The sequence below is a fragment of the Vibrio mytili genome (assembly GCF_000830505.1).
In the GTDB taxonomy this organism is placed as follows: Bacteria; Pseudomonadota; Gammaproteobacteria; order Enterobacterales; family Vibrionaceae; genus Vibrio; species Vibrio mytili.
This window is the reverse complement of sequence record NZ_JXOK01000013.1, coordinates 1-48775: the sequence shown is the minus strand read 5'-3', so window position 1 is coordinate 48775 and position 48775 is coordinate 1. Positions and strand designations below refer to the sequence as shown.

Here is a 48775-nt window from a genome sequence, read left to right as displayed (position 1 = left end):
AAACGAAGTCTGCACTCTTCTTTATGAAGAAAGCACACATTAGAAAGGGAAGCTTAGGCTTCCCTTTTTTGTATCTTCTGTTTAACGATTTTATTTTGTTATAAGCAAAAATAAAGAGCGTGAACTGTTTGTTTTATAAAACAATCTATTAATAGCCTTTTCCTCACCTCATTGACTCTCTTATTTCTAAGTGATTGATCATTCTCTGTCGATTAAAAATTAATATAACTAAATGTTCTTACTTGATCTTGCAATACGACTGGTAACGAGAACTATTCCTGTTTATATTGTGTGTCAACGTTCAATCTTATGGGGTTTGGGTTATGTTTGTATGTCTTTGTCATGGTGTTTCTGACAAGAAGATTAAGAAGCTAGCGATAGATGAAGGCATCACGGATATTCGAGGAATAAAGCGATGTACTGCACTTGGTAGTCAGTGTGGTAAGTGCATTAAACAAGCCAAAGAAATTTTAGCTGAACACAGCATCGAACTAAAACAAGCCAGCTGAGTAACGTAACAATAAGGTACTATACGGCTGCGCCTTTTGACACCTTCTCATTTGCTTCTACATTTATATGAAGTCCAAAAGAGGAGGGAGTAGCCCATGAAAGGCGATCCAATCATTATTCAACATCTCAATAAAGTGCTTGGCAACGAGCTCGTCGCGATAAACCAATATTTTCTTCATGCCCGTATGTACAAAGATTGGGGGTTAAAGCACCTTGCGGACAAGGAGTATCATGAGTCGATAGATGAAATGAAACACGCTGATCACCTCATCGAACGCATTCTTTTTTTAGAGGGGTTACCTAACCTGCAAGATCTCGGCAAGCTGATGATTGGAGAAGACACCAAAGAGATGTTGGAGTGTGATTTGAAGTTAGAGATGGCGGCGATTCCGGATCTCAAAGATGCCATCGCTTACTCTGAAGATATTCGGGATTATGTATCACGTGATTTATTTCAAACGATTCTTGAAGACGAAGAAGAACATGTCGATTGGCTTGAAACTCAATTGGGCTTAATTCAAATGACGGGGATCGAAAACTATCTACAAGCACAATACGTTGACGAAGAATAACTTCGAGCCTTTGGGCTAGATTGAAATACATACGAAAGGATTCAGAAATACTTGACGTAACTCGTTGGGTGTTTCTGATTTGAGTGTCAAAAGTTTATTAATTTTACCTACAATCTTATCTTTGAAGATTTATCGCTATCTTATAGAATTCATTTCCCCCTTACCCTAAAAAGAAAAAAGAGAACCCTCCATGTCCGAAGACAATAGCCCCGCATTAACACCAGAAGAACAACAACGCCAAGACGCGCTGGATTACCATGCATACCCGACCCCAGGGAAAATTGCTGTCGAGCTGACTAAACCCGCCGAGACAGCTGGTGATCTTGCGTTGGCTTATAGTCCTGGAGTCGCAGAGCCAGTACGAGAAATCGCACAAAACCCTGAGAATGTCTATAAGTACACTGCGAAAGGTAATATGGTTGCCGTGATTTCTAATGGTACAGCAATTCTTGGACTGGGCAATCTTGGCCCACTGGCTTCCAAGCCAGTGATGGAAGGTAAAGCTTTACTTTTTAAACGTTTTGCGGGTTTAGATTCGATTGATATCGAAGTGAAACACCGTACGACGGACGAATTTGTGAATACCGTTGCGAGTATCGCGGATACTTTTGGTGGTATCAATCTAGAAGACATTAAAGCACCGGACTGTTTTGAGATTGAAAAGCGCCTTATAGAGCGTTGTGACGTGCCTGTATTTCATGATGATCAACATGGCACGGCCATTGTTACTGCAGCAGGTATGCTGAATGCGATCGAGTTACAAGGAAAGAAATTAGAAGATTCCGTGATCGTTTGCTTGGGAGCTGGGGCAGCGGCAGTCGCTTGTATGGAGCTGTTGATTAAATGTGGCGCGATGCGTGAAAAAATCTACATGCTCGACCGTAAAGGCGTCATTCACACGCGACGTGATGACTTAAATGAATATAAACAGCTATTTGCCAACAACACGGATAAGCGTACGTTAGAAGATGTTATCGAAGGTGCAGATTTGTTCTTAGGCGTATCTGGACCTAACTTGTTACCAGCGGATGCCCTTAAGTTGATGGCGGATAAGCCGATTGTCTTTGCTTGTTCAAACCCAGATCCTGAAATTAAGCCGGAGCTTGCTCATGAAGTGCGTGGTGACTTGATTATGGGTACTGGACGTAGTGATTACCCTAACCAAGTCAACAATGTACTGTGCTTCCCGTTTATTTTCCGTGGTGCTTTGGACGTCCGTGCAAGTGAAATCAATGATGAAATGAAGTTAGCGGCGGTCGAAGCGATTCGTCAATTAGCCAAAGAGCCAGTACCAGACTCAGTGCTCAAAGCCGCGGGGGTCGACAAACTGGTATTTGGCTCAGATTACATCATTCCTAAACCAATGGATGCTCGACTGTTGCCGCGTGTGGCTAAAGCTGTTGCTCAAGCCGCGGTGGATTCTGGGGTAGCTCGTATTGAAATGCCAGAAAATTACATGGCAGAGTAACTATCCTTGATAAATTGATGTACAAAAAATGGGACACCGCGGTGTCCCATTTTTTATGTCATTCTTTCAGCACTATCAACGAAATCATCACTTTTGGATTCAGTTGGCTCTCAAATTACTCAGTCGTCAAATGACTCAAATTCTATCCCCATTTCTGTCATTAGCGCTTTTACTTCTGCTGGGATATCGTCTGGGCGATCTTTACGAAGGTCTTCATCGGTTGGAAGTGGCTGGCCTGTATACGCATGGAGGAATGCTTCGCAGAGCAATTCGCTATTCGTCGCATGGCGTAAGTTATTGATCTGACGGCGGGTGCGCTCATCAGTTAGCACTTTTAACACTTTTAGCGGGATAGACACAGTAATTTTTTTTACTTGCTCGCTTTTCTTTCCATGCTCAGCATAAGGGCTAATGTATTCGCCATTCCAGTCAGCCATTGCGTACCTTCGTTTTAATAATCGATTAAAAATAATAGAGGAGCTGATTTTAGCTGCATTTACTGCCATAAGCAAAGACATATAGACGTCTAGAAGTGTTGACGTCCTATTTTTTGACGAGTAAAGTGAGAGGATAGTAAGGAAAGCGTATCATTTGGTTATATTCGATTAGTTAGATATAGCGCATTCCTATGCATAAGTCATCACCTGTGAAAGGATATCTCCATGAGCACCCGAAAGCCGTCGACCATTGCTGTACGCACTGGTATCGAATCTGACAGCCAATATCGTGCTGTTGTTCCACCAATCTACCTCTCGACGAATTACGGCTTCCCCGCATTTGGTGAAGTACCAAAGTATGATTACACCCGCTCTGGGAACCCGAACCGTGGTTTGCTGGAAACGGCTCTGTCTGAATTAGAGTCGGGCAAAGGAGCAGTGATCACCAATTGTGGTACATCTGCTTTGAATTTATGGGTTTCAGCCTTTGTTGGCCCTGATGATCTTATTGTTGCGCCGAATGATTGCTATGGCGGCACTTACCGGTTGTTTAATACTCGTGCTAACAAAGGCGATTTCAACGTGTTGTTTGTCGATCAAACGGATGAACAAGCACTTGATGCTGCACTGCAGCAAAAACCTAAGCTTATTTTGTTAGAAACACCATCGAACCCATTGGTTCGCGTGGTTGATATTGCTTTAGTCTGCGAAAAAGCCAAACAAGTTGGAGCCTTAGTCGCGGTTGATAATACGTTTTTGACTCCTGTGTACCAGAAGCCGTTAGAGCTCGGCGCCGACTTTGTCATCCACTCTACAACAAAATACATCAACGGCCACTCGGATGTGATTGGTGGGGTGATCATTACTAAAACGCAAGAGCATGCAGAGGAATTAGCGTGGTGGGGGAACTGTATTGGTGCTACGGGGACACCATTCGATAGTTATATGACCCTTAGAGGATTACGTACACTGGGCGCTCGTATGCGAGTGCACGAAGAGAGCTCTCAGCAAATCCTTGATTACTTGCAAAAACAGGCATTAGTGGCAAAAATTTATCACCCAAGCTTGCCGGATCACCCGGGCCATGAAATTGCCAAGAAGCAGCAATCAGGTTTCGGCTCTATGTTGAGCTTTGAGTTTGGCGGTTCGTTTGAGCAACTCAAAGTTTTTGTTAAAGAGCTACAATTATTCTCTCTTGCTGAGTCACTTGGTGGTGTTGAGAGTTTAATTTGTCATCCTGCGTCAATGACACACCGTGCAATGGGTGAAGCCGCTCTGGAAGAAGCCGGTGTATCTCAGCAACTACTGCGACTCTCTGTCGGACTTGAAGACGCGCAAGATCTGATTAACGATTTAGAACAAGCCTTCAATAAAGCGTTACAACCTTAGGAGACGACATTCATGACCGTACAACGTCAGCTACACAAGTTTGGCGGTAGCAGCCTTGCCGATCCGGAATGCTATCTGCGTGTAGTCGGGATTCTTAGAGAATATTCAGCAGAAAACGATCTGGTTGTGGTCTCAGCAGCAGGAAAAACCACCAATCGATTGATCGAGTTCTTAGACGGTTTAAACAAAGATGGTCGTATAGCGCATGAAGCGCTTCAAGCCCTCAGACAGTTCCAAACCGGATTAATTGAGTCACTACTTGAGGGTGAGGTCCAAACTCAGTTATTGGCATTACTTCAAGATGAATTCAGTACTTTGGCAGAGTTAACTGCGCCATTGACTGCTGCAGAGCAAGCTGCGGTGTTGGGGCACGGAGAGGTGTGGTCTTCTCGCTTATTGGCCGCGTTATTATCTCAGCATCAATTGCCAGCAGTCGCGCAAGATGCGCGCGCATTCTTACGTGCAGAAACGGGTACGCAACCTGAAGTGGATCGTGCCAGCTCTTACCCATTGCTCAAAGAGGCCTTGGCTCAGCATAGTCAAAAACGAGTTATTATCACCGGCTTTATGGCACAAAATGATGCAGGCGAAACGGTTCTGCTTGGTCGTAATGGGTCCGATTACTCGGCGACCGTCATTGGTGCTTTAGCGGAAGTGACGACCGTCACTATATGGAGTGATGTGGCAGGGGTATATAGTGCTGATCCTCGATTGGTCGCAGATGCGTGCTTGTTACCATTGCTACGATTAGATGAAGCAAGTGAGCTTGCTCGCTTGGCCGCTCCTGTTTTGCACAGTCGAACCCTTCAACCCGTGGCTCAGAGCACCATGGATCTGAACCTGAAGTGTAGTTATCAGCCAGAATCTGGCTCGACACGTATTGAGCGAGTGTTAGCCTCTGGACGCGGGGCCAAGATCATTACCTCTTTGGATGAAGTGCTGTTGGTGCAGCTGTCGTTTGTTCAAGGCCACGATTTTGAAAAGACGCAAAGTCATGTGCTTAGTGCTTTGCAGCGTGCTCAATTAGAACCTTTGGCTTTTGAAGCGCAATCAGATCAACACACATTACGCCTAGCGTACACCGCAGAAATCGCCGGTGGTGCGTTAAAGTACCTACAAGAATTGGCCATTGAAGCTGAAATTAAGTTGAAGGAAGGTTACTCCTTAGTCGCTGCGGTTGGCGCTGGTGTGACGAAGAATGCTAATCACTGTTTTGGTTTTTATCAGAAATTGAAGCATGCACCAATAGAGTTTATTTCTGAGACCGAATCGGGTCTTAGTCTGGTTGCGGTATTGCGCCGTGCAGATACAGAACCGTTAGTTCAGTCTATCCATAGTCAGTTATTCCAAGCCCAAAAGCGAGTTGCCGTCGCACTGTGTGGTAAGGGCAATATTGGTTCGAGCTGGTTAAGTTTGTTTGCGACACAAAAGGGCGAGCTTGAAAGACGTTATGGATTGAGCTTTGAGTTGGTCGCTGTGATTGATAGTCAGACTTATTGGTTTGATGACCAAGGCATCGATGCTGCGACTGTCTCGGAACGATTCGACGAAGAGGGGATTACCAATAATGGTGCTTGGCTGACTCGTCTGGGTGGTTTACAGAATTACGATGAAGCGGTAGTTCTTGATGTCACTGCGAGTAAAGAACTGGCGAATAGCTACGTCGAGATTGCTCAGCAGGGCATCCATTTGATTTCCGCAAATAAAGTCGCGGGGTCTGCCGACAGTCATTACTACCATCAGGTACAGGATGCGTTTGCTAAAATCGGCCGTCATTGGTTATACAACGCAACCGTCGGCGCAGGGTTACCTATTAACCATACAGTACGTGATCTGCGTGAAAGTGGTGATGAAATTGTGGCGTTGTCAGGTATTTTCTCTGGCACGCTTTCTTGGTTGTTCCAACAATTTGATGGTTCAGTACCATTTAACGAATTGGTCGATTTAGCATGGCAGCAAGGCTTAACGGAGCCAGATCCTCGCTCTGATCTAGATGGTTCTGATGTGATGCGTAAATTGGTGATCTTGGCTCGAGAGTCAGGACTGTCCATTGAACCTGAGAGTGTCAAGGTCGAGTCGCTTGTGCCAGAGGAGCTGCGAACACTGGGGGTGGATGAGTTCTTCGACAATGGTGTGTTATTGAGTGAAACGCTGCAAGAGCGTTTAACCAAAGCACAAAAGAACGATCAGGTACTCCGCTATGTAGCTCGTCTGCAAAAAGGTGGCAAAGCGACCGTCGGGATAGAAGCATTACCACGTGAGCATGCGCTTGCTAACTTGTTGCCGTGTGACAATATCTTCGCCATTGAGAGTAAATGGTATAAAGATAACCCGCTGGTTATTCGTGGTCCTGGTGCAGGGCGGGAAGTGACAGCAGGGGCGATTCAATCGGATTTAAATCGACTTGCAGGGTTGTTATAACGTTTTTGTACTAGCTAAAACCTCGGACATGTTCTGAGGTTTTTTTTATGTGGTTGTGTCATTGTTAATACCGATGATGGTTTAAGTTTGAACTTGAGTTATCCTCATCGTCAGTATGAAAAATATTCATATTTACAAGGTTGACATTAAATCGTATTCAATACATTCTGTGGACATATAGACGTCTAAACGTCGATTTTGAAATTTGATTTGGTGGCGCAGTGCCACATGGAGAGTAAGATGGGTTACACGCACGCAGGTCATATTGACGCTCTAAACCAGAATATTGCTGAGTTGTCAGATAACATTAATGTTTCATTCGAGTTTTTTCCGCCTAGCAGTGAAAAGATGGAAGAAACTCTGTGGAACTCAGTACAGCGTCTTAAAACCCTACAGCCTAAGTTTGTTTCCGTCACTTATGGTGCAAACTCTGGTGAGCGAGACAGAACTCACTCCATTATTAAAGAGATCAAAACTAAAACAGGTTTGGTCGCCGCGCCACATTTAACGTGCATTGACGCTTCGCGTGAAGAGTTGATTAATATTGCTGATGATTACTGGAACAATGGCATCGAAAACATCGTTGCACTTCGTGGTGACATTCCACCAGGTGGCGGTGCGCCTGAGATGTATGCCTCAGATCTGGTTGAGTTGCTGAAGTCCCGCCATGATTTCGATATCTCTGTTGCCGCATTTCCTGAAGTTCACCCAGAAGCGAAAAGTGCACAAGCTGATTTGCTCAACCTGAAACGTAAAGTTGATGCTGGTGCAAACCGTGCGATTACCCAGTTTTTCTTTGATGTAGAGTCTTACCTGCGTTTTCGTGACCGTTGTGTTGCAGCGGGCATTGATGTCGAAATTGTTCCGGGAATACTCCCAGTGTCGAACTTTAAACAAGCGTCTCGATTTGCTGCGCAAAACCATGTCAAAGTTCCTGGCTGGATGAGTCGTCAGTTTGAAGGCTTAGATGATGATCCGGTTACGCGTCAGCTTGTCGGTGCAAGTCAAGCGATTGATATGGTACGAGTGTTAAGTCGCGAAGGGGTAAAAGACTTCCATTTTTACACATTGAACCGTGCTGAAATGACCTATGCGTTATGTCACACACTGGGTGTGCGTCCTCAATCTGCTGTGTAATCCTAATAAGAGCGAATAAAAAAGCTTGCCATTCGGCAAGCTTTTTTCGTTATATTCAAACTCGTCAATCAATAATACCAATCACAGTAAATAAGTGATCAGAAATAGCGTAGGAAAAATGCTTGAGAACAAGGCGCTATTTTCCGATAAGTAGTTATTCTACAATCAAAAATTGCAACGAAGTTATCGAGTATTTTAACAAGCTAGAATGCCCAGTTATTTACTACGATTGGTATAATAATTAACCGATGACTTCAAGCTCAGTCAGCACTTCTTCTGCCCAGGTAATCCACGTTTCACGCAACAGTAGGTTACGGCGCAGTGTTAGGCGTTCCAGACGTGCTTGTTTATCCAGTGTTGAAGGCGTAGCGTAGTAGGCTGCTTCAATTTCTTTGTAGTGAGAAACCAATTTGCGAGACTCTTCTACAAGCTCAGCCAGTTGCTCACGGAACGGTGCTGCAGGCTGAACAGAGCAGGCCATCAACTTCGCCGAGAATTCATCACGAACGGTTGGGTGTGCAGTTGGTTGGTCAAACCATTCTCCTAGCGCGCTACGGCCAGCGTCAGTGATGGAGTACACCTTACGATCTGGTTTGCCTTCTTGCGGTTCTAATACGCAAGTAACCAGCTCCTTCTCAGCCATTTTATTGAGTTCACGATAAACTTGCTGGTGGCTAGCTTTCCAGAAGTAACCGATGCTGGCTGAGAATTCTTTAGTGATATCGTAACCAGTTGCGTCGCGAGTGCTAAGAACAGTTAAGATTACGTGTGGTAATGACATGTCTTTAATCCAATGGTCAATAAACTTGTAAACAAGCTACTTATACTTTCAGCTGTGCTCTTGCTGGCACTTGCGTTTTTTAGTTGTACAAGTAGCACCAACAATGTTGGTCCTGTCACCTTAAAGCCGTTTATCACCTAGAGATGGGAGAGTCCCATCAATGTTGGAGCAAATATGATTGGTTTAATGCGCTCTCAACAAGCGAGTAGTATATAAATAATAAGCATGAAGTGGAATAGTGGGAACAAATTCCGCTAAAAAACTAACATAATACTCATTAGTGTTTGGTTGTAGTGGTTTATGCTGATTTTTTGTTACTTTTTGTTTTATTCTGGTTAGTTTATCTTTTTGTGATGGATAAAAAAGCCGAGCAGTTGCTCGGCCTTGTGTTCAAAGTATCTCTTCGATAATACGTATTAACCTGTATTACGCATACCTGCCGCGATACCAGCAATGGTTACCATCAGTGCTTCTTCTAGTGTTGCAGAAGCCTCTTCCGTTTGACGAGTACGGTACAATAACTCCGCTTGCAGCATATTCAATGGCTCTACGTAGATATTACGTAGGCGAATCGACTCCATGCCCCACGGGTCGTGCTGCATAAGGTTCTCATTGTTTTCTACGTTTAGAACGGCTTTGATATCTTGCTGTAGTTGAGCACGCAGTCTTTCACCAAGCGGACGAAGGGATTCGTCCACAAGACGCAAGTCGTAGTAACGAGCGATATCTATATTACATTTCGAGTAAACCATCTCTAACATGCCAAGGCGAGTAGAGAAGAATGGCCATTCACGACACATCTCTTCGAGTAGCGCTTGGTGACCTTTGTCGATAGAAAACTGGATTGCTTCACCGGCACCTAACCAAGCGGGTAATACCAATCGGTTTTGGCTCCATGAGAAAATCCAAGGAATCGCTCGTAAGCTTTCTACCCCACCTTTAGGGTTACGTTTCGCAGGACGAGAGCCTAGTGGCAGTTTACCTAGCTCGAGTTCTGGTGTCGCTTGGCGGAAGTAAGGGACAAAATCCGGCTCACCGCGTACTACATTGCGGTATGCTTCACAGCTTACTTCAGAAAGCACTTCCATTAGATCGCGCCATTCTTGCTTAGGTTCCGGTGGCGGTAGGAGGTTTGCTTCAAGGATTGCACTGGCGTACAAGTTAAAGCTGTTTACGGCAACCTCTGGTAGCCCGAGTTTAAAGCGAATCATTTCGCCTTGCTCAGTTACGCGTAATCCACCTTTTAGGCTTTGCGGCGGCTGAGACAGTAGTGCAGCATGTGCCGGTGCTCCCCCGCGGCCTACCGTCCCCCCACGGCCGTGGAATAGTGTTAATTCGACGCCTTCTGCTTCCGCAACCTTAACTAACGATTCCATTGCATGGTATTGAGCCCAGCCTGCAGACATAACGCCAGCATCTTTGGCTGAATCCGAGTAGCCAATCATGACCATTTGATGGTTTTGAATGAAACCACGATACAAGTCGATATCCATCAACTGCTTGATGACGGATTCAGCATTATTTAAATCTTCCAGGGTTTCAAACAGTGGACATACATCCATGCGATATGGACACCCGGCTTCTTGCAGTAGCAAGTGTACCGCAAGGACATCGGATGCCGTACGTGCCATCGAAATAACGTAAGCGCCAAATGCATCACGAGATTGCGCGGCAATGATCTTACAGGTATCGAGTACTTCTTGAACGGGTTCTGAAGGCTCCCAGTCTCGTGGTAATAACGGGCGCTTTGAGGCCAATTCGTTAGTTAAAAATGCAATTTTGTCTTGTTCACTCCATTGCTCGTAGTCACCAATGCCAAGGTATCGAGTTAACTCGGACAGTACGTCGGCATGGCGGGTACTTTCTTGGCGGATGTCTAGGCGAACAAGGTGCACACCGAATGCTTTTACTCGGCGCAGTGTATCTAATAATGAACCATCAGCAATCACGCCCATACCGCACTCATGCAACGATTGGTAACAGGCTAAGAGCGGATCCCACAATTGTTCTGCTTTTTGCAGAGGTGCTTTTACTGCCAGTTTTTGACCGTTGATCTTAGCATCTAGAATATCTTTGGTATCGGTCAGAAGGGTACGCAGCTGTTTTAGAATCGCGCGATATGGTTCATGTTGGTCTTCACCGGCAAGCGCACGAACGTCATCGTTACACACGGTCATCGACAATTCGCTGATAAGATCGTTGATATCATTCAGATACAGGTCGGCTGCTTTCCAGCGAGATAGTAGTAATACTTCACGTGTAATCGAATGAGTGACAAACGGGTTGCCATCGCGGTCACCACCCATCCACGAAGAGAAGTGGACTGGGCGAGCGTCAATGGGTAAACCTTCACCGAGGTATGATTCCAGGCGATCGTTCATTTCACGCAGAAATTCAGGTACGGCTTCCCATAGCGAGTTTTCTACAACTGCAAATCCCCATTTTGCTTCATCAAGCGGGGTTGGTCGTTGCTGACGAATGACATCGGAATGCCAGCTCTGTGCGATAAGTTGTTCTAAGCGACGTTCTGTTTTCTTGCGCTCTTTAGAGGACAAGTCGCTTAGTTCAAGTTTTGACAAACACTCGTTGATTTTGACCAGTTTATTGATCATTGTGCGTCGAGTGATTTCTGTTGGATGAGCAGTCAGTACCAATTCGATATTGAGATCGCGTACCGCTTGTGCGGTGTCTAACTTGCTGACATCGTTTTGTACTAATTTAGAGAACAACGAGCTGATTGCATCCGGTTCACAGATGTGCTCTTCACAGTGGCGTGAAATGGTTTGGTATTGCTCTGCGATATTAGTCAAGTTTAGAAATTGGTTAAACGCGCGGGTGACTGGCGTTAATTGCTCATCAGGTAAATGTTTTATTTCTTCTATCAAGCTGTCTTTGTCTGCTTGATTCCCTGCCTGGGCTGATTTGGATAGTTTACGAATTGTTTCCACTTTCTCGAAGATTTCTTCGCCGTGGGCATCACGGATGGTATTACCCAGTAAGTGGCCTAACATGCGCACATTGCTTTTCAGTGCGGCGTATTTCTCGTTCATTTGTCGTCCTGCCTCGTAAAAAAACTACATCCATTTTCCTTGTTAAGATACCAATCTAGCGAAAAGCACTAGTTATAGTCAAATAAAGAACACTAACTTTGTCATTATTCCAACTATCAACTGACTTAGAACAAAAATTCGACGTAATTGGTGTCAGAAGTGAAAATTTATTACAAAATAGCGAGTTAAAGTGGTGTTAAGCATGAGTAAACAGATGTTGTCATTTACACCAGTGCAGCTCATCGGAGCTGCACTAATATTGTCGTTACTGGTCATCACCTGAGGCTCACAACAGCAACCTTGCCGCTAACAACAGTATTTGACCATTGCTTTCGATAAAATATCTATGGTCGGGTCAATAAAATCAAAAGCAAGGAATTCGTCAGGTTGATGGGCTTGGTCAATTGAGCCTGGACCAAGAACTAAGGTTGGACACAGTTGTTGTAAAAATGGCGCCTCTGTACAGTAGTTCACGGTATTTGAAGGGGTTTGACAGATCGTTTCTACGTCACCAATGAATGGATGATCATGTTGGCACTCATAACCCGGAACGGAATCATGCAGCGGAACCACTTCAATACGACCTGGCCATTTGGCTTCTACTTCTTTTAGCGCAGCGCGCAACATGTTCTCTAATCCATCTAAGCTAATGCCTGGCAACGGACGTACGTCATAGTGCAATTCGCAACACCCACAAATTCGGTTAGCACTGTCACCACCATGAATATGGCCCAAGTTCATCGTTGGATTTGGAATAGCAAATCCTGGATGGTGATAATCTTTTACCAACTTGTCGCGCAGTTTCATCATCGCGAACATGACTTCATACATGATTTCAATGGCGTTGACGCCAAGTGCTGGATCCGAAGAGTGCCCGGATTTGCCCGTGACTCGAATTGCATTCGCCACGTGGCCCTTATGTCCGCGAATGGGCACCAAGCTGGTGGGTTCGCCAATGATGCAGTAATCCGGTTTGAATGGCGTATTTTCGGTGAAGTGCTTAGCACCCAACATGGTGGTTTCTTCATCGCAGGTTGCAAGCACATAAAGCGGCTTGGTTTGTTTGCTCCAATCCACTTTTTTTACGGCTTCATATATAAAGGCAAAGAACCCTTTCATATCAGCAGTACCCAGACCGTAAAAGCGATTGTCCTTCTCGGTTAGTTTATGCGGATCAAAGTTCCATCGTCCTTGGTCGAAAGGTACTGTATCACTATGACCTGACAATAATAGGCCACCTTCTCCTTCTCCCATTCGGGCGATCATATTGTGCTTTCCGGGTTCAACTTCTATTACGTCAACAGTGAAACCCAGATCTTTAAACCAAGACGCCAATTTCTCGATAACTTTTGCGTTGCCTTGATCCCAGCTTGGATCAGTAGAGCTGATGGATGAAGTGCTGATGAGCCCTTCATAGACTTCTAGAAACGTTGGTAATTGCATGGAATCTTCAAATCTCCTGTTGACAGACCGAGCACAAAACTGTAAAACACATATTAACTCATATTTAATGAATAAAAAATCAAAATAAAGCGTAAATTAAATATGAATAGTCATTTTGAGCACTAAAAAAGATGGATGTCATAGCATGCTAAAAACCACGATTATCGGAGCCAGCGGTTACACCGGAGCAGAGTTAGCGTTAATGGTTAACAAACACCCAAACCTTACGCTAGCAGGTTTATACGTTTCCGCCAACAGTGTCGATGCTGGAAAAGATATCGCACAGCTACACGGTAAGCTCGCTAGCATCATTGACATGCCAGTCAGCCCGTTAACTGACCCTAAGAAAGTAGCTCAGGAATCAGACGTCGTATTTTTGGCGACCGCACATGAAGTTAGCCATGATCTTGCGCCTATTTTTCTAGAGGCTGGTTGTCAGGTATTCGACCTATCGGGTGCATTCCGCGTTCAAAGTGAAGGATTCTATGACACATTTTATGGCTTCAAGCACCAGTTTAGTCAATGGCTGGATAAAGCTGTATATGGCTTAGCTGAGTGGAATGCAGAAGCGATTAAAACAACCCCACTCGTTGCTGTTGCAGGGTGCTACCCAACCGCATCCCAACTGGCAATCAAGCCTTTATTAGAAGCCGGGTTAGTGGATAACAATCAGTGGCCAGTGATTAACGCCACCAGCGGTGTGTCGGGCGCGGGCAGAAAAGCGTCTATGACCAACAGCTTCTGTGAAGTGAGTTTGCAGCCTTACGGTGTATTTACTCACCGTCACCAACCAGAAATTGCACAACACTTAGGTTGTGATGTGATTTTTACGCCGCATCTAGGCAACTTCAAACGTGGCATTCTTGCGACGATCACGATGAAGTTGGCGCCGGGTGCGACGGAAGAGCAAGTCTATCAAGCGTTTGAACAAGCATACCAAGATAAGCCTGCGGTGCGCTTAAAAGGCGCAGGTATCCCACGCATTCAAGATGTTGAGAATACGCCTTTCTGCGATATCGGCTGGAAGGTTCAGGGCGAGCACATCATCGTGATTTCAGCCATTGATAACTTACTTAAAGGGGCATCGAGTCAAGCGATGCAATGTTTAAATATTCATTACGGTTACCCAGAACTGACAGCGTTGCTGTAGTCGTTGATAGAGGGATAAGCAATGACGCAAACCAATCAAGCTCCATTAGTCATTAAGCTAGGCGGTGCAGCTTTATCTTGCACAAAAACCTTGAGCCAGTTATTTAGTGCCATCGTGGCCTATCAAGACTCTGCGCAGCGACAAATCGCCATCGTTCATGGCGGTGGCTATTTGGTTGATGAGTTGATGACGAAGTTACAGCTCAAAACCGTAAAGAAACATGGTCTGCGAGTTACACCGTACGACCAAATCCCTGTTATTGCTGGTGCATTAGCGGGTACGGCGAACAAATTACTGCAAGGACAAGCGATTGCTAACGGGTTAAATGCAGTCGGCTTGAGCTTGGCTGATGGTGGCCTTTGCCAAGTTGAGGAGCTGGACCCTGAACTGGGTGCGGTCGGCAAAGCCTCACCAGGTGATGCGACACTATTGCAAGCGATATTGAACACCGGTGCACTTCCTATCATCAGTTCTATCGGTTTGACTAACGAAGGCCAGATGATGAATGTCAATGCGGACCAAGCAGCTGTGGCGGTCGCGGGAGCATTGGATGCGGAACTGGTCTTATTGTCTGATGTGAGTGGCGTGTTAGATGGCAAAGGTCATCTGCTCAAAAGTTTGTCAGAAAAAGAAGCGAACGCACTGATCGAAGGGCACGTGATTACTGACGGCATGATCGTCAAAGTTAAAGCTGCGTTGGAGGCTGCCAATGATCTTGGTCGTCCTATCGAGGTGGCAACCTGGCGCTACCCAGAAAAGCTGGTACAGCTATTTGCTGGTCAAAGTATTGGAACACAGTTTTTGCCGAAATAAACCGAATTGAAAAACGAAACGAATCGCAAAAACCGTCTAAGAATTAAATATTTAAAGTAGTTGGCACTGACCGCCAAGAGCAGAGCCAGTTAAGTTTGGAGAAAGAAAATGAGCAAAGTGAACGTAAATAAAGTGGTAGTCGCATACTCTGGCGGTCTAGATACTTCAGTTATTATCCCGTGGTTAAAAGAAAACTATGACTGTGAAGTTGTCGCATTCGTCGCCGATGTAGGTCAGGGCGCTGAAGAGCTAGAAGGGATTGAAGAGAAAGCGAAAGCATCAGGTGCATCTGAATGTTATATCGCTGACCTGAAAGAAGAGATGGTCGCGGAATACATTTACCCAACGTTAAAAACTGGAGCGTACTACGAAGGTAAATACTTATTAGGTACTTCTATGGCGCGTCCAATCATTGCGAAAGCGCAGGTTGAAGTCGCTCGTCAAGTCGGCGCGGACGCGCTTTGCCATGGCTGTACGGGTAAAGGTAATGACCAAGTACGTTTCGAAGGTGCGTTTGCTGCACTTGCACCGGACCTACACGTTATTGCACCTTGGCGTGAATGGGACCTAGTGAGCCGTGAGCAATGCCTAGATTATCTTGCTGAGCGTAATATCCCTTGTACGGCTTCTCTTACTAAAATTTATTCACGTGATGCAAACGCATGGCATATCTCTACAGAGGGTGGCGTGCTAGAAGACACTTGGAATGCTCCAAACGAAGATTGCTGGGCATGGACTGTCGATCCTGAGCAAGCACCAAACGAAGCTGAGTACGTGACGTTAAAAGTCGAGAAAGGCGCGATTGTCGAGGTTGATGGTGAAGCGTTGTCTCCTTATGATGCGTTGGTAACGCTGAACGAGAAAGGTGTTAAACACGGCGTTGGTCGTATCGACATCGTTGAGAACCGTTTAGTCGGTATGAAGTCTCGTGGTTGTTATGAAACTCCGGGAGGCACTATCATGATGGAAGCCCTGCGTGCTGTTGAGCAATTGGTACTGGATAAAGCGTCATTTGAGTTCCGTGAAGAGTTGGGCCTAAAAGCTTCTCACCTTGTATACGACGGTCGTTGGTTCACACCACTATGTAAATCTATCTTAGCGGCTTCTGAAGAGCTGGCTCAGGACGTGAATGGTGAAGTTGTGGTTAAACTGTACAAAGGTCAAGCAACAGTGACGCAAAAACGTTCTGATAACAGCCTTTACTCTGAAGAGTTTGCTACCTTTGGTGAAGATGAAGTTTACGACCAAAGCCATGCTGGTGGTTTCATTCGCCTTTACTCGCTATCAAGCCGCATCCGTGCTTTGAATAGCCAAAAGAAATAAATCGATTTCGACGCATTTAAGAAAGGTCTGCCATTCATAGTGGCAGGCCTTTTTGTTTTTAAGGCATGAAGTCGCGTTGAAGATGATATTTTCGTGAATAAATATGTAAAAAAATTGAATTTATACTTTATTTTTGTCTCAAGTTACCGTAATGTTGGCCTATAAAGTAAATTACTATTAATTTAGTTGTCACTAATTGAAGCACTTTAGAGTAAGCAATAGTCACCAGGAGAAACGCAATGGCATTATGGGGCGGAAGATTTACCCAAGCGGCAGATACCAGATTCAAAGAATTCAACGATTCGTTGCGTTTCGATTACCGATTGGCTGAGCAAGATATCGTTGGCTCAATTGCGTGGTCTAAAGCACTGCTTTCAGTAGATGTATTAACATCAGAAGAGCAGCAAAAGCTTGAGCTTGCCTTAAATGAGCTGAAACTTGAAGTGATGGAAGACCCACATCAGATCCTGCGCTCTGATGCAGAGGATATCCACTCTTGGGTTGAGCAACAATTGATTGGTAAAGTAGGCGATTTAGGTAAAAAGCTTCACACTGGCCGTTCACGTAACGACCAAGTGGCGACTGACCTTAAGCTTTGGTGTCGTCAGCAAGGTCAGCAGTTATTGATTGCTTTAGACCGTCTGCAATCGCAAATGGTTCATGTCGCCAAGCAACACCAAACCACAGTATTACCTGGTTATACTCACTTGCAGCGTGCTCAACCAGTGACCTTCGCACACTGGTGCTTGGCTTACGTTGAAATGTTTGAGCGTGACCATTCTCGCTTGAGCGATGCGCTGCAACGTCTAGATACTTGTCCTTTGGGATCAGGTGCGCTTGCAGGTACTGCCTATCCAATGGATCGTGAGAAGCTAGCGCATAACCTTGGTTTCCACCGCGCGACACGCAACTCTCTTGATTCGGTGTCGGATCGTGATCATGTCATGGAGCTTATGTCGATAGCATCCATTTCAATGCTGCATTTATCCCGTTTGGCAGAAGACATGATTTTCTACAACTCAGGAGAGTCCAATTTCATTGAACTAGCAGATACGGTGACGTCAGGCTCTTCGTTAATGCCTCAAAAGAAAAACCCCGATGCGCTTGAATTGATCCGTGGTAAAACAGGCCGTGTTTACGGTGCGCTATCGGCGATGATGATGACAGTCAAAGCGTTACCACTTGCCTACAACAAAGACATGCAAGAAGACAAAGAAGGCTTGTTTGACGCATTAGATACTTGGAACGACTGCATGGAGATGGCTGCACTCTGCTTTGATGGTATTAAAGTCAACAGCGAGCGTACACTAGAAGCGGCGAAGCAGGGGTATGCAAACGCAACTGAGTTGGCGGATTACCTAGTGGCGAAAGGCATTCCATTCCGTGAAGCGCACCATATTGTTGGTGTCGCAGTTGTCGGTGCAATTGATAAGGGTTGCGCGTTGGAAGAGCTGTCTCTACAAGAGTTAAAAGTCTTTTCAGATGTTATTGAAGACGATGTGTATGAGATTCTGACCATCGAGTCTTGTCTCGAAAAACGTTGTGCGTTAGGGGGCGTGTCTCCTCAACAGGTAGCGTATGCTGTTGACCAAGCGGATAAACGTCTCATTCAGCGTGACAGTTCTGCCGTGAAGGTGCGCCCAGCACGGTTGACGGATATCGAAACACTCGAAGGCATGGTTGCTTACTGGGCCAACTTAGGTGAAAACTTGCCGCGTTCTCGCAATGAGCTCGTTCGAGACATTGGCTCATTTGCCGTTGCAGAGCATCATGGAGAGGTAACGGGTTGCGCTTCGTTATACGTGTATGATTCTGGATTGGCTGAAATTCGATCTCTCGGCATAGAGGCGGGGTGGCAAGGTCAAGGTCAAGGCAGCGCTATCGTTAACTACTTAGTTGATAAAGCGCGTCAAATGGCGATTAAAAAAGTCTTTGTATTGACTCGTACACCAGAGTTCTTTATGAAGCAAAGTTTCTTACCGACATCGAAGTCATTACTGCCGGAGAAAGTACTTAAAGATTGCGACCAGTGTCCTCGTCAACATGCGTGTGATGAGGTAGCGCTCGAGATCAACTTGATGGAAACCTTGATCCAAAAAAGCAATGTTGCCTAGTTAAGTGTTCTTATTCGCTTTCAATGAGATATTTACGTATATCAGCGTTTGCTAAAAAGAACGAAAAAATTTGGAACCTTTCAGAGGAAGCAGGGTCTATTTAAGTACCACTGCTTTTTCTTAGATGAATCTAAGAGAGCCCCAAAACAAAGTTGTTTTTGGGGCTTTTTTCTTTCTGTCGTTTTTCTACTTCTTCTCACTTGTTCCCCCGCTTCCCGCCAGTTTGCCGAATTACTGTGATTGGTATAGTCGTTGATATGTTTTCATCGGTACTTGCTGAATTGTAAATAATTTTGATAGCTGTAATCGTATAGTGTTATTGTTTTGATAGATCTTAACTATCACCAACATAAGTGAACTATGAGTTATGAATATTCGGGACTTTGAGTACTTGGTATCACTTGCTGAACACAAACATTTTCGTAAGGCAGCAGAAGCCTGCTTTGTTAGTCAGCCGACGCTCAGTGGGCAAATTCGTAAGTTAGAAGATGAGCTGGGAACTGCGCTACTCGAGCGTAATAGTCGTCGCGTATTGTTTACTGACTCGGGGTTGCAGTTGGTCGAGCAAGCAAAACGCATTTTGAGTGAAGTGAAAATATTTAAAGATATGGCCAGTGGGCAGAATGGCGCAATGACAGGACCACTGCATATCGGTTTTATTCCTACTGTTGGTCCTTACCTTCTGCCTAAGATTCTACCAAAGCTAAAGCAAGAGTTTCCGGAACTCGAACTCTTTCTGCATGAGGCTCAAACTCATCAGTTAGTGAGTCAGTTGGAAGAAGGGAAATTGGATTGTTTGGTGTTGGCCTCTGTCGCAGAAACTGAGCCATTTAAAGAAATTGATGTGTATAACGAACCGCTAAGTGTGGCGGTACCATGTGATCACGAGTGGGCATCATTCGAGCAAGTCGACATGCAGGCGTTAAAAGGTAAGACGGTGCTGGCTTTGGGCGACGGACACTGTTTGCGTGATCAAGCGTTAGGTTTTTGCTTTGCTGCTGGCGCAAAAGATGATGAACGTTTTAAAGCCACAAGTTTGGAAACACTGCGTAATATGGTCGCAGCAGGTGGCGGAATTACGTTGCTACCACAGCTCTCACTGCCACTTGAGAAACAAAAGGACGGCGTTTGCTATATTCCTGCGGTAAATCCAACACCTTCGCGTCGAATTGTACTTGTTTACCGTCCTGGTTCACCACTACGTAAAAGGTTTGAATCCTTGGCAGAAACAATTAAGGCTATTTTGGCGTCGTCGTCAGTGACTGTGGCAAACTAAAGATAAAGGTTTTATCTAAGCATATATCAATCATAAATAAGGGGAGCCATTTAGGCTCCCCTTGTCTTGTTTATGTTTTGCTTAGTTAGTCGCTTAGAAGAGCTCTTCTGATGCGCCTCCTGTGCCATTGGAGTAAATCGTATCCTCTAGGAAGCTGCCTGAGTATTCGGTTGGCTCAGTGCCTTCCTCGAAGTATTCCAACATGGACGAACCATCAGACTTGTTCGTTAACATCCCGCTATCACGATCAATACGAACTTGCACGATGTTGTCTGGTATGTGTTTGGGTTGTTCTGGCTTGTCTGCTAGCGCGACTTTCATGAAATCAATCCAAGCTGGTTGCGCGGTTTTAGCGCCAGATTCAGCGCCAGAGATTTGCCCTTTACCTAAATTCGTGTTCACTGAGCTGCGACCAAGCGTACGGGAGTGGTCATCAAAGCCAACCCATGCAATAGCCACGATGCCCGGTCCGTAGCCATTGTACCAAGTATCTCTTGAGTCATTGGTGGTGCCGGTTTTACCACCGATATCACGACGTTCAAGTTTTTGTGCTCGCCAGCCTGTTCCGTTCCAGCCTGTACCGTCACGCCAACTACCGCCTCCCCATACGTTGCTGTACATCATTTCACGCATTAAGAATGCATTGGCTTCGGAAATGACTTGTGGTGCGTAGTGATTTTCTTGGTTCTCAACCGCGTTGTCTGTCGCAGGGCGCTGGATAGCGACATCGTGCTCTCCAAATTCATCAGCAAAGCGATTTCCTTCATATTTCTTCGCCATTTGCGGACAGTTTTGTTGGCAGATGGTTTTAGGGTTCGCTTCAAACAATACGTCACCAAAACTATTTTCAACTCGAGCAATGTAGAACGGCTCGACATAATAGCCACCATTTGCAAACACTGAGTAGCCTTGAGCAACTTTAAGAGGTGTTAAGCTCCCGGCACCAAGCGCGATGGTTTCTGAGCGAGGTACGTGATTGATGTCAAAGCCAAAGCGCGTTAAGTATTGTCGAGTTTCATCTAACCCTACTTCACGTAAAGTACGAACAGCCATCACGTTTTTCGATTGAGCCAAGCCAATGCGCACACGAGTTGGACCGCCATAGGTTGGTGGTGAGTTCTTTGGTCGCCATGCAGAACCTGAACCTGGATCCCATTTGTTAATTGGTGCGTCGTTTATCAGCGACGCTAATGTCAGACCTTTATCCAGAGCCGCTGAGTAAATGAACGGTTTGATACTGGATCCGACTTGGCGCACCGCCATGGTTGCACGGTTAAATTTACTGTGAACAAAGTTAAAACCACCGACGAGAGACAGAATGGCACCATTTTCAGGGTCCATAGCAACAAATGCTGTGTTTGCAGTTGGTACTTGGCTTAATTTCCACTCTTGGGTCGTATTTCCATCTTTATCAGAACTACTCAGTTGACGAACCCAAACTTGCTCACCGGCTGCAATAATTTCTTGCGCTGATTTTGGCGCATAACCTTGACGCTCGGAACTGATGTATTTACGTGCCCAGTTGAGTCCTGACCACGGTATGGTTTGCTCTTGATGATTTTTCACCCAAACCTGTGCAGTTTTACCGTCTACTTTTGTGACTACTGCTGGCAATAGGCGGCCATAGGTTGGTTGTTTTTTAAGGTGCTTTTCTATTTGCTCGGTATCCCAAGCGGTTTCACCTGATTTCCACAATACGCTTTCTGGACCGCGGAAGCCGTGGCGCTCATCATAGGCCAATAAGTTGTTGACGGCCGAGTTGTTCGCGGCGTCTTGCAGCTTAGAGTCTACTGTCATGTAGATATTCAAACCTGAGGTATAGGCATGCTCTTCACCGTATTCCTTCACCGCCCAAGAACGAGCGAGCTCAGCCACATAAGGTGCAGACAGTTCAATCTTTGCACTGTGGTAATGCGCCTCTATCGTTTCACTACGAGCTTCTTCGTACTGCTCTTGCGTAATGTAGTTTTCATCAAGCATACGCATGAGCACCACGTTGCGACGCGCGGTAGCTCGCTCAAGAGAATAGATAGGGTTCATGGTTGATGGCGCCTTTGGCATACCAGCCAATGTCGCAATCTCACTCAAAGTCAATTCGTCAATTTGTTTACCAAAGTAGACTTGAGCAGCAGCACCGAACCCATAAGAGCGATAACCAAGGAAGATTTTATTGACATAGAGCTCCATGATTTCTTGCTTGGTAAGCAGCTGTTCAATACGGATAGCAATAAATATCTCTTTAATTTTACGCATCAGCTTTTTCTCGTTGGACAAGAAAAAGTTACGCGCTAACTGCTGCGTGATGGTACTTGCCCCTTGCTTTGCGGAGCCGGACAGCGCAACGACGACAGCCGCTCGCGTAATACCAATCGGATCGATACCTGGATGTTCGTAAAAACGACTATCTTCGGTTGCGATCAGAGCGTGAATTAAGTCTTGAGGAATTTCTTCGTAAGCAACAGGAATACGACGCTTTTCGCCGAACTGTGCGATCAGCTTCCCATCTTGACTGTACACCGTCATAGGTGTTTGTAATTCAACGTCTTTTAGAGTTGCAACATCTGGCAATTCTGTCTTCACATATTGGTAGAAGCCAAAAATAGTGGTGACTCCAAGAATTATGCAAATCAATGTTAATAATAATAAACGCTTTATGAACTTCACCGGAGAATCCCTGATTGGTTGAGGCTGTGTAACGGCAAACCCTTGTACTCTTAGATTAAAAATTTAGCACATAGAGATATTAACTCTTATTTGGGTGCTAATAACAACCTTTGCACGAAGAAATTTCGGAGCGAGAGTAGAGATGAATAGATTAATCGTTACCGGCTTAGACATCAGTCATAACAGCATCAAAGCCGTCGTACTTAGCCCAAACGAGGACAATTATGCCTTGTTGGGCTACAAAGAAATATTACTTAAAGAGGGTATTGTCGCTGAAAAGAACACCATAAATCATCAAGAAATTGTAAAGACCCTCAAGAAATTGAAAAAAGAGCTTCCTTTTTTAGCAACAAAAGTGGCGGTATCGGTACCTGATAGTTCGGTTATCAGTAAGAAATTACAAATTGATCAAAAGCTTGAAGAGCATGAAATTGAGTTTGCTGTTGTGCAGGCGTTTTCGCACCAGTCCCCTTTCCCTGTCGAAGAACTGAGCTTGGATTTTATCCTCCTAACCGGAGAGGAAGGGTTGCGTGGGTCAAACAGTTATCAAGTCTTTGCAACCCGCAAAGAAGTGGTCGAGGACCGAATTCATGTTTTACAAAAGTCAGGTCTAAACCCGGTATTGGTAGATGTGCACTCTCAAAGCTTAGGAAATATCTGGCAATTAGTGTCTGAGCGTTTTCCTGACAAAAGGCAATATGCTTTGCTGGATGTCGGAACAACGGCCAGCTCTTTCACCATGTTTACTAAAAAAGGCGAGCTGTTCCACAAAGAGTTTGCCTGCTCTAGTTCTGCTAACCATTTACAGCCCGCTATTCCAAGCGAGCCGCTTGATGAAAATGAACAACTGCAAACCGAGCGGTTCAATCGCCAGATGGCTGAGCGTGTTAAGCGTCAGATCCAGTTGTACACCTCCATGAATGGTGAACAAAACATTAAAGGAATCTGGCTATCAGGAGAAGGGGCGGCGACCCCAATGTTGGCAGAAGAGTTATCACATCAACTGGCGATCGAGTGTGAACTGCTCAATCCACTTGGACTGTTTGAGATGAAAGTGTCCAAGCGTAAGCGCAAAGCCGTGGATTGGCACCATTTTTCTGCAGCGGCAGGTTTGGCCATAAGAGGCATTCGCTGGTTAGGAGGTGAACGTGCTTTATAACATTAACTTGCTGCCCTGGAGAGACAACAAAAGGGAAGCACACCGACGTCGTTTTGTTGGAATGGTGATCTTAGGTCTATTTTGTGCCGTCGCTGTTCAATGGGGCGTTGGCAAGTTTTATGAGTACCAGCAAGAACAGCAACAAAGTCGTCTCGATTATCTTACGCAGTACATTGCGGAACTCGACCAACGAATTGAAGCCATGAAAATCGCAGAGCAAGAGCACAGCAAAATCTTAGCGCGCTTAAAAGTGGTAGAAGGGTTGCAAAACGGTCGTAATAAAACCACGGAATTTATGAACCTTATGCCGTCGGTTATCCCTGCAGGTGTATATGTCGACAAGATCAAAATGAACGATCTTGAAATAGAAATTGCAGGTATATCGGACAGCACACCTCGCTTGGCCACCATGCTTGATAATATGGAGCGATCGGCCAAGCTAATGGATGTAGAGATGCACTCTATTGTTCACGGTAAAGCCCGCTTTGGTAAAGAGTTCCAGACTTTCAAGGTGTCCTTCATGTTTAAAGATACAACGCAAGCAAAGGAGGCACATCATGGCTGATTGGCAAGAGCTAGAAATGGATGAAATGGCGGAGTGGCCCTTGGTCCCTCAGCTTATGGTGGTGTTCTTACTGTTTGCGATACTGCAAGGTGCTGGGTACTGGTTTTATTTGCAACCCAAGGACGATCGCCTGAACCATCTAATTCAGCAAGAAGAAACCCTAAAAGTCGCATTACGAATAAAAGCCAACAAAGTCGCCGCCTTGCCTCAACTTCAATCTCAGTTAGATGAGCTGACGACACGCTATGAATTGTTATTACAGCAACTCCCCGCACAGAAAGAGCTTGCGACTATGCTGGCTTCAGTCAATGAGTTAGGTATCGACAACAAACTAACGTTCACCCGTATTGATTGGGGGGAAAAGCAGTCTGAGCAGTTTTTATATCGTCTGCCCTTGAATATCGAGCTAACTGGAAGCTTTCACGATATTGGTCGATTTTCACAGGCTATTGCTACATTGCCTCGTATTATCACATTCAAAGATGTGACTTGGCAGAGGGTGAGTCAGGAAAGTGAAACTCTGCATTTCCGGGTGCGAGCGAATACTTACCAGTTCAAGCCAGAGGAAAAGAAAGATGAAAAATAGATCTTTGCTGATGGCTCTGACTGGTGCGCTACTTATTGGATGCCAAGCCAATGATGACTCACTGACTGACTATATCAATAATGTAGAGAATCAGGCTCGACGTGACGTCGAAAAGCTGAAACCTGCAGAGCAGTATGTCGCTGTTGCCTACGACCCGAAAGTACTACGTGAACCTTTCGAGCTTCCACAAGAGGCAACTATCGCTACTCAACCCGTCGCCAGAGAAGATTGTTGGCAGCCACCCTCGAGGAAGCGAACGGGTAAGTTAGAAAAATTTCCATTAAACCAATTACGTCTAAAAGGTGTGATGGGCATGGGCAATACGGTGTCTGGACTTGTCCAAGCGCCAAATGGCACGGTTTATAAAGTAAAACCCGGTCAATACCTTGGACGTAACAACGGCAAGGTTACCCACGTTAGCCATAACTATTTACTGATCAATGAAACGTTGCCGGATGGTTTGGGCTGCTGGCAAAAGCGTAAAGTTAAGTTGGCTTTGAGATAGCTGCATTTATTTTTTTGATATTGAGTGATGAACATGAGACAAGGATTTATACGTACACCAAGGATGCTAACCGGGCTCTTCTCCTTTTGGTTGTTATTATTTTTTGCCCCGATAGCAGTAGCCGAAAATGCGCCATCGAACGCGCTAAAGAGTATCGACTTTCGCACTAACAAAGATAAAGATGCAGTTATTGTTGTAGAGTTGGCTTCACCTGCGGCTATCGTTGATATTAAACGTGTACAGGAAGGATTGAGCATCGATTTACTGAATACTTCAGTAAAAGATGATCAACTTTACCTGCTTGACGTGAAAGACTTTGCCACGGTGGTCGATGATGTGGAAGTGTTTCGAGAGGTAGCAACTACTCGTCTCGTTGCACATATCAATGAAGAGTATACCCATGATTATCGTCTGAGCGGGCGTTATCTAGAAATCAAAGTCAGCAAGTTGAAGCCCAATGAAAAAGTGCCTGATGAAAGTATCTTAGAAAAAGAGGGCAAGCTGATTTCTATTAACTTCCAAGATATTCCAGTACGAAACGTATTGCAGCTCATTGCGGATTACAACCAATTCAATTTGGTGGTATCGGATTCGGTTGGAGGCAATCTAACGCTGAGACTTGACGGCGTGCCTTGGCAACAGGTTCTCGATATCATTCTGCAAGTAAAAGGGTTGGATAAGCGTGTTGACGGGAATGTGATTCTTGTTGCGCCGACCGATGAGCTTGATCAGCGTGAAAAGATGCAATTGGAAAAACAAAAGCTTGAAGAGGAAATGGGTGAGCTATCATCTGAAATCATCAAGGTGAATTTTGCTAAAGCGTCAGATATTGCGGAAATGATTAATGGGAATGGTAATATCAGTATGCTTTCAGGTCGCGGTAGCATGACTATCGATGAGCGAACCAACTCATTATTGATCCGCGAATTACCTGAAAATATTTCAGTTATCCGTGAAATCATTGAATCTTTGGATATTCCAGTGAAGCAGGTACAGATTGAAGCTCGTATTGTCACAATTAATGAGGGCAATATGGATGAATTAGGTATTCGTTGGGGCTTTAGTTCTATTAATGGTAACAACACGGTCGGTGGCTCTATTGAAAATAACCTAGCCACCATTGGCTTATACGATGGTGGTGATGGCGGAGATGGGGGCAGTAGTGTTGGAATTGATGACTTCCTGAACGTGAACTTAGCAGCCACTAACCCAAATGCAGCCAGTATTGCATTCCAAGTCGCCAAACTGGGGACTGATACGTTACTCGACTTGGAATTATCCGCGTTACAGCAAGAGTCGAAAGCCGAGATTATTTCTAGTCCACGCTTGATCACGACTAACAAAAAGCCTGCCTATATTGAGCAGGGGACGGAAATTCCTTACTTGGAGTCATCATCGAGCGGTGCAACCTCGGTTACCTTTAAAAAAGCCGTTCTCAGCTTGAAAGTCACGCCACAAATTACGCCTGATAACCGTCTGGTATTAGATTTAAGCGTGACGCAGGATAGACCTGGTCAGGTGGTGAAAACCGGGACGGGTGAAGCGGTCGCGATTGATACACAAAGAATTGGTACGCAAGTGCTGGTTAACAACGGTGAAACTGTCGTACTGGGTGGTATTTTCCAGCACAGCATTACCAACTCTGTCGACAAAGTACCATTACTCGGTGATATCCCTTTATTGGGGGCGTTATTTCGCCGAAGTTATGAAAATGTAGGTAAGAGTGAACTGCTGATTTTTGTGACGCCTAAAGTCGTAATTCAATAGTGGTTTTAAGTAAAAAAGGCGATTAGATAAAAAATAAAGTTGCATTAGTGGCACCATGCTTGGATAATTTCGGGTCTTATCACGAATTATCTGTGAGGAATTGGTGCCACAAGCTTGGTAGAACAGCGACTTAGCTGTATTTTCTTGTGGCGATCTTATTGAATCAATGTTGTAAATTACTGCTAAACATGGCTGAAAAACGTAATATTTTCCTTGTTGGCCCTATGGGCGCCGGCAAAAGTACAATTGGTAGACACCTAGCACAGCAACTGCATATGGAGTTCGTTGACTCTGATACAGTGATCGAAGAACGTACTGGTGCAGACATCGCTTGGGTTTTTGATGTAGAAGGCGAAGAAGGCTTCCGCAAGCGCGAAGAAAACGTGCTTGAAGACCTGACTCAAGAGCAAGGCATCGTACTTGCGACAGGTGGTGGTTCTGTAAAGAGCAAAGAGAACCGCAATCGTCTTTCTGCTCGTGGTGTTGTTGTTTATTTAGAAACGACGATAGAGAAGCAATTGGCACGTACTAACCGTGACAAGAAGCGTCCTCTATTGCAAACCGATAAACCACGTGAAGTATTGGAGCAACTTGCTGAGGAACGCAATCCTCTCTACGAAGAAGTGGCTGATTATACTGTTCGCACTGATGATCAAAGTGCAAAAGTGGTAGCCAATCAGATCGTAAAAATGCTAGAAGAGAGATAAGTCTTTATCTTTTTCAAATTGGAGCACACCGATGGAACGGATTACGGTCAATCTAGCAGAGCGTAGCTACCCAATCTCTATAGGCGCCGGGTTATTTGAGGACCCGGCGTACCTTTCTCAAGTTATCTCGAATAAGAATGCAAAGCAAAAAGTCGTTGTGATAAGTAATGTCACAGTCGCGCCTTTGTATGCAGAGAAAATTCTGCGCCAACTCGAACAACTTGGCTGCAATGCGTCCTTGTTAGAGCTGCCTGATGGTGAGCAATACAAAAACTTGGATGTGTTTAACCAAGTGATGAATTTCTTGTTAGAAGGTAACTATGCTCGAGATGTTGTCATCATCGCACTTGGTGGTGGTGTGATCGGCGATTTAGTCGGTTTTGCCTCTGCATGTTATCAACGTGGTGTCGACTTCATTCAAATACCAACCACGTTACTGTCTCAAGTCGACTCATCGGTAGGTGGAAAAACAGCGGTCAATCATCCACTAGGTAAAAACATGATTGGTGCGTTTTACCAACCGAAAGCAGTGGTTATAGATACCAATTGCTTATCGACACTTCCTGAGCGAGAGTTCGCAGCTGGTATGGCCGAAGTGATTAAGTACGGCATTATCTATGACGCAGACTTTTTTGCTTGGCTTGAAGAAAACTTAGAACGTTTGTACGCACTTGATGAAGCAGCGTTAACCTACGCGATTGCGCGTTGTTGTCAGATTAAAGCGGAAGTCGTTGCTCAAGATGAGAAAGAGTCGGGAGTTCGAGCGCTATTGAATTTAGGCCATACGTTTGGCCATGCGATTGAGGCCGAGCTGGGTTATGGTAATTGGCTTCACGGTGAAGCGGTGTCATCCGGTACCGTGATGGCAGCAAAAGCGTCTCAACTCCGAGGGCTCATCTCCGACGATCAGCTCGAACGAATCATTGCCATCCTACGCCGAGCTAAATTACCAGTACATACGCCGGATAGCATGAGCTTCGATGATTTTATTAAGCACATGATGCGTGATAAAAAAGTTCTCTCTGGTCAATTGAGATTAGTACTACCGACAGGTATTGGTTGTGCTGAGGTTATCGCTGATACGACACAGGAAGTGCTACAGCAAGCCATCGATTTTGGTCGGAATATTTAACTTTGTAATGGCGCCGATTTGGCGTCATTTTTTGTTGTTTATGCAGGTTGTTAGATGAGTGGTGCCCACGTTCTGGAATTAGAATCTCAAACCGAGTTACTCGATCGGTTGGGGTTGCTTACCAATTTTGGCTCTAGTTTGGTCGTGATCAATGGTCATGATGGCTATGGGAAATCTTGGTTAGCGCAACGATACCTTGAAGTACGTGCCAGTAACAAGAATCAATGTTTGCTACTTTGTCATAATAATCAAGATGATGAACAACATCGTATACTTATCTTAAACCAGTTAGTATCAGGTGCATTGTTTAATCAACAGGAGCCTTTGCTTGATAGTTTAGAGCGAATTGTCGCTGAAGATCATTGTGATATCGTTATTGTTGTGGACGATGCGCATCGATTGAGTGACGTCCTGATCTCAGAACTATGGATGCTGGTGCTACAAGCTCAACACAAGCCTAACTGGACGATTAACGTTTTGCTGTTTACGCAGTTGGGGCGTTTGGAAGGTGTGCTTTCTCGTCTTAGTTACGGGCAAGAAATGAAACCAGTAGAGCTCGACATCGACTTGCTATCCGAAGTGGAAGCTAGGCACTTCTTTGAGTCTTTAGTTGTTCGGTATGTCGATGATGATTCTGAAAAACGAGTTCGGGATGCATTTAAGAAGGTCGACCCTATACCGGGAGACATCATGGCATTGGGAGAGATGAAAGTGGAAAAACGCGTCGTTATTCGTTCAATCGTTGGTTCACCGCGTAACATCGTGCTGGTGGTCTTGCTGTTGTTGTTATTGGCTGTGGGAGGATATTGGTGGATGTTTAGCCAGCCAAGCCCTAATGATAAAATGCAACAAATTACCGGAAATCTAGAACAAACCGCTATTCCAACCCTATCCGAACCCACCGCTCAGAGCAGTGGTGCGGTAGCGTCATTGGCGGAAGACGATACAGACTCAACAATTGATGAAGCGACGGATGACTCTGATGCTCTTCCTCCAGCGGTTACCGATGAGGTTGCCAGTGTGGGAAGCGAAGACAGACATCAACGTGTGGTGATTGAATCTGACGTCGTGGATGCCTTGCTTGAGGGTAAAGCAGAGCAAGCGGATACAGATAATATTAAACAAGCCGTAACAGAGTCGAACTCTCAAGCTCAAAGTAGCTCTGGATCCTCGTTGATAAAAGTGGTGAAAACGGGTGAAGAAGCAGCAAAAGAAGCGAGCTCAACACCGTCAAATAACGCGCAAGCAACATCCAATACTAGCAGTCCAGCGGTTAAATTTTCGTTTGCCCGAGAGGAGTTAAACGCGCTTTCTCCACGAGCTTATACTTTGCAACTCGGGGCAATGACAAGAATGCAGGATGTACAGGCATTTCTCGATAAGCACCAATTGAATAATCAGGTTCGTGTTTATCCAACGATTCGTAGTGGGAAGGACTGGTACATCATTACGTATAAAGATTATCCAACCATTCAGCAGGCACGAGATGCGGTGGAAGCGTTACCTGATTCTCTTAAGTCAGTGAGTCCATGGGCAAAATCATTAGGACAAGTTCAGCGCGAAATTGAACGCGCGAAATAATCCTGAGCTTCGCAAAAAAATATGTTACATTCCGCAACCTTAATTTTTGGTCGATAGATAGAGCAGTAGATGAAAAAGCAACGTGCCTTTCTCAAGTGGGCTGGAGGAAAATACGGACTGGTTGAAGACATTCAACGTCATTTACCGCCAGCTCGAAAGCTAGTTGAACCTTTTGTTGGTGCGGGCTCTATTTTTTTGAATACGGATTATGATCAGTATCTGCTTGCTGATATCAATCCAGATTTGATTAATCTCTATAACCTACTCAAAGAGCGCCCTGAAGAATATATCACCGAAGCTAAGCGTTGGTTTATTGCCGAGAATAATCGTAAGGAAGCCTATCTGAGCGTGCGTGCTGAGTTTAATAATACCGATGACGTGATGTATCGTTCACTGGCCTTCCTTTACATGAACCGTTTTGGGTTTAATGGTTTATGCCGCTACAACAAAAAAGGTGGCTTTAACGTCCCGTTTGGTTCGTATAAAAAGCCTTACTTTCCTGAAGCGGAATTAGAGTTTTTTGCAGAAAAAGCTAAAAAAGCCACCTTTGTTTGTGAAGGCTACCCTGAAACGTTCCGTCGTGCTCGCAAAGGCAGTGTGGTTTACTGTGATCCACCGTATGCGCCACTTTCGAATACGGCAAACTTCACTTCGTATGCAGGTAATGGTTTTACACTAGATGATCAAGCTGCGCTGGCTGATGTTGCTGAACGAACCGCAACCGAGCGGGGGATACCTGTTCTGATCTCCAACCATGACACCACATTAACGCGTCGTTTGTATCACGGTGCGGATCTGAGTGTGGTCAAGGTGAAACGTACCATTAGCCGCAATGGCAACGGACGTAATAAAGTCGATGAGCTATTGGCTCTGTTTCAGGTCCCCGATTCATACCACCCGACATCTTAGCTCTCACACTATTTCATCTAAATAGTGGATCTCCCCACTGGCTTCGGTAGAATTGCGCGAAAATTGGTTTGCTGTTTTTGCTCATCACTACTGAGGTCAGGTATGAAAGATTTTCTTATTGCTCCATCCATTTTGTCTGCGGATTTTGCACGTCTTGGTGAAGACGTCGAAAAAGTACTTGCGGCGGGGGCGGATGTGGTACATTTCGATGTTATGGATAACCACTACGTGCCAAACCTGACTTTTGGTGCGCCTATATGTAAAGCGCTGCGCGATTATGGGATTACCGCACCCATCGATGTCCATTTGATGGTTAAGCCCGTAGACCGCATTATCCCTGATTTTGCTAAAGCCGGTGCCTCTATGATCACCTTCCATATTGAAGCGTCTGAGCATGTTGATCGCACACTGCAACTTATCAAAGAGCATGGCTGTAAAGCGGGTGTTGTGCTAAACCCAGCTACACCACTGGCAAGTCTTGAGTTCATTATGGATAAAGTTGATATGATTCTTCTTATGTCAGTGAACCCTGGTTTTGGCGGGCAGTCGTTTATTCCTCATACGTTGGATAAGTTACGTGCTGTACGTAAAATGATTGATGAGTCGGGCCGCGATATTCGTTTAGAAATTGATGGTGGCGTAAAAGTTGATAACATCCGTGAAATCGCTGAGGCAGGTGCGGATATGTTTGTCGCGGGCTCTGCGATTTTTGGTCAGCCAGATTATAAAGCGGTGATCGATCAAATGCGTGCGCAACTGGAAGAAGTAAAATAAGCCATTTAACTTGTTGATTCACAAGGTCGCGACTCGTTTGGCGGCCTTTGTCGTTTCTGGCGCCGGCAAGAAATAAAATATCCATAACGCTGAGCAAATAATCACTTGCCTAATTTGCGCCCTTTCTGTACTATTCGTGCTCCTTAAAACTCAGTCAATTATCTTTAGTTCCTTGCTTCCTCTGGACGACTGAGCCAATTGTGGAAGCTGAATAATCCGTAAGGAGCAACCCATGCGTCATTACGAAATCGTATTCATGGTGCACCCAGATCAAAGCGAGCAAGTTGCTGGCATGATCGAGCGTTACACTGGTTCTATCACTGAAGCTGGCGGTACTATCCACCGTCTAGAAGATTGGGGTCGTCGTCAACTGGCTTACCCAATCAACAAGCTTCACAAAGCTCACTACGTTCTAATGAACGTTGAAGCTGACCAAGCTGTAATTGATGAGCTAGAAACTGCTTTCCGTTTCAACGATGCAGTTCTACGTAACATGATCATGCGTACTAAAGCAGCGATCACTGAGCAATCTATCATGCTTAAGCAAAAAGAAGAGCGTGCTCCACGTCGTGAAGAGCGTTCTGAAGCTAAGCCTGAAGCTAAGTCAGAAGCTGCTGAGTAAGTTCTGTTATGACCAATCGAATGGAGCTGAGTGGCACCATTGCCAAGCCGCCCATTCGTAGTAAAAGCCCAAGTGGAATTGAACACTGTCGGTTTTGGCTAGAGCATCGCTCTACTGTTATCGAGGCTGATTTACCGAGACAAGTTTATTGTCGTATGCCGGTAGTTGTCAGCGGGGTGGGGTCACAAGCACTAACTCAGAATTTAGTACCAGGCAGTAACATTAAGGTAAGTGGTTTTGTTGCTTATCAAACTGGCCGAAATGGCGTAGGAAAATTAGTGTTACATGCCGACAACATTACTCAAATTTAAGATCAGGAGATAGCCCATGGCTCGTTTCTTCCGTCGTCGTAAATTCTGCCGTTTTACTGCAGAAGGCGTACAAGAGATTGATTACAAAGACGTAGCAACTCTTAAAAACTACATCACTGAAGCTGGTAAAATCGTACCTAGCCGTATCACTGGTACAAGCGCTAAGTACCAGCGTCAACTAGCACGTGCTATCAAGCGTTCACGCTACCTAGCTCTACTACCGTACACTGACAAGCATCAGTAATCGGTTCCGTTTATTAAGAAAGAGGATTAAGCAATGCAAGTTATTCTACTTGATAAAATCGGTAACCTAGGTGGTCTTGGCGATACAGTTAACGTTAAATCTGGTTACGCGCGTAACTTCCTTATCCCACAGGGTAAAGCAGTTATGGCGACTAAAGGCAACGTTGAAATGTTCGAAGCACGTCGTGCTGAACTAGAAGCTAAAGTTGCTGAGCAACTAGCTGCTGCTGAAGCTCGCGCTGAGAAAGTTAACGCTCTAGAAGCTGTTGTTATCGCTTCTAAAGCTGGTGACGAAGGCAAACTATTCGGTTCTATCGGTACTCGTGACATCGCTGACGCTATTACAGCGGCAGGCGTTGAAGTTGCTAAGAGCGAAGTTCGCCTTCCTGAAGGTGCTCTACGTACAACTGGTGAATTCGAAATCAGCGTTCAACTTCACTCTGAAGTTTTCGCTACTGCGAAAGTACAGGTTGTTGCTGCTGAGTAATTCAGTATCAAGACGAAATAGTAAAAAGCACCTCCTAGGAGGTGCTTTTTTTATGTCTGGGATCTGATATTTAGAGGGGGTTACTGTGTTGGATATTAGAACGCAAACAACAGGTTAACAGAAAAGATACTGTCCGCCTTGCTCAAACCTTCCGGCACTTTATCGTGGTATTGACGTGAATGAGTCAGTTTCAAAGCGATATCTTCAGTGATTTCATTAATTGCACTGATTTCACTATCTACATTGAGGTTACTTTTACCCGTAATCATAGTGATGTTGGTTGTAAAGCTTAAGTTATCTAATGCTTGCCATGAAGCGCTGACATTACTCCGAAAAATCCCTTCACGAACGATATCAGGGAAGATAATGTCGTCGTCATCGATCTCATCCAAATTTGGCTCTTGGTAGCGAAAACCAGGACCGACCTCAACTTCTAATGTGAAGTTTTGCGTGTAAGCAAACTGATAACCCAAACCACCGGATAAAGTATAGTCTTTGTAATACGCACTATAGCGAGAATCAACGCCTTTAAAGCTGCCATACAAGTAGGTTTTGGGGCCTAACTTGTAATCGCTTTGCATTGAGTAAGTAGAGGAACGCTTATCTTCCTCGCCGTCTTTATAAAGGTTGTAGTATTTCCACTCCCCATAAGAACGGTGTCGACCAGATGTATATTCAGCACTCAAACGAGCATTCAGGGAACGAGAGTCCGTGTTACCTGTGTGAGCTTGATAGCCAAACTCAACCTCGGTGCTGAGTGGATTAGGCGTATCAATATTTTGCTCTGGCTGTACTGATTCATTAGCATACGATGCTCCCATGCATAGTGCGCTAAAGCTAAGTAGCCAGTATCGGGACACATAAACCTCGAACGTTATTAACAGAAAGGGCATGATACTGATACAGATACTGACTTTGGTCAATGGTTGGTTAAATTTTATTAGATCTGGTGACCTCTAACCCATCATAAAAATCCGTTTTTCGGTGATATTTTGCGGGAAATACATTTGAAAGTCGCCGTTTACAGTGTTGTTTTTCCTCTGTGGGGGAGGTGAGAAATATCGACACTTTTTGGTTATTGTTATTCTGATTCTTAACAACTAATTTTCTCTTCAAGCAAGCATCTCAGATGGGTTAAGGTTATAATCCCCTGTTATCAGTAGTTATAGAGCAAAATCATGGCGGAAAATAGAAATCGCAAACCTTCAGACAGTCAGGTCGAAGCACTCAAAGTGCCGCCTCACTCATTAGAAGCAGAGCAATCAGTGATCGGTGGTCTCTTACTCGACAACGAACGTTGGGATACCGTCGCAGAGCGCGTTGTCAGCAGTGATTTCTACAGTCGCCCACACCGTCTTATTTTCGAGGGGGTAAAAACCATCCTCGAACAAGGTAAGCCGCTTGACCTGATCACGTTGTCGGAATACCTCGAGCGTCATGAGCAGTTAGACGATGTTGGCGGTTTTGCATACCTTGCCGACTTAGCTAAAAATACGCCAAGTGCGGCAAACATTAATGCGTATGCGGATATTGTTGCTGAGCGAGCAATCGTACGTGGTTTAATTGGCGTCGCCAATGAGATCGCGGATGCGGGTTATGATCCTCAAGGGCGGAGCTCTGAAGATTTGATTGACCTAGCGGAGAGTAAAGTATTTGCTATCGCTGAGTCTCGAACTAGCGAGAACGAAGGGCCGCAAAATGTCGACAACATCTTGGAGAAAACCTTAGAACGGATCGAGTTGTTGTATAAAACGCCACAAGATGGCGTCACTGGTGTTGACACCGGATTTACCGACCTCAACAAGAAAACCGCTGGTTTACAAGGCTCTGACTTGGTTATCGTTGCCGCACGTCCTTCGATGGGTAAAACCACTTTTGCGATGAACTTGTGTGAAAATGCAGCCATGCAACAAGACAAACCGGTACTGATCTTTTCACTAGAGATGCCTGCAGAACAGTTGATGATGCGTATGTTGGCTTCCCTTTCTCGTGTTGACCAAACCAAAATTCGTACAGGTCAGCTTGATGATGAAGATTGGGCAAGGATATCTTCTAGTATGGGGATTCTCATGCAGAAGAAGAATATGTACATCGATGACAGCTCAGGTTTAACACCAACTGAAGTTCGTTCGCGTGCCCGTCGTGTTGCACGTGAACATGGCGGTTTATCCATGATCATGGTCGACTACCTACAATTGATGCGAGTCCCTGCGTTAACGGATAACCGTACTCTGGAAATCGCAGAAATATCTCGCTCGCTTAAGGCGCTCGCGAAAGAATTGAATGTACCTGTTGTTGCACTATCCCAGTTAAACCGTTCCCTAGAGCAACGATCGGATAAACGACCAGTGAACTCAGATTTGCGTGAATCAGGCTCTATCGAGCAGGACGCGGACTTAATCATGTTTATCTATCGTGATGAGGTTTACCATCCAGATAGTCCATACAAAGGTACGGCTGAAATCATTTTGGGTAAACAGCGTAATGGTCCTATTGGCTCGGTGCGCTTGACATTCCAAGGACAGCACTCGCGTTTTGATAATTACGCTGGTCCTGCGTTTGATATTGATGATGAGTAATGCAATGAGTTATATGAAAGCAGCTAGGGCATGCATTGATTTATCGGCGCTGCAGCACAACTTACAAAGAGTTAAAGCTCAAGCACCAGATAGCAAAGTGATGGCGGTAGTGAAAGCCAATGGTTATGGGCATGGATTGCGTCATGTGGCAAATAGCGCCATGGCTGCGGATGGCTATGGTGTGGCACGAATCGAAGAGGCACTGCAGTTAAGAGCCTGTGGCGTCGTGAAACCGATCTTGTTGCTCGAAGGTTTTTATTCATCAGGCGATTTACCAGTTTTAGTGACGAATAACATTCAGACCGTAGTGCACTGTGAGGAGCAAGTCATCGCACTTGAGCAGGCTGAATTAGACAATCCGGTGGTCGTTTGGCTCAAGATCGACAGTGGGATGCATCGTTTAGGTGTGCGCCCTGAACAATTTGAACAACTGACATCGCGACTGAATGAATGTGTGAATGTTGCCAAACCGCTGCGTTACATCAGTCATTTTGGCTGTGCTGACGAGTTGGAAAGTGATATTACCCTACAACAAATTGAGTTGTTTAATTCTTTAACTGCGGGCTGTGAAGGGGAACGCTCACTGGCTGCATCATCAGGGTTACTCGCATGGCCACAAAGTCAATTAGATTGGGTTCGTCCGGGAATCATCATGTACGGTGTTTCTCCGTTTGATGATAAAACCGCTCAAGAGCTAGGTTATCGACCGGTGATGACTCTGAAATCTCACCTTATCGCCGTTCGCGAAGTGAAAAAGGGAGAGAGCGTCGGTTATGGTGGTCTGTGGACCAGTGAGCGAGACACCCAAGTGGGGGTTATTGCGATTGGCTATGGCGATGGTTACCCTAGAACCGCCCCGAATGGTACACCCGTTTGGGTCAACGGACGCAAGGTTCCAATCGCAGGGCGAGTTTCAATGGATATGCTTACCGTTGATTTAGGACCTGATGCCACGGACAAAGTCGGTGATGAAGCGATACTTTGGGGTAACGAGTTACCCGTAGAAGAAGTCGCGAACCACATTGGCACCATTGCCTATGAGTTGGTCACCAAACTCACGCCTCGCGTTGATATGGAATATTCCAAATAAATAATCAGAACCGAAGTAGAAGCAACTTTCATTAGGCTAATCCAGTTAAAAAACTTATCGGGATTAGCCTTAAATTTATCTTTTTACTCGTTACTCACCATTGATGGTCGCAATAATACGGCGACTGCCGCCAAAGTCGCGATGCTCTCCCAAGTAAATTCCTTGCCAGGTTCCTAGTGCTAACTGGCCATTTTGGATCGGAATTGTCACACAGCTGCCAAGTGTTGATGCTTTAATGTGTGCGGGCATATCGTCATCCCCTTCATAAGTATGCTGATAATACGGCGCTCGCTCAGGGACGAATTTATTGAAATGGGATTCCATATCGGTACGCACGGTTGGATCCGCATTTTCATTTAGGGTCAAACTAGCGGAAGTATGTTGAATAAATAGGTGTAACAAACCTACTGAAAGTGAGTTGATTTGTGGCAGTTGTTGTTCAATTTCATCAGTAATTAAGTGAAACCCGCGATGTTTTGCTTTTAAATGTAATGTTTTTTGCGCCCACATAAGTCTTCCTTTGGACATTTCTAATTTGGCGTCTATCCTATTCCAATTAGAGCCTGTTAAAATGTAGAACATTTATCATAGGCGAATGGTAGAAAACAGGCTAGCTAACGTGACCTAACTCAATGCGAGGGTATGCGCTCTCGGTCATAATTGGCGACTGAAAATAAATTACAAAGACTTGTTTTGTGGCCAAATGCCCAAACATCTCAATAATATTCACTTTTTTGCTAAATCGGGGATTCCGCAGTTTCGCTAGACTGTAAGGAATGGAACCTACTGTAACATCGGGATAAATACCATGTTGAAAAACATCAATCCAACGCAAACACAAGCGTGGAAAGCGCTTACTGCGCATTTTGAATCTGCGCAAGATATGGACCTTAAAGCGCTATTTGCTCAAGACGCTGCTCGTTTTGACAACTATTCAGTCCATTTTGGCGCTGATATTCTGGTCGACTATTCAAAAAACCTCATCAATGAGGAAACACTTAAGCATCTATCGCGCTTGCGAAAGAAACTGAGCTCAAATCTGCAATTGAAGCGATGTTCAGTGGTGACGCTATCAACCAAACGGAAGGTCGCGCGGTTCTTCATACTGCTTTGCGTAACCGTTCCAATACGCCAGTTCTTGTTGATGGCGAAGATGTGATGCCAGCAGTGAACGCAGTTCTAGAGAAAATAAAATCGTTCACTGAGCGTGTTATCGGTGGTGAATGGAAAGGTTACACAGGTAAAGCGATCACGGACATCGTTAACATTGGTATCGGCGGTTCTGACCTAGGTCCCTACATGGTGACAGAAGCTTTGGCGCCATACAAAAACCACCTAAACCTACACTTTGTTTCGAACGTTGATGGTACACACATCGTTGAAACCTTAAAGAAGGTTGATCCAGAAACTACGCTGTTCTTGATTGCATCTAAAACATTTACGACGCAAGAAACCATGACGAACGCACACTCTGCTCGTGATTGGTTCCTTGAAACAGCAGGCGATCAAGCTCATGTGGCGAAGCACTTTGCCGCGCTTTCAACTAACGCGACTGCAGTTTCTGAATTCGGTATCGATACCGATAACATGTTTGAGTTCTGGGATTGGGTTGGCGGTCGCTACTCGCTTTGGTCTGCTATCGGTCTTTCAATTGCACTTGCAGTAGGTTACGACAACTTTGTTGAGCTACTTGATGGCGCACACGAGATGGATAAGCACTTCGTATCAACAGAGCTAGAAAGCAATATCCCAGTAATTCTTGCGCTTATCGGTATTTGGTACAACAACTTCCATGGCGCAGAGTCGGAAGCTATCCTACCTTATGACCAGTACATGCACCGTTTCGCGGCGTACTTCCAGCAAGGCAATATGGAATCAAACGGTAAGTACGTTGACCGAGATGGCAACGCAGTGACTTACCAAACTGGCCCTATCATCTGGGGTGAGCCAGGCACTAACGGCCAGCACGCGTTCTACCAGCTTATCCACCAGGGTACTAAGCTGATTCCATGTGATTTTATTGCACCGGCTATTAGTCACAACCCAACCAGCGATCATCATCAGAAATTGATGTCGAACTTCTTTGCACAAACAGAAGCCCTTGCGTTTGGTAAGAGTGAAGAAACAGTAAAAGAAGAGTTGGTTCTTGCAGGTAAAGGTGCGGAAGAAGTTGCGGCTATTGCGCCGTTCAAAGTATTTGAAGGTAACCGCCCGACTAACTCTATCTTGGTTAAGCAAATCACACCTCGTACTTTAGGTAACCTGATCGCGATGTACGAACACAAGATTTTTGTACAAGGGGTAATCTGGAATATCTTCAGTTTTGACCAATGGGGCGTTGAGTTAGGCAAGCAGCTAGCTAACCAGATCTTGCCAGAGCTAGCTGATGACGCTCAAATCAGCTCACACGATAGTTCAACCAACGGTTTGATCAATGCATTCAAAGCTTATAAAGCATAATGTTTGATTGGGTTACTACTAAAAAGACCAGCCATAGGCTGGTCTTTTTGTTGATATTTATTGCGCTTTTAGGCTTGGAACCGGGCTATTCGAAGCAGATTTCGATAAAAGCGTTGCCCCATTGAGAGGTAAACGGCATGATGATGATAGAACCCTCACACTTGTGACGGATTGTATGACCTTTGCCTGATACCACGACAGGTGTCGCCATATCAAAATCGAAACCGCTCTCTGCCAGAATACGTTTCGCCCCACCTGTAACCATGTTGGTGATTTCACCAACCATGTCAGTGACTTCTTCATTGAGCCCATTTGGTCGCTCACCAAGCATATTATGCATGATTTCAAGTGCTAGCGCTTCATCAAAGGTAATCGACATGGAGCCACGTGTTTGTGGACCAACCATGCCAATAAGACCAGAAACGTCACCACGTGCGATCTCATCTTTTTTGATTCGAGGTTTTTGTGGCTTCAGCTCAAGAGAAGCCATGGTTTTTAGAACATTCATTAAAGAAGCTAAAAACGGATTTACAAATTCAGCACGCATAATTTCTTCTATACTTTTTCTTTCGTCTTAGACGAACACGCTTGGCACTCGCCATGGGTTTCAATAACTTGATTAGTTAGTTTGAATCCAAGCTTTTCTGCATTTTCTGCGAGTAAGGATATCAATGTCTCATCTTCGAGTTCAACGACATCACCACATTTATCACAAATAAGCAGTTGGAAAAAGTGTTGCTGGTTATTAAATGAACAACAGGTGATAAAACTGTTGGTGGACTCTACTCTGTGAATGAAGCCTTGTTCAAGAAGAAAATCTAACGCTCTATACACCGTCGGCGGCTTAGCCTGAGGCTCACTGACTTTTAATTGTTCTAACAACTCATACGCACTTGAGGCACTGCGGCTCGAGCAGATGAGTTCAAAAACTCGTCGGCGTTGCGGAGTCAATCTAACCCCACGCTCTGCGCAAATATGTTCAACTTGTTCAATGATTGTTGGACTCAAACCTTCCACCATAATTATCCGAGTAATATATTTCTATATACGAAGATGATATTCGCTTAGAAAAACTCATTTTACCTGCTATCAGATCGAAAATCATGAGATAAAGTCAGTTGAAAGCAATTGGCAAGGTAAGTGGTGTCACAAAATAACATAACGATAGTGATATGTAGCGACTCTGAACGGGTTACGCGTGAGGAAATGTGAGGCATTGTCTCGGATACTGGCACCTTGAAGTGACTGGGTATACAATACCCGACTTATTTTTTGAGCGAGCCGTTACGCTCAACCTTGGCAATATAAAAAGGGTGTTTAAATCATGACTCATTCGTGCAGGCTCTCAGTAGCTCCGATGCTTGACTGGACTGACCGTCATTGTCGCTACTTCCATCGCTTAATGACTAAAGAAACCCTACTGTACACTGAGATGGTGACCACAGGGGCGATCATTCATGGAAAAGGAGATTTTCTTGCTTATAACGAAGAGGAGCATCCCATTGCCCTTCAGTTAGGTGGTTCGAATCCGGAGGATTTAGCCAAATGTGCCAAGCTCGCGCAAGAGCGTGGCTATGATGAGGTTAACTTAAATGTCGGTTGCCCTTCAGACAGAGTACAAAATGGCCGCTTTGGTGCTTGTTTGATGGCAGAACCACAATTGGTCGCAGATTGCGTTGCGTCAATGAAAGATGTGGTTGATATCCCCGTCACTGTTAAAACGCGAATTGGTATTGATGAGCAAGATTCTTATCAATTCTTGACGGACTTTATCTCAATCGTGTCCGAGAAAGGTGGTTGTGAGCAATTTACTATTCACGCACGCAAAGCTTGGTTGAGTGGCCTGAGTCCGAAAGAGAACCGTGAGATTCCACCACTGGATTACCCTCGCGCTTATCAATTGAAGAAAGACTTTTCGCATTTGACCCTCGCCATTAATGGTGGCGTCAAGTCATTAGAAGAAGCAAAGGAGCATCTTCAACATCTGGATGGCGTCATGATCGGACGTGAAGCATACCAAAGCCCTTATATACTTGCGTCAGTGGACCAAGAACTGTTTGGCTGTGACTCACCGATTAAGAAGCGCAGTGAAATTGTCGAAGAAATGTATCCGTATATTGAGGCTCAATTGGCAAAGGGTGCATACCTTGGTCATATTACACGTCATATGCTGGGGTTGTTTCAAAGCATGCCAGGTGCTCGTCAGTGGCGTCGCTACATCAGTGAAAATGCTCATAAACCAGGCTCGGGACTAGAAGTATTACAAGCCGCATTGGCAAAAATCCCCAAAGAGCTGAATGTGTAAAATTCACCATAGATTGGTCACAATCACCAATATATAAAAATAAAGCTAGAGTGTGTTATTCACTCTAGCTTTATTTTTATATTAAGATCAGTAGGTTGGATGTTTTATAATAGTTGGTACGGAAACTGCTCTAAATGATTAGAAAATGATTGGAGAAATGATTATGTTAGAGCTGATCTTTATTTTAGTTTTTATCGCAACTTTACTTGTTACAGGTATCACTATGATGACGGTTTTTGTTGCTACAGGTATCGCTTTGGTCGTCATGTTCTTGCTGGGCATGCTTGGTATGGTTTTTAAGTTATTGCCTTGGTTAATCGTAATAGCCTTAGGTATTTGGTTTTTTAAAAGTGTTGTCGCTCAACCACGCTACAAGTAACGAGATCTTGGATTTATTTGATAGGGCTGACTAAGAATATGATACTATTTACGTACAATAACGATATGCAAGCATCTTGAAGTCGCTTGTTTAAATGGGTAAACCCTCAGTTATCTCGGAGTAAATACGACAATGACAAATAAAGCGACCATCGCTTTAACAGCACTATCGTTAGCCGCGTCTCTTCCTACTTTTGCGGGGAATTCTGTAACCACAAAAGCTGGTGCAGAAGTGTGGTTGGCAGACACAAAAGTAAATGAAGTAAGAAGAGAGCGCCATACTACAGGATCTTTCTATGCATCAATTGAACACGGTGTAAAATACGTTCCGAATGCTCGCCTGCGCTACTCTAGTATCGATGCCGACTACATGGGGTTCGATAAATTGGATCTTACGTTGTATTACCAATTATTAGAGCATGACTTGCTGCATTTTGATGCGGGGATTAGTTTCAGTGATTTAAGTGACACAAAGTACATTAATGCCGCTGACGATAGCAACTCAGATTTCGATAAGTTTGTTTGGGCATGGTATGGCTACGCTGAGATTAATGTTCCCGATACTCACTTTGACGTGATTGGTGAAGTAAGCTTTGGTGATAACCATGGTATCAAGAGTACAGATTTCATTGCGGGTGTGCAGTATCGGCTCCCCTTAAACGCCTCTCAGCTTGCTTTCAAAGGTGGGTATCGTGTCATTGACCTCGAATCAGAAACGTTTATATCCGATTTAGGGAAAGAGTATATTTTTGCCGATGGCTTCTTTTTCGGTGCTGAGTATCAGTTCTAAAGTCTATTCTCCAAAGCGGATGAAAGTGCTGCCTGTCGGGTATTTTAAAACGTCGCATTATAAGCGACGTTTTTTTATACCACTTTATTATATCTCCTCAATTTTTTTCCCTCTTTTCTTCAGTTAGACCATGCTTATCTAGGATCAATATGAAAGTTAGAGCAGGGATGGCGATGACCGTAAATGAATTAAGACATCTATTTCGTGAAAACCAGCTTGTCGAGGCGATTATTGAGCCATCTATTCAAGAAGGAGGATGGGTTGTGGAGTTCAGGCATGCACGGGGTGGTTTCGTGCTTTTAACCGACAGTCATGGTGAAGAATGTCTTTATGAAGACTTAGACACGGCTTCAAAATCGGCGATGGCGGTGGGCTTTCAGCAAGTCCGAATTGAAGACCGTTGAGCAAATTATAGGCCATGCTTACTTCCAAAAAGTTATAAAACATTCACTTCTATTCTTTCTTGTTATTAAAGAGAGTGGGTACTCTATCGTCACGCAATGAATAGGGATGTCGTGACAATGTCTTTCCAAAAGAATGAGTATTCTCGAAATAATATGTCTGAAAATAACAACGGGCAAACTGGAGCCTCTCCAATTTTAAGCCCGCTGAATGACCAACAAATCAACTCACTTCAACAAACTGTCTCAGAACTGTCTTCACAACAACTTGCTTGGGTGAGTGGATATTTTTGGGGGTTAGCGCAACATCAAACGAGTGCCGCAGCGACGCCCGTTGCTCAAGCTGGATTAGCAGTATCTGCTCAGCCAGCAGGTAAGCTGACTATCATTTTTGCTTCTCAAACCGGTAATGCCAAAGGGGTTGCCGAAGCGTTGGAGCAAGAAGCAAAAGCAGAAGGGATTGCCGTTGAATTGTTTGATGCCAGTGATTACAAAGGTAAGAATCTCGCTAAAGAGACGCATGTAATCATCGTCGCTTCGACGAATGGTGAAGGTGAAGCCCCAGACAACGCAATTGAGTTGCATGAGTTTTTGCAATCTAAAAAAGCACCAAAGCTGGAAAATCTACAATATGGCGTGGTTGCGCTTGGTGATTCGAGCTATGAGTTTTTCTGCCAGACAGGTAAAGACTTTGATGCTTATTTGTCAAAATTAGGTGCAAAACCTTTTATTGATCGTATTGATTGTGATGTTGATTATGAAGCCGAGGCTTCAGAGTGGCGAAAAAATGCTTTAGCAAAAGTGAAAGAGACACTGTCGACTGGCAATGAAGCGGACGTCGTGCAACTCCCTGTGGGTCAAGCTGCGACAGCGCATTCTCAATACAGCAAGCAAAACCCGTACACCGCGACATTACTGACCAGTCAAAAAATCACCGGTCGTGATTCAGGTAAAGATGTCCGTCACGTTGAGATCGACTTAGAGGGCTCAGGTCTCACATATCAGCCAGGTGATGCGCTAGGTGTATGGTTCGAAAACAGCTCCGAATTGGCAAACGCCATTCTTGGTAAAGTTGGATTGTCTGGTGTGGAAACCGTTGACGTTGATGGTGAAAGCTTATCGGTTCACAGCGCCCTAGTTGGTAAGTATGAAATTACGACATCAAACCCTCAACTGGTAACTAAGTTTGCCGAGTTATCGGGTAGCAAAAAATTACAAAAGCTCGTTGAAGATAAAGATAAGCTCCGTGAGTACGCCGCTACCACTCAGATTGTTGACGTTCTTTCAGAGAAGAAAACCAAGCTCACTGCCGATGAGCTGGTAGGGTTACTTCGTCGCTTGACACCGCGTCTGTATTCAATTGCATCAAGCCAAACAGAAGTCGATGAAGAAGTACATTTGACGGTAGGCCTGGTTGAGTACGATCACAACGAAGAAAAACGTTACGGTGGAGCGTCTAGCTTCCTGACTCAACGACTAGAAGAGGGCGGAGAAGTAAAAGTCTTTATTGAGCATAATAATAACTTCAAACTTCCAGAAGATAATAATACACCTATTCTAATGATTGGTCCTGGTACCGGTATTGCGCCGTTCCGCAGTTTTATTCAAGAGCGTGAAAACCGAGATGCGGAAGGTAAGAGCTGGTTGTTTTTTGGCGATCGCACTTTCACACAAGATTTCTTGTACCAGGTGGAGTGGCAGAAGTATCTAAAATCGGGCGCGTTAAGCCGATTGGATGTTGCTTTTAGCCGTGACCAGGCGGAAAAGGTGTACGTACAGCACCGCATTCTAGAAAATGCTGCACAAGTATGGCAATGGATTCAGGACGGTGCATATATCTACGTGTGTGGAGATGCAACACGTATGGCTAAAGATGTCCATGACGCACTTATTATCGTTGCTGAGCAGGAAGGTAAAATGCCTCGCGACGATGCTGAACAATTTATTAATGACTTACGTAAAGCGAAACGTTATCAAAGGGATGTGTACTAATGACTTTTTCTATTGAAAATAATAAGCAGGTTGTATTAGGCGAAGAGTTAGGAACACTGTCAGATAACGAGCGCCTTAAAGGTCAAAGTAACTTACTACGGGGAACCATAGAGCAAGATTTACAGGATCGCATAACGGGTGGGTTTACGGCAGATAACTTCCAACTGATTCGCTTCCATGGTATGTATCAACAAGATGATCGTGATATTCGTAATGAGCGAACCAAGCAAAAACTGGAACCGCTTCATAATGTGATGCTTCGTGCTCGTATGCCTGGCGGTATCATTACTCCAAAACAGTGGTTAGCGATTGATAAGTTTGCGACGGAGCACTCTCTATATGGAAGTATCCGTCTGACTACACGCCAAACGTTCCAGTTCCACGGTGTACTGAAGCCAAACATCAAGTTGATGCACCAAACGCTGAACAGTATTGGTATTGACTCTATTGCAACGGCGGGTGACGTTAACCGTAACGTGTTGTGCACTACTAACCCTGTAGAATCTGAGCTTCACCAAGAAGCGTATGAATGGGCGAAGAAGATCAGTGAGCATCTTCTACCAAAAACGCGCGCTTATGCTGAAATTTGGTTAGACGGCGAGAAAGTTGAATCAACAGAAGAAGACGAGCCAATTCTTGGTAAAAACTACTTACCACGCAAGTTTAAGACAACCGTTGTCATCCCTCCACAAAATGATGTGGATGTGCATGCGAACGACCTGAACTTTGTCGCTATTGCTGATAATGGAAAATTAGTTGGTTTCAACGTGCTCGTTGGGGGTGGTCTGGCAATGACGCATGGCGATACGTCCACTTACGCTCGTCGTGCGGATGATTTCGGTTTTGTTTCTCTAGACAAGACACTCGATGTTGCAGCAGCAGTTGTAACAACTCAGCGTGATTGGGGTAACCGTTCAAACCGTAAGAACGCCAAAACTAAGTACACGCTAGATCGTGTCGGTATTGATGTTTTTAAAGCCGAAGTAGAAAAGCGTGCTGGTATTCAGTTTGAAGCAAGTCGTCCTTATGAGTTTACTGAACGGGGCGACCGCATTGGTTGGGTAGAAGGTATTGATGGCAAGTTCCACCTAGCAATGTTTATCGAAAATGGTCGCTTATTGGACTACCCAGGTAAGCCACTAAAAACGGGTGTCGCTGAAATCGCGAAAATTCACAAAGGTGATTTCCGCATGACAGCTAACCAAAACCTGATTGTTGCTGGGGTGCCGGCTGATCAAAAAGAGCTGATCGAGAAGATCGCTCGTGAGCATGGCTTAGTGGATGATAGCGTCAGTGAACAGCGTAAAAACTCAATGGCGTGTGTGGCGTTCCCGACCTGCCCTCTTGCCATGCTGAAGCCGAACGTTTCCTACCTCAGTTTGTAACTGATGTAGAAGGTATCCTAGAAAAACATGGTTTACCTGAAGGCGACAACATCATCCTGCGTGTTACTGGCTGTCCAAATGGCTGTGGCCGTGCAATGCTGGCTGAAATTGGTTTAGTCGGTAAAGCTCCAGGTCGTTATAACCTTCACCTAGGTGGTAACCGAGCGGGTACACGTATTCCGAAGATGTATAAAGAGAACATCACTGACAAACAGATACTAGAAGAGATTGATCAGCTCGTAGGCCGTTGGGCCGCTGAGCGTGAGGCTGGCGAAGGATTTGGTGATTTTGCAATTCGCGCTGGCATCATTCAAGAAGTCAAAGTATCTAAGAGGGATTTGCATGCTTGATTCTGTAGCTTCCAAACCGGAGCTGGCAGAGTTGCTGACATTAACAAAGACGGAGCAAATCCTCCGTCTTGCTCAAATCAATGTCGAACTCGAACAGCTTTCGGCACAAGAGCGAGTAAAATGGTCGTTGGAAAACTTAGCTGGAGAGTTTGCGGTCTCTTCAAGCTTCGGTATCCAAGCGGCAGTTATGCTCCATCTTGTCACCCAAGTAAAACCAGATATGCCTGTGATCTTAACTGATACGGGGTATTTATTTGCGGAAACGTATCGCTTTATTGACGAGTTAACCGAACAGCTTAACCTCAATCTAAAAGTATTCCGAGCAAAGGAAAGTGCTCAATGGCAGGAAGCTCGCTATGGAAAACTTTGGGAGCAGGGTGTTGAAGGGATCGAAAAATATAATAAGCTCAATAAAGTTGAGCCAATGCGCCGAGCGTTAAAAGAGCTGAATGTCAGCACTTGGCTTTCCGGTTTACGCAGGGAGCAAAGTAAGTCTCGTTCAGGACTGCCAATATTGTCTATCCAAAATGGTGTGTTTAAGTTCTTACCCGTTATCGATTGGACAAATAAAGACGTTCATTACTATTTAGAGCAGCACGGACTCTCATATCACCCTTTATGGGATGAAGGATATCTTTCTGTAGGCGATACACATACAACTCGTAAGTGGGAGCCGGAATGTCAGAAGAAGAAACCCGTTTCTTTGGTTTGAAACGAGAGTGTGGCCTCCACGAAGATGATGGTTCTGAACAGGATGGTTCTGGTATATAACTTCAGAGCGCCCCCTATTAATAAAGAAAGCTGCTGTTAAGCAGCTTCTTTATTAATAGGGGATAAAAGCACCTGTTTGGGATAGTTTTGTGGATAACTTGTTTATTGCTTTGGGGTAAAGTTGGATAAATAAGGGTTTGATCGAAAACTCATCGTTTAACCATTATTTTTGCAATTTTTGAAAAATAACGCTTGCCAACGTGAGCGCGATCTCTATAATGCCACCTCGTCGACAGGGCAAGGGCTCACAAGGGTTCAAGCAAAGTTGACAAGGCCAATAAGTAAAACGAAATAATTTGAAAAAGTGTTTGACACTAAAAATTATCTCGCTAGAATGGCCGCCTCTTCCGAAGTGGTGTGAGTCACAAAGAAGAGCGC

Annotated in this window: 41 protein-coding genes and 3 pseudogenes; 35 read left to right on the top strand and 9 right to left on the bottom strand. The window is 44.8% G+C overall.

Features of this window, described 5'->3' with window-relative positions:
- Positions 1–323: 323 nt before the first annotated feature.
- The 3 genes from SU60_RS05750 to SU60_RS05740 all read left to right on the top strand — a co-directional run bounded on the left by SU60_RS05750 (position 324) and on the right by SU60_RS05740 (position 2550).
- Entirely contained in the window at positions 324–509 is a 186-nt protein-coding gene (locus SU60_RS05750; RefSeq protein ID WP_041154731.1) for a (2Fe-2S)-binding protein, read from the top strand.
- A 96-nt stretch (positions 510–605) separates the two neighbouring features.
- Positions 606–1082 (top strand): bacterioferritin, encoded by a 477-nt coding sequence (gene bfr / locus SU60_RS05745; protein ID WP_041154730.1) that lies wholly within the window; start codon positions 606–608, stop codon positions 1080–1082.
- Positions 1083–1272: 190 nt separating this feature from the next.
- Complete coding sequence (locus SU60_RS05740) at positions 1273–2550, top strand: malic enzyme-like NAD(P)-binding protein (protein ID WP_041154729.1); 1278 nt, start codon at positions 1273–1275, stop codon at positions 2548–2550.
- 119 nt (positions 2551–2669) lie between these two features.
- Here SU60_RS05740 and metJ read toward each other — a convergent pair whose 3' ends face one another.
- Positions 2670–2987 carry a met regulon transcriptional regulator MetJ gene (gene metJ, locus SU60_RS05735; protein ID WP_041154728.1) on the bottom strand — a complete coding sequence of 106 codons (318 nt, stop codon included), beginning with the start codon at positions 2985–2987 and terminating at the stop codon, positions 2670–2672.
- Between the two features lie 225 nt (positions 2988–3212).
- Between metJ and SU60_RS05730 the strand changes: the two genes are divergently transcribed.
- The 3 genes from SU60_RS05730 (at position 3213) to metF (ending at position 7934) form a co-directional block, all read left to right on the top strand.
- Positions 3213–4376 (top strand): O-succinylhomoserine (thiol)-lyase, encoded by a 1164-nt coding sequence (locus tag SU60_RS05730; RefSeq protein WP_041154727.1) that lies wholly within the window; start codon positions 3213–3215, stop codon positions 4374–4376.
- 12 nt (positions 4377–4388) lie between these two features.
- Complete coding sequence (locus SU60_RS05725; RefSeq protein WP_041154726.1) at positions 4389–6797, top strand: bifunctional aspartate kinase/homoserine dehydrogenase II; 2409 nt, start codon at positions 4389–4391, stop codon at positions 6795–6797.
- Positions 6798–7037: 240 nt separating this feature from the next.
- Complete coding sequence (gene metF / locus SU60_RS05720; protein WP_041154725.1) at positions 7038–7934, top strand: methylenetetrahydrofolate reductase; 897 nt, start codon at positions 7038–7040, stop codon at positions 7932–7934.
- Between the two features lie 241 nt (positions 7935–8175).
- Here metF and SU60_RS05715 read toward each other — a convergent pair whose 3' ends face one another.
- The 3 genes from SU60_RS05715 to argE all read right to left on the bottom strand — a co-directional run bounded on the left by SU60_RS05715 (position 8176) and on the right by argE (position 13208).
- Positions 8176–8715: a PadR family transcriptional regulator gene (locus SU60_RS05715; RefSeq protein WP_041154724.1), complete on the bottom strand. Its 540-nt coding sequence runs from the start codon at positions 8713–8715 to the stop codon at positions 8176–8178.
- 416 nt (positions 8716–9131) lie between these two features.
- A complete protein-coding gene (ppc, locus tag SU60_RS05710) occupies positions 9132–11765 on the bottom strand; it encodes a phosphoenolpyruvate carboxylase (protein ID WP_041154723.1) in 2634 nt (877 codons plus the stop codon).
- Positions 11766–12071: 306 nt separating this feature from the next.
- Complete coding sequence (gene argE / locus SU60_RS05705; RefSeq protein WP_041154722.1) at positions 12072–13208, bottom strand: acetylornithine deacetylase; 1137 nt, start codon at positions 13206–13208, stop codon at positions 12072–12074.
- A gap of 145 nt (positions 13209–13353) precedes the next feature.
- On the opposite strand from argE, the gene argC reads away from it, so the two are divergent.
- The 5 genes from argC to oxyR all read left to right on the top strand — a co-directional run bounded on the left by argC (position 13354) and on the right by oxyR (position 19884).
- Positions 13354–14358, top strand: coding sequence for an N-acetyl-gamma-glutamyl-phosphate reductase (gene argC, locus SU60_RS05700; RefSeq protein WP_041154721.1), 1005 nt, complete (start codon positions 13354–13356; stop codon positions 14356–14358).
- Between the two features lie 21 nt (positions 14359–14379).
- Positions 14380–15171 (top strand): acetylglutamate kinase, encoded by a 792-nt coding sequence (gene argB / locus SU60_RS05695; protein WP_041154720.1) that lies wholly within the window; start codon positions 14380–14382, stop codon positions 15169–15171.
- Between the two features lie 108 nt (positions 15172–15279).
- Positions 15280–16494 (top strand): argininosuccinate synthase, encoded by a 1215-nt coding sequence (locus SU60_RS05690; RefSeq protein WP_041154719.1) that lies wholly within the window; start codon positions 15280–15282, stop codon positions 16492–16494.
- Positions 16495–16733: 239 nt separating this feature from the next.
- On the top strand, positions 16734–18608 hold the full coding sequence (argH, locus tag SU60_RS05685; protein WP_041154718.1) for an argininosuccinate lyase: 1875 nt from the start codon (positions 16734–16736) through the stop codon (positions 18606–18608).
- A 367-nt stretch (positions 18609–18975) separates the two neighbouring features.
- A complete protein-coding gene (gene oxyR / locus SU60_RS05680) occupies positions 18976–19884 on the top strand; it encodes a DNA-binding transcriptional regulator OxyR (RefSeq protein ID WP_041154717.1) in 909 nt (302 codons plus the stop codon).
- A 93-nt stretch (positions 19885–19977) separates the two neighbouring features.
- Here oxyR and SU60_RS05675 read toward each other — a convergent pair whose 3' ends face one another.
- Positions 19978–22548, bottom strand: coding sequence for a penicillin-binding protein 1A (locus SU60_RS05675; protein ID WP_041154716.1), 2571 nt, complete (start codon positions 22546–22548; stop codon positions 19978–19980).
- Between the two features lie 142 nt (positions 22549–22690).
- Between SU60_RS05675 and pilM the strand changes: the two genes are divergently transcribed.
- From pilM to rplI, 14 genes are all read left to right on the top strand, one after another.
- Positions 22691–23707 (top strand): type IV pilus assembly protein PilM, encoded by a 1017-nt coding sequence (gene pilM, locus SU60_RS05670; protein ID WP_041154715.1) that lies wholly within the window; start codon positions 22691–22693, stop codon positions 23705–23707.
- Entirely contained in the window at positions 23697–24272 is a 576-nt protein-coding gene (locus tag SU60_RS05665) for a PilN domain-containing protein (RefSeq protein ID WP_041154714.1), read from the top strand. Before pilM ends, SU60_RS05665 begins: the two co-directional genes overlap by 11 nt.
- The gene (locus SU60_RS05660) at positions 24265–24858 is read left to right on the top strand and encodes a type IV pilus inner membrane component PilO (RefSeq protein ID WP_041154713.1); all 594 of its coding nucleotides are present in this window, start codon (positions 24265–24267) and stop codon (positions 24856–24858) included. The genes SU60_RS05665 and SU60_RS05660 overlap by 8 nt, the downstream gene beginning before the upstream one ends.
- Positions 24848–25363, top strand: coding sequence for a pilus assembly protein PilP (locus SU60_RS05655; RefSeq protein ID WP_041154712.1), 516 nt, complete (start codon positions 24848–24850; stop codon positions 25361–25363). The genes SU60_RS05660 and SU60_RS05655 overlap by 11 nt, the downstream gene beginning before the upstream one ends.
- Positions 25364–25390: 27 nt before the next feature.
- Positions 25391–27130 carry a type IV pilus secretin PilQ gene (locus SU60_RS05650; RefSeq protein WP_041154711.1) on the top strand — a complete coding sequence of 580 codons (1740 nt, stop codon included), beginning with the start codon at positions 25391–25393 and terminating at the stop codon, positions 27128–27130.
- Positions 27131–27318: 188 nt separating this feature from the next.
- The gene (gene aroK / locus SU60_RS05645; RefSeq protein WP_041154710.1) at positions 27319–27837 is read left to right on the top strand and encodes a shikimate kinase AroK; all 519 of its coding nucleotides are present in this window, start codon (positions 27319–27321) and stop codon (positions 27835–27837) included.
- 31 nt (positions 27838–27868) lie between these two features.
- Positions 27869–28969 carry a 3-dehydroquinate synthase gene (gene aroB / locus SU60_RS05640; RefSeq protein WP_041154709.1) on the top strand — a complete coding sequence of 367 codons (1101 nt, stop codon included), beginning with the start codon at positions 27869–27871 and terminating at the stop codon, positions 28967–28969.
- Positions 28970–29023: 54 nt separating this feature from the next.
- Positions 29024–30550, top strand: coding sequence for an AAA family ATPase (locus SU60_RS05635; protein ID WP_041154708.1), 1527 nt, complete (start codon positions 29024–29026; stop codon positions 30548–30550).
- Between the two features lie 69 nt (positions 30551–30619).
- On the top strand, positions 30620–31459 hold the full coding sequence (locus tag SU60_RS05630; protein ID WP_041154707.1) for a Dam family site-specific DNA-(adenine-N6)-methyltransferase: 840 nt from the start codon (positions 30620–30622) through the stop codon (positions 31457–31459).
- A 102-nt stretch (positions 31460–31561) separates the two neighbouring features.
- Positions 31562–32233 carry a ribulose-phosphate 3-epimerase gene (gene rpe, locus SU60_RS05625; protein ID WP_041154706.1) on the top strand — a complete coding sequence of 224 codons (672 nt, stop codon included), beginning with the start codon at positions 31562–31564 and terminating at the stop codon, positions 32231–32233.
- Positions 32234–32465: 232 nt separating this feature from the next.
- On the top strand, positions 32466–32855 hold the full coding sequence (rpsF, locus tag SU60_RS05620) for a 30S ribosomal protein S6 (RefSeq protein WP_041154705.1): 390 nt from the start codon (positions 32466–32468) through the stop codon (positions 32853–32855).
- Between the two features lie 8 nt (positions 32856–32863).
- A complete protein-coding gene (priB, locus tag SU60_RS05615) occupies positions 32864–33166 on the top strand; it encodes a primosomal replication protein N (RefSeq protein WP_041154704.1) in 303 nt (100 codons plus the stop codon).
- Positions 33167–33182: 16 nt separating this feature from the next.
- Positions 33183–33410, top strand: a complete 228-nt coding sequence (rpsR, locus tag SU60_RS05610; RefSeq protein ID WP_000090472.1) for a 30S ribosomal protein S18 — start codon at positions 33183–33185, stop codon at positions 33408–33410.
- A gap of 33 nt (positions 33411–33443) precedes the next feature.
- Positions 33444–33896, top strand: coding sequence for a 50S ribosomal protein L9 (rplI, locus tag SU60_RS05605; RefSeq protein WP_041154703.1), 453 nt, complete (start codon positions 33444–33446; stop codon positions 33894–33896).
- Between the two features lie 95 nt (positions 33897–33991).
- On the opposite strand, the gene SU60_RS05600 is transcribed toward rplI, so the two are convergent.
- On the bottom strand, positions 33992–34756 hold the full coding sequence (locus tag SU60_RS05600) for a DUF481 domain-containing protein (protein ID WP_041154702.1): 765 nt from the start codon (positions 34754–34756) through the stop codon (positions 33992–33994).
- A gap of 318 nt (positions 34757–35074) precedes the next feature.
- Between SU60_RS05600 and SU60_RS05595 the strand changes: the two genes are divergently transcribed.
- Positions 35075–36475, top strand: a complete 1401-nt coding sequence (locus tag SU60_RS05595) for a replicative DNA helicase (RefSeq protein WP_041154701.1) — start codon at positions 35075–35077, stop codon at positions 36473–36475.
- A 4-nt stretch (positions 36476–36479) separates the two neighbouring features.
- Complete coding sequence (gene alr / locus SU60_RS05590) at positions 36480–37565, top strand: alanine racemase (RefSeq protein ID WP_041154734.1); 1086 nt, start codon at positions 36480–36482, stop codon at positions 37563–37565.
- A gap of 90 nt (positions 37566–37655) precedes the next feature.
- Here the strand turns inward: alr and SU60_RS05585 are convergent, their stop codons facing one another.
- Positions 37656–38075 (bottom strand): secondary thiamine-phosphate synthase enzyme YjbQ, encoded by a 420-nt coding sequence (locus SU60_RS05585; RefSeq protein ID WP_041154700.1) that lies wholly within the window; start codon positions 38073–38075, stop codon positions 37656–37658.
- A 298-nt stretch (positions 38076–38373) separates the two neighbouring features.
- On the opposite strand from SU60_RS05585, the pseudogene pgi reads away from it, so the two are divergent.
- Positions 38374–40025, top strand: a pseudogene (gene pgi / locus SU60_RS05580) (glucose-6-phosphate isomerase).
- An 85-nt stretch (positions 40026–40110) separates the two neighbouring features.
- Here pgi and SU60_RS05575 read toward each other — a convergent pair.
- Together SU60_RS05575 and zur are read right to left on the bottom strand one after the other, a co-directional pair.
- A complete protein-coding gene (locus SU60_RS05575; protein ID WP_041154699.1) occupies positions 40111–40572 on the bottom strand; it encodes a chemotaxis protein CheX in 462 nt (153 codons plus the stop codon).
- 8 nt (positions 40573–40580) lie between these two features.
- Positions 40581–41045 (bottom strand): zinc uptake transcriptional repressor Zur, encoded by a 465-nt coding sequence (zur, locus tag SU60_RS05570; protein WP_041154698.1) that lies wholly within the window; start codon positions 41043–41045, stop codon positions 40581–40583.
- 304 nt (positions 41046–41349) lie between these two features.
- Between zur and dusA the strand changes: the two genes are divergently transcribed.
- The 7 genes and pseudogenes from dusA to SU60_RS05535 all read left to right on the top strand — a co-directional run bounded on the left by dusA (position 41350) and on the right by SU60_RS05535 (position 48397).
- Positions 41350–42330, top strand: coding sequence for a tRNA dihydrouridine(20/20a) synthase DusA (gene dusA, locus SU60_RS05565; RefSeq protein WP_041154697.1), 981 nt, complete (start codon positions 41350–41352; stop codon positions 42328–42330).
- Between the two features lie 163 nt (positions 42331–42493).
- Entirely contained in the window at positions 42494–42709 is a 216-nt protein-coding gene (gene pspG, locus SU60_RS05560) for an envelope stress response protein PspG (RefSeq protein WP_041154733.1), read from the top strand.
- 132 nt (positions 42710–42841) lie between these two features.
- Positions 42842–43498, top strand: a complete 657-nt coding sequence (locus SU60_RS05555; protein WP_041154696.1) for a TIGR04219 family outer membrane beta-barrel protein — start codon at positions 42842–42844, stop codon at positions 43496–43498.
- Between the two features lie 173 nt (positions 43499–43671).
- Positions 43672–43902, top strand: coding sequence for a hypothetical protein (locus SU60_RS05550; RefSeq protein ID WP_041154732.1), 231 nt, complete (start codon positions 43672–43674; stop codon positions 43900–43902).
- Between the two features lie 117 nt (positions 43903–44019).
- On the top strand, positions 44020–45891 hold the full coding sequence (locus SU60_RS05545) for an assimilatory sulfite reductase (NADPH) flavoprotein subunit (protein ID WP_041154695.1): 1872 nt from the start codon (positions 44020–44022) through the stop codon (positions 45889–45891).
- Positions 45891–47626 (top strand): annotated as a pseudogene (cysI, locus tag SU60_RS05540) (assimilatory sulfite reductase (NADPH) hemoprotein subunit). The gene SU60_RS05545 and the pseudogene cysI overlap by 1 nt, the downstream one beginning before the upstream one ends.
- Positions 47619–48397 (top strand): annotated as a pseudogene (locus SU60_RS05535) (phosphoadenylyl-sulfate reductase). Before cysI ends, SU60_RS05535 begins: the two co-directional pseudogenes overlap by 8 nt.
- Positions 48398–48775: the final 378 nt, after the last annotated feature.

Bases quoted from the DNA above. Each gene is read 5' to 3' on its own strand.
- SU60_RS05750 (WP_041154731.1), top strand. From the start codon at position 324: ATGTTTGTATGTCTTTGTCATGGTGTTTCTGACAAGAAGATTAAGAAG.
- bfr (WP_041154730.1), top strand. From the start codon at position 606: ATGAAAGGCGATCCAATCATTATTCAACATCTCAATAAAGTGCTTGGC.
- SU60_RS05740 (WP_041154729.1), top strand. From the start codon at position 1,273: ATGTCCGAAGACAATAGCCCCGCATTAACACCAGAAGAACAACAACGC.
- metJ (WP_041154728.1), bottom strand. From the start codon at position 2,987: ATGGCTGACTGGAATGGCGAATACATTAGCCCTTATGCTGAGCATGGA.
- SU60_RS05730 (WP_041154727.1), top strand. From the start codon at position 3,213: ATGAGCACCCGAAAGCCGTCGACCATTGCTGTACGCACTGGTATCGAA.
- SU60_RS05725 (WP_041154726.1), top strand. From the start codon at position 4,389: ATGACCGTACAACGTCAGCTACACAAGTTTGGCGGTAGCAGCCTTGCC.
- metF (WP_041154725.1), top strand. From the start codon at position 7,038: ATGGGTTACACGCACGCAGGTCATATTGACGCTCTAAACCAGAATATT.
- SU60_RS05715 (WP_041154724.1), bottom strand. From the start codon at position 8,715: ATGTCATTACCACACGTAATCTTAACTGTTCTTAGCACTCGCGACGCA.
- ppc (WP_041154723.1), bottom strand. From the start codon at position 11,765: ATGAACGAGAAATACGCCGCACTGAAAAGCAATGTGCGCATGTTAGGC.
- argE (WP_041154722.1), bottom strand. From the start codon at position 13,208: ATGCAATTACCAACGTTTCTAGAAGTCTATGAAGGGCTCATCAGCACT.
- argC (WP_041154721.1), top strand. From the start codon at position 13,354: ATGCTAAAAACCACGATTATCGGAGCCAGCGGTTACACCGGAGCAGAG.
- argB (WP_041154720.1), top strand. From the start codon at position 14,380: ATGACGCAAACCAATCAAGCTCCATTAGTCATTAAGCTAGGCGGTGCA.
- SU60_RS05690 (WP_041154719.1), top strand. From the start codon at position 15,280: ATGAGCAAAGTGAACGTAAATAAAGTGGTAGTCGCATACTCTGGCGGT.
- argH (WP_041154718.1), top strand. From the start codon at position 16,734: ATGGCATTATGGGGCGGAAGATTTACCCAAGCGGCAGATACCAGATTC.
- oxyR (WP_041154717.1), top strand. From the start codon at position 18,976: ATGAATATTCGGGACTTTGAGTACTTGGTATCACTTGCTGAACACAAA.
- pilM (WP_041154715.1), top strand. From the start codon at position 22,691: ATGAATAGATTAATCGTTACCGGCTTAGACATCAGTCATAACAGCATC.
- SU60_RS05660 (WP_041154713.1), top strand. From the start codon at position 24,265: ATGGCTGATTGGCAAGAGCTAGAAATGGATGAAATGGCGGAGTGGCCC.
- SU60_RS05655 (WP_041154712.1), top strand. From the start codon at position 24,848: ATGAAAAATAGATCTTTGCTGATGGCTCTGACTGGTGCGCTACTTATT.
- SU60_RS05650 (WP_041154711.1), top strand. From the start codon at position 25,391: ATGAACATGAGACAAGGATTTATACGTACACCAAGGATGCTAACCGGG.
- aroK (WP_041154710.1), top strand. From the start codon at position 27,319: ATGGCTGAAAAACGTAATATTTTCCTTGTTGGCCCTATGGGCGCCGGC.
- aroB (WP_041154709.1), top strand. From the start codon at position 27,869: ATGGAACGGATTACGGTCAATCTAGCAGAGCGTAGCTACCCAATCTCT.
- SU60_RS05635 (WP_041154708.1), top strand. From the start codon at position 29,024: ATGAGTGGTGCCCACGTTCTGGAATTAGAATCTCAAACCGAGTTACTC.
- SU60_RS05630 (WP_041154707.1), top strand. From the start codon at position 30,620: ATGAAAAAGCAACGTGCCTTTCTCAAGTGGGCTGGAGGAAAATACGGA.
- rpe (WP_041154706.1), top strand. From the start codon at position 31,562: ATGAAAGATTTTCTTATTGCTCCATCCATTTTGTCTGCGGATTTTGCA.
- rpsF (WP_041154705.1), top strand. From the start codon at position 32,466: ATGCGTCATTACGAAATCGTATTCATGGTGCACCCAGATCAAAGCGAG.
- priB (WP_041154704.1), top strand. From the start codon at position 32,864: ATGACCAATCGAATGGAGCTGAGTGGCACCATTGCCAAGCCGCCCATT.
- rpsR (WP_000090472.1), top strand. From the start codon at position 33,183: ATGGCTCGTTTCTTCCGTCGTCGTAAATTCTGCCGTTTTACTGCAGAA.
- rplI (WP_041154703.1), top strand. From the start codon at position 33,444: ATGCAAGTTATTCTACTTGATAAAATCGGTAACCTAGGTGGTCTTGGC.
- SU60_RS05595 (WP_041154701.1), top strand. From the start codon at position 35,075: ATGGCGGAAAATAGAAATCGCAAACCTTCAGACAGTCAGGTCGAAGCA.
- alr (WP_041154734.1), top strand. From the start codon at position 36,480: ATGAGTTATATGAAAGCAGCTAGGGCATGCATTGATTTATCGGCGCTG.
- SU60_RS05585 (WP_041154700.1), bottom strand. From the start codon at position 38,075: ATGTGGGCGCAAAAAACATTACATTTAAAAGCAAAACATCGCGGGTTT.
- SU60_RS05575 (WP_041154699.1), bottom strand. From the start codon at position 40,572: ATGCGTGCTGAATTTGTAAATCCGTTTTTAGCTTCTTTAATGAATGTT.
- zur (WP_041154698.1), bottom strand. From the start codon at position 41,045: ATGGTGGAAGGTTTGAGTCCAACAATCATTGAACAAGTTGAACATATT.
- dusA (WP_041154697.1), top strand. From the start codon at position 41,350: ATGACTCATTCGTGCAGGCTCTCAGTAGCTCCGATGCTTGACTGGACT.
- pspG (WP_041154733.1), top strand. From the start codon at position 42,494: ATGTTAGAGCTGATCTTTATTTTAGTTTTTATCGCAACTTTACTTGTT.
- SU60_RS05555 (WP_041154696.1), top strand. From the start codon at position 42,842: ATGACAAATAAAGCGACCATCGCTTTAACAGCACTATCGTTAGCCGCG.
- SU60_RS05550 (WP_041154732.1), top strand. From the start codon at position 43,672: ATGACCGTAAATGAATTAAGACATCTATTTCGTGAAAACCAGCTTGTC.
- SU60_RS05545 (WP_041154695.1), top strand. From the start codon at position 44,020: ATGTCTTTCCAAAAGAATGAGTATTCTCGAAATAATATGTCTGAAAAT.